At 70.3% G+C, this 57,671-nt stretch carries 45 protein-coding genes and 5 tRNA genes (2 of these 50 cut by a window edge); 16 read left to right on the forward strand and 34 right to left on the reverse strand.

All coding sequences use genetic code 11. The annotated features are described in order from the left end of the window. A protein-coding gene (rapZ, locus tag ACGLYG10_RS12140; protein ID WP_083565894.1) for an RNase adapter RapZ crosses the window boundary here: on the reverse strand, positions 1–803 show its 5' portion. 313 nt of this gene lie to the left of the window's left edge; the window shows 803 of its 1,116 coding nt (coding positions 1–803); the start codon lies at positions 801–803; the stop codon falls past the left edge of the window. A gap of 164 nt (positions 804–967) precedes the next feature. Between rapZ and purT the strand changes: the two genes are divergently transcribed. After that, positions 968–2,182, forward strand: a complete 1,215-nt coding sequence (gene purT / locus ACGLYG10_RS12145; protein ID WP_083565910.1) for a formate-dependent phosphoribosylglycinamide formyltransferase — start codon at positions 968–970, stop codon at positions 2,180–2,182. Between the two features lie 12 nt (positions 2,183–2,194). On the opposite strand, the gene ACGLYG10_RS12150 is transcribed toward purT, so the two are convergent. The 6 genes from ACGLYG10_RS12150 to ACGLYG10_RS12175 form a co-directional block, all read right to left on the reverse strand. Then, positions 2,195–2,617 carry a DUF817 family protein gene (locus tag ACGLYG10_RS12150; protein ID WP_083565895.1) on the reverse strand — a complete coding sequence of 141 codons (423 nt, stop codon included), beginning with the start codon at positions 2,615–2,617 and terminating at the stop codon, positions 2,195–2,197. A 71-nt stretch (positions 2,618–2,688) separates the two neighbouring features. After that, the gene (locus ACGLYG10_RS12155) at positions 2,689–4,110 is read right to left on the reverse strand and encodes a glycoside hydrolase family 1 protein (protein WP_073332397.1); all 1,422 of its coding nucleotides are present in this window, start codon (positions 4,108–4,110) and stop codon (positions 2,689–2,691) included. Positions 4,111–4,229: 119 nt separating this feature from the next. Next, a complete protein-coding gene (locus ACGLYG10_RS12160) occupies positions 4,230–6,107 on the reverse strand; it encodes a beta-glucoside-specific PTS transporter subunit IIABC (RefSeq protein ID WP_073332399.1) in 1,878 nt (625 codons plus the stop codon). 204 nt (positions 6,108–6,311) lie between these two features. Further along, positions 6,312–7,169, reverse strand: coding sequence for a PRD domain-containing protein (locus ACGLYG10_RS12165; protein WP_073332402.1), 858 nt, complete (start codon positions 7,167–7,169; stop codon positions 6,312–6,314). Between the two features lie 13 nt (positions 7,170–7,182). Then, positions 7,183–9,483, reverse strand: a complete 2,301-nt coding sequence (gene uvrC / locus ACGLYG10_RS12170) for an excinuclease ABC subunit UvrC (RefSeq protein ID WP_073332405.1) — start codon at positions 9,481–9,483, stop codon at positions 7,183–7,185. A 9-nt stretch (positions 9,484–9,492) separates the two neighbouring features. Next, complete coding sequence (locus ACGLYG10_RS12175; protein ID WP_073332407.1) at positions 9,493–10,638, reverse strand: MFS transporter; 1,146 nt, start codon at positions 10,636–10,638, stop codon at positions 9,493–9,495. A 203-nt stretch (positions 10,639–10,841) separates the two neighbouring features. On the opposite strand from ACGLYG10_RS12175, the gene ACGLYG10_RS12180 reads away from it, so the two are divergent. Further along, positions 10,842–11,681: an HAD hydrolase family protein gene (locus tag ACGLYG10_RS12180; RefSeq protein ID WP_170866513.1), complete on the forward strand. Its 840-nt coding sequence runs from the start codon at positions 10,842–10,844 to the stop codon at positions 11,679–11,681. 21 nt (positions 11,682–11,702) lie between these two features. On the opposite strand, the gene ACGLYG10_RS12185 is transcribed toward ACGLYG10_RS12180, so the two are convergent. From ACGLYG10_RS12185 to ACGLYG10_RS12195, 3 genes are all read right to left on the reverse strand, one after another. Next, positions 11,703–11,777 (reverse strand) — tRNA-Val (locus ACGLYG10_RS12185). Between the two features lies 1 nt (position 11,778). Continuing rightward, a tRNA-Cys gene (locus ACGLYG10_RS12190) sits at positions 11,779–11,849 on the reverse strand. A 32-nt stretch (positions 11,850–11,881) separates the two neighbouring features. Beyond that, a tRNA-Gly gene (locus ACGLYG10_RS12195) sits at positions 11,882–11,954 on the reverse strand. Between the two features lie 154 nt (positions 11,955–12,108). Between ACGLYG10_RS12195 and ACGLYG10_RS12200 the strand changes: the two genes are divergently transcribed. Then, positions 12,109–12,181 (forward strand) — tRNA-Val (locus tag ACGLYG10_RS12200). Between the two features lie 530 nt (positions 12,182–12,711). On the opposite strand, the gene ACGLYG10_RS12205 is transcribed toward ACGLYG10_RS12200, so the two are convergent. Continuing rightward, complete coding sequence (locus ACGLYG10_RS12205; protein ID WP_073332413.1) at positions 12,712–14,091, reverse strand: UTP--glucose-1-phosphate uridylyltransferase; 1,380 nt, start codon at positions 14,089–14,091, stop codon at positions 12,712–12,714. A 421-nt stretch (positions 14,092–14,512) separates the two neighbouring features. On the opposite strand from ACGLYG10_RS12205, the gene ACGLYG10_RS12210 reads away from it, so the two are divergent. After that, entirely contained in the window at positions 14,513–16,813 is a 2,301-nt protein-coding gene (locus ACGLYG10_RS12210) for a DUF2339 domain-containing protein (RefSeq protein ID WP_139240977.1), read from the forward strand. A gap of 125 nt (positions 16,814–16,938) precedes the next feature. After that, positions 16,939–19,371, forward strand: coding sequence for a DUF2339 domain-containing protein (locus ACGLYG10_RS12215; RefSeq protein WP_073332418.1), 2,433 nt, complete (start codon positions 16,939–16,941; stop codon positions 19,369–19,371). On the opposite strand, the gene pdxT is transcribed toward ACGLYG10_RS12215, so the two are convergent. Beyond that, positions 19,331–19,894, reverse strand: a complete 564-nt coding sequence (gene pdxT, locus ACGLYG10_RS12220; protein ID WP_073332420.1) for a pyridoxal 5'-phosphate synthase glutaminase subunit PdxT — start codon at positions 19,892–19,894, stop codon at positions 19,331–19,333. The two genes, ACGLYG10_RS12215 and pdxT, sit on opposite strands and share 41 nt — an antisense overlap. Continuing rightward, positions 19,891–20,820, reverse strand: coding sequence for a pyridoxal 5'-phosphate synthase lyase subunit PdxS (gene pdxS, locus ACGLYG10_RS12225; RefSeq protein ID WP_073332423.1), 930 nt, complete (start codon positions 20,818–20,820; stop codon positions 19,891–19,893). The genes pdxT and pdxS overlap by 4 nt, the downstream gene beginning before the upstream one ends. An 85-nt stretch (positions 20,821–20,905) precedes the next feature. Between pdxS and ACGLYG10_RS12230 the strand changes: the two genes are divergently transcribed. Then, the gene (locus tag ACGLYG10_RS12230; RefSeq protein WP_244542676.1) at positions 20,906–22,330 is read left to right on the forward strand and encodes a MocR-like pyridoxine biosynthesis transcription factor PdxR; all 1,425 of its coding nucleotides are present in this window, start codon (positions 20,906–20,908) and stop codon (positions 22,328–22,330) included. Between the two features lie 35 nt (positions 22,331–22,365). Here the strand turns inward: ACGLYG10_RS12230 and uvrA are convergent, their stop codons facing one another. Beyond that, positions 22,366–25,218: an excinuclease ABC subunit UvrA gene (gene uvrA, locus ACGLYG10_RS12235; protein ID WP_073332736.1), complete on the reverse strand. Its 2,853-nt coding sequence runs from the start codon at positions 25,216–25,218 to the stop codon at positions 22,366–22,368. A 221-nt stretch (positions 25,219–25,439) separates the two neighbouring features. Between uvrA and ACGLYG10_RS12240 the strand changes: the two genes are divergently transcribed. Further along, entirely contained in the window at positions 25,440–26,168 is a 729-nt protein-coding gene (locus ACGLYG10_RS12240) for an ABC transporter ATP-binding protein (protein WP_073332434.1), read from the forward strand. Beyond that, positions 26,165–28,381 carry a hypothetical protein gene (locus ACGLYG10_RS12245; RefSeq protein WP_073332437.1) on the forward strand — a complete coding sequence of 739 codons (2,217 nt, stop codon included), beginning with the start codon at positions 26,165–26,167 and terminating at the stop codon, positions 28,379–28,381. The genes ACGLYG10_RS12240 and ACGLYG10_RS12245 overlap by 4 nt, the downstream gene beginning before the upstream one ends. A gap of 52 nt (positions 28,382–28,433) precedes the next feature. On the opposite strand, the gene ACGLYG10_RS12250 is transcribed toward ACGLYG10_RS12245, so the two are convergent. Beyond that, positions 28,434–29,231, reverse strand: coding sequence for a hypothetical protein (locus tag ACGLYG10_RS12250; protein WP_139240978.1), 798 nt, complete (start codon positions 29,229–29,231; stop codon positions 28,434–28,436). 75 nt (positions 29,232–29,306) lie between these two features. Between ACGLYG10_RS12250 and ACGLYG10_RS12255 the strand changes: the two genes are divergently transcribed. After that, entirely contained in the window at positions 29,307–29,591 is a 285-nt protein-coding gene (locus ACGLYG10_RS12255) for a YciI family protein (RefSeq protein WP_073332442.1), read from the forward strand. A gap of 62 nt (positions 29,592–29,653) precedes the next feature. Here the strand turns inward: ACGLYG10_RS12255 and ACGLYG10_RS12260 are convergent, their stop codons facing one another. From ACGLYG10_RS12260 to polA, 8 genes are all read right to left on the reverse strand, one after another. Beyond that, complete coding sequence (locus ACGLYG10_RS12260; protein WP_073332445.1) at positions 29,654–32,182, reverse strand: HAD-IC family P-type ATPase; 2,529 nt, start codon at positions 32,180–32,182, stop codon at positions 29,654–29,656. 60 nt (positions 32,183–32,242) lie between these two features. Next, a complete protein-coding gene (locus ACGLYG10_RS12265) occupies positions 32,243–33,310 on the reverse strand; it encodes a TerC family protein (RefSeq protein WP_073332447.1) in 1,068 nt (355 codons plus the stop codon). A gap of 313 nt (positions 33,311–33,623) precedes the next feature. Then, the gene (uvrB, locus tag ACGLYG10_RS12270; protein WP_073332449.1) at positions 33,624–35,720 is read right to left on the reverse strand and encodes an excinuclease ABC subunit UvrB; all 2,097 of its coding nucleotides are present in this window, start codon (positions 35,718–35,720) and stop codon (positions 33,624–33,626) included. Positions 35,721–35,762: 42 nt separating this feature from the next. Further along, positions 35,763–36,494, reverse strand: a complete 732-nt coding sequence (locus ACGLYG10_RS12275) for a hypothetical protein (RefSeq protein WP_073332452.1) — start codon at positions 36,492–36,494, stop codon at positions 35,763–35,765. Between the two features lie 102 nt (positions 36,495–36,596). Then, complete coding sequence (gene coaE / locus ACGLYG10_RS12280) at positions 36,597–37,190, reverse strand: dephospho-CoA kinase (protein ID WP_073332739.1); 594 nt, start codon at positions 37,188–37,190, stop codon at positions 36,597–36,599. 92 nt (positions 37,191–37,282) lie between these two features. Beyond that, the gene (locus ACGLYG10_RS12285; RefSeq protein WP_073332455.1) at positions 37,283–37,600 is read right to left on the reverse strand and encodes a DMT family transporter; all 318 of its coding nucleotides are present in this window, start codon (positions 37,598–37,600) and stop codon (positions 37,283–37,285) included. A gap of 247 nt (positions 37,601–37,847) precedes the next feature. Then, positions 37,848–39,299, reverse strand: coding sequence for a 30S ribosomal protein S1 (gene rpsA / locus ACGLYG10_RS12290; RefSeq protein WP_073332457.1), 1,452 nt, complete (start codon positions 39,297–39,299; stop codon positions 37,848–37,850). Positions 39,300–39,544: 245 nt separating this feature from the next. Then, a complete protein-coding gene (gene polA, locus ACGLYG10_RS12295) occupies positions 39,545–42,247 on the reverse strand; it encodes a DNA polymerase I (RefSeq protein ID WP_139240989.1) in 2,703 nt (900 codons plus the stop codon). Positions 42,248–42,333: 86 nt separating this feature from the next. Here polA and ACGLYG10_RS12300 point away from each other — a divergent pair, with 86 nt between their 5' ends. Further along, positions 42,334–42,858, forward strand: coding sequence for a PaaI family thioesterase (locus ACGLYG10_RS12300; protein WP_073332462.1), 525 nt, complete (start codon positions 42,334–42,336; stop codon positions 42,856–42,858). Between the two features lie 52 nt (positions 42,859–42,910). On the opposite strand, the gene ACGLYG10_RS12305 is transcribed toward ACGLYG10_RS12300, so the two are convergent. Then, entirely contained in the window at positions 42,911–43,531 is a 621-nt protein-coding gene (locus tag ACGLYG10_RS12305) for an ANTAR domain-containing response regulator (protein WP_073332465.1), read from the reverse strand. Between the two features lie 66 nt (positions 43,532–43,597). On the opposite strand from ACGLYG10_RS12305, the gene ACGLYG10_RS12310 reads away from it, so the two are divergent. From ACGLYG10_RS12310 to ACGLYG10_RS12335, 6 genes are all read left to right on the forward strand, one after another. Continuing rightward, positions 43,598–43,671 (forward strand) — tRNA-Leu (locus ACGLYG10_RS12310). 179 nt (positions 43,672–43,850) lie between these two features. Continuing rightward, positions 43,851–45,008, forward strand: coding sequence for an ABC transporter substrate-binding protein (locus ACGLYG10_RS12315; RefSeq protein ID WP_073332467.1), 1,158 nt, complete (start codon positions 43,851–43,853; stop codon positions 45,006–45,008). Further along, positions 44,989–46,050 (forward strand): FecCD family ABC transporter permease, encoded by a 1,062-nt coding sequence (locus tag ACGLYG10_RS12320; protein WP_073332470.1) that lies wholly within the window; start codon positions 44,989–44,991, stop codon positions 46,048–46,050. Before ACGLYG10_RS12315 ends, ACGLYG10_RS12320 begins: the two co-directional genes overlap by 20 nt. Continuing rightward, positions 46,043–46,864 (forward strand): ABC transporter ATP-binding protein, encoded by an 822-nt coding sequence (locus tag ACGLYG10_RS12325; protein WP_211483023.1) that lies wholly within the window; start codon positions 46,043–46,045, stop codon positions 46,862–46,864. Before ACGLYG10_RS12320 ends, ACGLYG10_RS12325 begins: the two co-directional genes overlap by 8 nt. A 54-nt stretch (positions 46,865–46,918) precedes the next feature. Beyond that, positions 46,919–47,572 (forward strand): hypothetical protein, encoded by a 654-nt coding sequence (locus tag ACGLYG10_RS12330; RefSeq protein WP_073332473.1) that lies wholly within the window; start codon positions 46,919–46,921, stop codon positions 47,570–47,572. Beyond that, complete coding sequence (locus ACGLYG10_RS12335) at positions 47,569–48,204, forward strand: hypothetical protein (protein ID WP_073332475.1); 636 nt, start codon at positions 47,569–47,571, stop codon at positions 48,202–48,204. Before ACGLYG10_RS12330 ends, ACGLYG10_RS12335 begins: the two co-directional genes overlap by 4 nt. Before the next feature lie 18 nt (positions 48,205–48,222). Here ACGLYG10_RS12335 and pyk read toward each other — a convergent pair whose 3' ends face one another. The 10 genes in view from pyk to arc are tightly spaced (at most 44 nt apart) and all read right to left on the reverse strand, a layout consistent with a single transcriptional unit that may run on beyond the window. Continuing rightward, positions 48,223–49,653 carry a pyruvate kinase gene (gene pyk / locus ACGLYG10_RS12340; RefSeq protein ID WP_073332478.1) on the reverse strand — a complete coding sequence of 477 codons (1,431 nt, stop codon included), beginning with the start codon at positions 49,651–49,653 and terminating at the stop codon, positions 48,223–48,225. Between the two features lie 26 nt (positions 49,654–49,679). Then, positions 49,680–50,522, reverse strand: a complete 843-nt coding sequence (gene lgt / locus ACGLYG10_RS12345) for a prolipoprotein diacylglyceryl transferase (protein ID WP_073332745.1) — start codon at positions 50,520–50,522, stop codon at positions 49,680–49,682. Between the two features lie 30 nt (positions 50,523–50,552). Next, positions 50,553–51,377 (reverse strand): indole-3-glycerol phosphate synthase TrpC, encoded by an 825-nt coding sequence (locus ACGLYG10_RS12350; protein ID WP_073332480.1) that lies wholly within the window; start codon positions 51,375–51,377, stop codon positions 50,553–50,555. Between the two features lie 23 nt (positions 51,378–51,400). Further along, on the reverse strand, positions 51,401–51,844 hold the full coding sequence (gene hisI / locus ACGLYG10_RS12355) for a phosphoribosyl-AMP cyclohydrolase (RefSeq protein ID WP_234416164.1): 444 nt from the start codon (positions 51,842–51,844) through the stop codon (positions 51,401–51,403). A 44-nt stretch (positions 51,845–51,888) separates the two neighbouring features. Next, the gene (gene hisF / locus ACGLYG10_RS12360) at positions 51,889–52,659 is read right to left on the reverse strand and encodes an imidazole glycerol phosphate synthase subunit HisF (RefSeq protein ID WP_073332486.1); all 771 of its coding nucleotides are present in this window, start codon (positions 52,657–52,659) and stop codon (positions 51,889–51,891) included. A 2-nt stretch (positions 52,660–52,661) separates the two neighbouring features. Continuing rightward, complete coding sequence (locus ACGLYG10_RS12365) at positions 52,662–53,966, reverse strand: FKBP-type peptidyl-prolyl cis-trans isomerase (protein ID WP_073332489.1); 1,305 nt, start codon at positions 53,964–53,966, stop codon at positions 52,662–52,664. Beyond that, on the reverse strand, positions 53,963–55,429 hold the full coding sequence (gene pafA, locus ACGLYG10_RS12370) for a Pup--protein ligase (RefSeq protein ID WP_244542677.1): 1,467 nt from the start codon (positions 55,427–55,429) through the stop codon (positions 53,963–53,965). Before pafA ends, ACGLYG10_RS12365 begins: the two co-directional genes overlap by 4 nt. Then, a complete protein-coding gene (locus ACGLYG10_RS12375) occupies positions 55,426–55,608 on the reverse strand; it encodes a ubiquitin-like protein Pup (protein WP_073332495.1) in 183 nt (60 codons plus the stop codon). The genes pafA and ACGLYG10_RS12375 overlap by 4 nt, the downstream gene beginning before the upstream one ends. Then, entirely contained in the window at positions 55,605–57,341 is a 1,737-nt protein-coding gene (dop, locus tag ACGLYG10_RS12380; RefSeq protein WP_073332498.1) for a depupylase/deamidase Dop, read from the reverse strand. The genes ACGLYG10_RS12375 and dop overlap by 4 nt, the downstream gene beginning before the upstream one ends. Next, positions 57,338–57,671, reverse strand: partial view of a proteasome ATPase gene (gene arc, locus ACGLYG10_RS12385; RefSeq protein ID WP_073332501.1) — the final stretch only. It continues 1,328 nt past the right edge of the window; 334 of the gene's 1,662 nt are visible here — the last part of the coding sequence; its start codon lies beyond the right edge, outside the window — the gene reads right to left on this strand; it ends in the stop codon at positions 57,338–57,340. The genes dop and arc overlap by 4 nt, the downstream gene beginning before the upstream one ends.

Consider the following 57,671-nt stretch of genomic DNA (forward strand, 5'->3'; position numbering starts at 1 on the left):
TGGTCGGCGTCCATCGGCAGCCCGTACTTGAAGCCGAAGGACATGACCGTCACCCGCAGGCCCAGGTCGGACTCGTGGGCGACCAGTTCCCGGATCCGGCGGGCCAGGTCGTGCACCGAGTAGTCGGAGGTGTTGATGACCTCGTCGGCGGTGCCCTTCAGGCCGGCCAGCAGGGTGCGCTCATGCTCGATGCCGTCCAGGATGGAGCCGGTGCCCTGCAAGGGGTGGGGGCGGCGGGAGGACTCGAAGCGGCGGATGAGCGCGGCATCGGAGGCATCCAGGAAGATCAGGCGTACGTCCACGCCGGCGTCGCGCAACTGCCCCAGGTACTTCATGAAGGAGGCGAAGAACTCGCGGCTGCGCACATCGACGACCGCGGCCAGCCGGTGCACGCCCGCCCCGACCGTTGTCATCATGCCCGCGAGCGCCGGCAGCAGCTGTGGCGGCAGGTTGTCCACCACGTACCAGTCGAGGTCCTCCAGGGCGTTGGCGGCCCGGGAGCGGCCCGCACCGGACATGCCGGTGACGATGATCATCTCCGGCCGTTTGGCCGGCGGCACCGGCGGGGCCGCCTCATCGATGGCTGGGATGCCGCGCGGGACCGTGTCCTTGGCCGGATCGCGGGGGGCGGGTGCGTCCGCCGCTGGGGTGGCGAGGTGGCGCACCGGCTTGCGCGGGGGGAGGCCCGGCGGCGGCGGGGCGGCGGGGGCGGGTCCGGCGACGGGTACTGACGGGGGGATCCGGTCGGGGCCGGCATCCGGCGCCGGCGGGCGGCCGGGGTCGGTTCGGTCCTGTGCGTCCATGCCCCCAGCATGGCACAACCGGCTGTGCCGGGCTCGCGTAGTTTCGGTAGCGTGGCCGTAGCAGTCGGCACGCGGCTGCCGTGCCGCCCGGGCGCGAAGGCGCACCGCGCACAATCGACTTGGAGGCGACCGTGACCGCATCCCCATCCCCCTCCCCCGCCGCCATGGGCATCGGCACCCCGGGAACGCCCTCGGCCACGAAGGTGGCGCTGCTCGGCTCTGGAGAACTCGGCAAGGAGGTGGCGATCGCGCTGATGCGCCTGGGCGTGGAGGTCACCGCGATCGACCGCTACGCGGGCGCCCCCGCCCAGCAGGTCGCCCAGCACGCCCTGACCGTGGACATGTCCGACCCGGGGGCGCTGACCGCGGCGATCGCGGCGTCCGGGGCACGGATCGTGGTGCCGGAGATCGAGGCGCTGGCCACCGACGCCCTGGTGGCGTTGGAGGAGGCCGGCGCGGTGCGGGTGGTGCCGACCGCGCGTGCCGCGCGCCTGACCATGGACCGGGAGGGGATCCGCCGCCTGGCCGCGGAGACGCTCGGCCTGCCCACCAGCCCCTATGCCTTCGCCTCCTCTTCGGCCGAGCTGGCCATCGCCGCCGAGCGCATCGGCTACCCGTGCATCGTCAAGCCGGTCATGTCCTCCTCCGGGCATGGCCAGTCCGTGCTGCGCGGACCCGACGACGTGGCGGCCGCCTGGCGGCTCGCGGCCGCGGAGGGCCGGGTGGACCGGGGCCGGGTGATCGTGGAGGGCTTTGTGAACTTCGATGCGGAGATCACGCTGCTGACGGTCCGCTCCCGCGACCCGCGCACCGGCCAGACCGTCACCTCGTTCTGCGACCCGGTCGGGCACCGACAGGTCGAGGGCGACTACGTGGAGTCCTGGCAGCCGCACCCGCTTCCAGAGGCGGCGCTGCGCCGCGCGCAGGAGGTGGCCGCGGCGGTGACCGGCGCGCTGGGCGGCTGGGGCCTGTTCGGGGTGGAGCTGTTCGTCTGCGGCCAGGAGGTGCTCTTCTCGGAGGTCTCCCCCCGCCCACACGACACCGGCATGGTGACCCTGGCGAGCCAGCGCCTGAGCGAGTTCGAGCTGCACGCCCGCGCCCTGCTGGGTCTGCCGGTGGACACCGCCCTGCGCTCGCCCGGCGCCTCCGCCGTGGTTAAGTCGCCCGTCGAGTCCGGGACCGGCGCCGGGGTCACCTACCGGGGCGTCGCCGAGGCGCTGGCGGTGCCGGGCAGCGACGTGCGCCTGTTCGGCAAGCCCGACGCGCACCCGGGACGCCGCATGGGCGTGGCCGTGGCGGCGGCCGACGACGTCGACTCGGCCCGCCGCCGGGCGCGGGAGGCGGCCGGAGCCATCACCGTGACGCGCCCCGAGGGCTAGTCATCGAGGCGGTCAGCGAGCTCGGCGCCGGCGCCTGGGCGGGGTGACCCGCGCCTCGCCGCCGCCGTAGCGCACGCCCTCCTCCGCCTTGACGGCGGCCACCAGCACGAAGCTGAGGGTGACCAGCAGTGCCCAGCTGCCGAGCTTGCCCACGTGCACCAGGTGCCACCCGGCCTGCTGATCGGGGTAGCGCCAGGCGTTGAGGAACGTGCCGATGTTCTCCGCCAGCCACAGGAAGACCCCGATGAGCACGAACGACACCGCGGTCGGCATGCGGTAGCGGTCGCCGCCCACGGTGAAGTGCGCCGCGGAGCCCCACAGGGCCAGGATGAAGGCGATCGGGAAGGCGCAGCAGGCCAGTTGGATGGCGGTGAACTGGACCAGGCGCAGCGGCAGCAGCCGCAGCCGGCTCAGCGGGGCGCGTTCTTCGGGCATCGGCACAGACTACCCAGTGCCCGGTGCGCCCGCCGCGAGCCGGCTGCGGCCGCCGGTTACCGCGTAGCCGGTCAGGCCTTCAGGCTGGCGCCATTCGAGGCGATCACGTCCCGGTACCAGCCGAAGGACTGCTTGCGATAGCGCTCCAGGGTGCCGGTGCCGTCGTCGTTGCGGTCCACGTAGATGAAGCCGTAGCGCTTGGACATCTGGGCGGTGGAGGCGGAGACGCAGTCGATGCAGCCCCAGGAGGTGTAGCCGATGACCTGCACGCCGTCGGCGATGGCCTCACGCACCTGCACCAGGTGGTCGTTCATGTAGTCGATGCGGTAGTCGTCCGCGACGGTCGGGGTCCCGTCGGGGCCGGTTACCAGCTCGTCGCGGGCACCCAGGCCGTTCTCCACGATGAACAGTGGCTTGCCCCAGCGGTCCCAGTAGTCGTTCAGGATGGTGCGCAGGCCACGCGGGTCGATGGCCCAGCCCCACTGGGAGACCTCCAGGGTGGGGTTGACGACGCCGCCCATGAGGTTGCCGCCGCTGGCCTCACGCTCCTGGGTGGCGGTCTCGCAGGAGGACATGTAGTAGGAGAAGGAGACGAAGTCGACCGTGTGCTCCGCCAGGGTGCGGCGGTCGGCCTCGGTGATGTCCAGTTCAATGCCCTTGTCCCGCAGCTTGCGCAGGAAGTAGCCGGGGTAGGTGCCGCGCACGTGCACGTCGCCGAAGGTGTAGTTGTCGCGTTCGGCCTGCTTGGCGGCCCACACGTCCCGCGGGTCCGGGGTGAGCGGGTAGAAGGGGATCGCCAGGATCATGCAGCCGACCTTCAAGTCGGGGTTGACCTCGTGGGCGATGCGGGTGGCGGAGGCGGAGGCGACCAGCTCGTGGTGGATCGCCTGGTAGAGGTCCCGCTCGCTCAGCTCCTCCTTGGGCGTGTTGATGCCACCGGACATGAAGGGCTCGTGGAGCACGGAGTTGATCTCGTTGAAGGTCAGCCAGTACTTGACCCGCTTGCCGTAGCGTTCGAACAGGGTGCGGGCGTAGCGCTCGAAGAAGCCGATCATGCGCCGGTCGGCCCAGCCGTTGTAGGTCTTGGTCAGGTGCAGCGGGGTCTCGTAGTGGCTGATGGTCACCAGCGGCTCGATGCCGTACTTCTCCAGCTCGTCCAGGACCCGGTCGTAGAAGGCCAGGCCGGCCTCGTTGGGTTCGGTCTCATCGCCCTTGGGGAAGATGCGGGACCAGGCGATGGAGAAGCGGAAGACCTTGAAGCCCATCTCGGCCAGGAGGGCGATGTCCTCCTTGTAGCGGTGGTAGAAGTCGATGCCCACCAGCTTGAGGTTGTCCGGCGTGGGCGCCTCGGTGCGGGGGCCGACGATGCCCTGGGGCATGACGTCCTGGACGCTCAGGCCCTTGCCGTCGGCGTCGTAGGCGCCCTCGTACTGGTTGGCGGCCAGCGCGCCGCCCCACAGGAAGTCGTCGGGGAAGGTGGTTGGTGTCGGCATGGCTGGGTTCTCCTTCATGGGTGCGTTAACGGGTCGGTCTGCTGGTATTCAGGTTCGGAATCGATTCTGCCCGTCCCGCGCCGGCACCGGATGCGCCGGCGCGGGACGGGGGATGGGGATCAGTGGTCGATCTCGACGACGACGTCGTCGGCCTCCACGTCGGCGTCGGCCACCGGGACCACGCCCGCCAGGCTAGCCGTGTTGGTGACCACCAGGATGGTGGTGGGGTCGTATCCGCCCTCGCGCACGACCTCCAGGTCGACCTCGGCCAGTTCCTGGCCGCGGGCCACCCGCTGCCCCACGGTGACCTTCGGCGAGAAGCCCCTGCCTTCGAGCTGGACCGTGTCCAGGCCGACGTGTACCAGCAGCTCCACGCCGTCGTCGGTCTTGATGCCGTAGGCGTGTCCGGAGTCCATGACGGTCACCAGGGTCCCGGCAGCGGGTGCCGTGACCACGATCCGCCCGGAGCCGTTGGGGCGCACGGCGACACCGCCGCCCAGCGCGCCGGAGGAGAAGACCGGGTCGGAGACCTTCTCCAGTGGCATGGCCCGGCCCGCCACCGGGGCGCCCAGGGTGGTGGTGGGCTCAGCGGAGGCCTCCACGTCCTCTGTGGTGTCCTCGTCGGAGTCGGAGTCGGCGGCCGCGTCGGCCTCATTGAATCCGAGCACGAGCGTGAGCACGAAGCCGATGACCACGGCCACGGCAATGCCGATGAAGGTGACCACCACGTTGCCGTACTGAAGTAGGGCGGGCATGGCGATCAGGGAGGGGAAGACGAAGGCGGAGGAGGCTCCGCCGCCGATGGCGATGATGGCGCCGCCCACGGCGCCACCGATGCAGCCGGCGATGAAGGGACGCTTCAGCGGCAGGTTCACGCCGTAGATGCCGGGCTCGGTGATGCCGGCGAGGAAGGCCGACAGCGCGGCCGGCCCGGCCACCTGGCGCATCTGCGCCGAGCGGGTGCGGATCATGACGGCGAGCACGGCGGCGGCCTGCGCCAGGACGGCGGCGAACAGCGGGGCGGTCATAACCGAGTAGCCGGGGTTGTCGTAGTCGGCCAGCATGATGGGCACGAAGCCCCAGTGGATGCCGAACATGACGAACACCTGCCAGAAGGCGCCCATAATCGCCCCCGCGGCCCAGGGCGCAATCCGGAACAGGGACTGGATGCCGCCGGAGATGCCGTTGGACAGCGCGGTCGTGACCGGGCCGATCGTCATGAGCACCAGCGGCACCATGATGGCGAGCACCAGCAGCGGCACCATGAAGTTGCGGATGGTGCTGGGCAGCACGCGCTTGAGCCAGCGTTCGAGGTAGCCCTGAATCCAGGTGGAGAAGATGATCGGCAGCAGGGACGAGCTGTAGGAGGCCATCACCACAGGGATGCCGATGAAGGTCACCGAGTCCGCATCTGCCAGGGCGACGATGTCGGGGTAGACGAGGGCACCGGCGATGGCGACCGCCGTGATCTCGTTGGCCTTAAAGCGGCGTGCCGCAGAGATCGCCAGCACGACCGGCAGGAAGTAGAAGACTGAGTCGCCGGCCGCGTTCAGGATCGTGTAGGTGGTGCCTTCTTCTGACATCCAGCCCAGGGTGGTCAGCAGCGCCAGCAACGCCTTGATCAGGCCGGCACCCGCCAGGGTCCACAGCACCGGGTGGATCAGCGCGGAGATGAGCTTGATGAACCGGTCGAAGAGGTTTCCCTCCTCGGCGGGCTGCTCGGTGCCCGAGTCGGCCGCCCCCAGCGAGGTGATGCGCCCCAGCTCCTCATACAGCATCGGCACGTCGTTGCCGATGACCACCTGGTACTGGCCGCCGGCCTGCACGACGGTGACGACGCCGGGCAGCTGCTTGATCTGTGCCGTCGCCGCCTTGGACTCGTCGGCCAGGACCAGGCGCAGGCGTGTGGCGCAGTGGGTTATGGAGCGGACGTTGCCCTCACCTCCGACCTTCTCCAGCAGTTGCGGCGCCAGCGCCGCGTAGTCGACCTTGGCCATGCTGATCCTCCTCGATCCTGGTGCCCGCAAGCGGCAGGAAAACAAAAAAGACCCGAGGCGACCGCGCAGTACTCTGCGAGTCGTCTCAGGTCTTGCCCCTTGCGGGTAACAATCCTGGGCCCCTTCTGGGGGGCTCAGGGAACAGCTTAGAAGGTACCGGGGGTGCAGCGGCATAGCCTCCGAGGGTGCCCTTAGTCACACCACCTATTCGGGTTGTAGGGGTGCCCGGTCGATGCCGGCCTCCAGCCGGGCCACGTGCATGGTCAGATAGGCGGTCTCATCGTCCTGCACCGTGATTCCCAGACGCATCTCCAACAGTTCCTTCACCCGCACCGCCACCCGGTAGGCCCGCGGATAGCGCAGCCGCAGGGACTCGGCGATCGCAGTTCCCGTACCGTCTGCCACCTGCTCGTCGGTGCGGGCACGCACCAGGAAGTAGCGCAAGTGCACCGCGAAGCGGGCGGCGTCGATGGAGTCGGCGCGGAAGTCGCGGCCGTAGGCGGCCTTGAGCACATCCATGACCTGGCCGATCAGCTTCGACTGGCGCGTCGCCTCCTGGGTTGAGGGGGCGCCCACGGCGGCGGCGAACAAGTGCAGGGCCAGGGCGACGGCCTCCCCATCGGGCAGTTGCACCTCCTGGGCGCGGTTGAGCTCGGCGACCATGCGCTCCGCCAGCCGCAGCTCCTCCGGGTGCAGGTGGGCGGCCTCGGCGCGCAGCGGATAGTCCATGACGATGCCCGCGGCCGCCCGCTCCATGGCCTGATTGACGTGATCGACGACCGCCACGACCGTGGAGGAGGGCACGGTGGTGCCCAGCTCCCGGGCGGCCGCACGGAAGGTGCGCTCGATCAGGGCGATGCGCTCCAGCGGGATCGCGGCCATCACCTCGCCGACGCTCTCGGCGTTCTGCGCCAGCACGTAGCGGCGCGCCACCCGGGAGGCGTCGACCTCCTGGCCCGGTTTGTGCTGGAAGCCGAGGCCGCGGCCGGTCAGGATCGTCTCGCGTCCCAGCTCGTCACGCGCCAGGATCACGTTGTTGTTGAACACCCGCAGGATCTCCACCCGTGGGATTGTGTCACCGATCCGATGACGCCGCAGCGGGGTCCGTCTCCGCCTCCGTCCCGGTAGCCGCCCCGGCCTGTGCCCCGGCGAGGTGTTGCTGAATGGTGGCGGCCAGGGTCGGGCCAATGCCCTTGATGGCGGCGATCTGTTCGGCGGATGCCGCCCGGATGCGCTTGACGGAGCCGAATTCCTTCAGCAGTGCCGCCTGCCGGGCGGGGCCGAGGCCGGGGACGGTGTCGAGCACGGAGCGGGTCATGCCCGCCGAACGCTTCTTACGGTGGTGGGTGATCGCGAAGCGGTGGGACTCGTCGCGCAGGTACTGCAGCAGGTACAGGGCCGGCGAGGTGCGCGGCAGCACGATCGGGAACTCCTCCCCCGGCACCCACACCTCCTCCAGGCGCTTGGCCAGGCCCACCAGCGGCACGTCCACACCGAGTTCGTCGAGGACCGCCCGGGCGGCATTGACCTGCGGCAGGCCGCCGTCGACGACGACGAGCCCGGGCGTGTAGGAGAAGCGGCGGGGACGGCCGGTGTCGGGGTCGACGGGACCGGAAACGGGCACTGCGGTGTCGCCGGCCCCGGCAGCCGCCGCGCCGCCGGCGGCGCCCGCGGGCTTGCCACCGGGGGCGTCCGCCACGACGTCGTCGGCCGTCTCCTCCACGTACTCCCCGCCGACGTCGGCGGGGACGGAGCCGGATACCGGGCCGGGGCTGTTCTGCTCGGCCAGCAGCCGCTTGAAGCGACGGGTGAGTACCTCGTGCATGGCGGCGGTGTCGTCGGCGGTGCCGGTGCCGTCCTCGCCGCGGATGATGAAGCGCCGGTAATCGGATTTCTTGGGGGCGCCGTCCTCGAAGACCACCATGGAGCCGACCTGGTAGGTGCCCTGCGTGTGGGAGATGTCGTAGCACTCCACCCGCAGCGGTGCCTCGGGCAGGTCCAGGGCCTCGGCCAGCTCCTCCAGCGCCTGGGAGCGCTGGGTGAGGTCGCCGGCGCGGCGGGTCTTGTGCTGGCGCAGCGCCTCCTCGGCGTTCTTGCGCACGTTGTCCATGAGGGCGGCCTTGTCGCCGCGCAGGGGCACGCGCAGTTCCACCCGGGCGCCGCGCAGACCGGTCAGCCACTCGCGCACGGCCTCGGCGTCGGACGGCAGGGCGGGCACCAGGATCTCCCGCGGGACGGCGGTGGTGGCGGTGTGGGTGACGTCGTCGACGCTGGTGGCGCCGCGCTCGCGGCGTCCGGTGCGATTGCCGTTCTCGGGGGCGGTGCGCTCCAGCGGGGCGGCGGGGGCACGACCGCCGACACCGAGGGAGGTGGTCGGCCCGGAGCGGGCGGGCGCGCCGACGGCGGTGCCCGCGGGGGCCGCGGCGTCGGCCGGGTCGAGCAGATCGGAGTAGACCTGCTGGAGGAGCCGCTCGATGAGTTCGGCGTCGGTGGCGTCCTCGACCAGGTCGATCACCCAGCCGCGCTGGCCGCGCACCCGCCCGCCGCGCACGTGGAAGACCTGGACGGCGGCGGTGAGCTCGTCCCGGGCCAGCGCGAAAACGTCCACGTCGGTGGCCTCCGGCAGCACCACCGCGTTCTGCTCGATGACCTTGCGCAGAGCCTCGGCGTCGTCACGCAGGCGGGCCGCCTTCTCGAAGTCGAGCGCCTGGGCGGCGGCCCGCATCTGTGCCTCGACCTCGCGCAGGTAGGGGCCGGTGCGCCCGGCCATGAAGGCGCAGAAGTCCTCGGCCAGGGCCCGGTGGTCGGCGGGGCCGATGCGGCCCACGCAGGGGGCGGAGCACTTGTCGATGTAGCCCAGCAGGCAGGGGCGCCCGGAGGCGTGCGCGCGCTTGAACACGCCGGCCGAGCAGGAGCGGATGGGAAACACGCGCAGCAGTTGATCGAGGGTCTCGCGGATGGACCACACCTGCACGAAGGGCCCGAAGTAGCGCACACCTGGACGCCGGGCGCCGCGGACGATCTGCGCGCGGGGGAAGGTCTCCTGCATGGTGACCGCCAGGTACGGGTAGGACTTGTCATCCTTGTACTTGACGTTGAAACGCGGGTTGAACTCCTTGATCCAGGAGTACTCCAGGGCGAGGGACTCGACCTCGGTGGAAACCACCGTCCACTCCACCGCGCAGGCGGTGGTGACCATCTTCTGGGTGCGCGGGTGCAGTGCACTCAGATCCTGGAAGTAGTTGCTCAACCGCTGGCGCAGGTTCTTGGCCTTGCCGACGTAGATGACGCGTCCCTCGGCGTCCAGGAACCGATACACGCCCGGCGAGGTCGGGATATCGCCGGGGGCAGGACGGTATGTCGACGGGTCGGCCATGGCAGGAGATTATGCGCCCGCGTCGCCACCCGCCATCGCGGCCAGGACACCGCCGCAGGCGGCCGTCCCGATTCCCGCCGCAAGCACGCCCCACCCCGGGCCGAGCGAGCCCAGCAGGGCGCCGAGGCCGCTCCCCAGGGGCGCGCCCGCAAACACGATGGAGCGGTACAGGGTGGTGATGCCGTGCAGTCCCGGGCCGCGCGCGGAGCGAAGCAGCGCGCTGGAGGTGCCCGAGTTCCAGCCTCCCAGCCCGATTCCATACAGCCCGGTACAGACGAGCAGCAGCGGAACGAGACGCGTCGTGGACATCGCGATCATCGCCATGCCGCTGAGCGCGCCGGCGAAGGCGGCGATCCGCCAACTGGGTACACGTGCGACGATCGCCAGGTACGCGGCATTGGCCAGCACCACGCCGACCGAGACGATGGAGGAATTCGCGCCGTAAACCTGCGGCGGCATCTGCACAATCTTCAACAGGTACAGCGGAATCACCGCGGAGTAGCAGCCGGCGAACACGTTCGAGAGAAAACCACTGATACTGAGCGCCAACGCCAGGCGATTAGCACGCAACAGCCTCCAGGAGGACTCCACTTCCCGCACGTCGGTCCGTTCCGGGCGCCTCACGCCCGCGATACGCAATGCACATGCGAGCGCGACGACCGCGAAGACGATCGCGGCGAACAGTGGCGATACCCGGGACCAGGCGAACAGCGTGCCGGCCAGCGCCGGCCCCGCGATCCCGCCGAGGCTTTGGCCGGTGGACAGTACGCCGTTGGTCCGCTCAATCGCGGCGGCTCTGGAGCTTTCAACAATCAGGATATTTACCGCGTTGTCGACGAACGGACGGGCGATTCCAAAGCCCGTTGAGAATGCCCAGTACACCCAGGTGGCCCGCGCTCCCACCGCCACCGGGATGAGCGCCGCGTACAGGCCGATGTTCGTGAAGATGCCGCACAGTGCAGCGCCTCTAGCACCGTAGCGGTCCGCGACCCGGGCAACCGCGGGCCCCATCAGCACCGTGGGGAGTACCGCCCCGGCTCCGATCAGCGCCGTCGTGATCGCGTTTCCTCCCGCGGATACCGCCAGCAGCATCAACGCTGTTGCACGCAGGCTGAACTCCAGGCGCGAGATGGTGCCCAGCGCGACGACCGGCACGGCCTGTCTGCTTATGGCGGGGGCAGATGCTTGAGATTCGGGCGGCACGGCGGGAACCCTATCGCCGTATCAACCGACCTCGGCGGTTATTTCGACCGGTCTCGGTGAGTCCTGGCCGGCGGCAGGGACGTCACCTATGCTGTGAGCGCCGCCTCAACCGCGGCAGGCCTCCACCCACGCGTCAAGGCAGCCCAGGAGTTTTCGTGTCTGTTCCGCCACCCCCGGCCCGGCCTCCGGATCTGCGCCTGGTGGCGGTGGATATGGACGGCACCTTCCTGCGCACCGGCTCCACTTACGACCGGGGCCGCTTCGCACCGCTGCGCCGCCGGATGCGCGAGGCCGGCGTGCGCTTCGTGGTCGCCTCCGGCAATCAGGAGGCGCAGCTGCTCGGCTTCTTCCCGGCCGCGGAGGGCCCGGCTCCCGACGGCGTGGTCTCCGACAACGGGGCGATCGTCCTGGCCGACGGCGTCCGGCTGTTGGAGACGCACGTGCCCATGGACGCGCTGGCGCGGGTGCTGGCGGTGCTCGACGGTGACGCCGGGCTGACCTTCATCGCCTCCGGCCCGGACGGCGCCTACCTGCGCGAGTCGGAGACGCCCGAGATGCGGGAGCTGCTGACCTTCTACCACCCCCGGTACCAGTACGTCGCCCGCACCGCCGACATTAACGGTCACCGCGTATCCAAGATCGCGCTGGTGGACGAGCACGGCTTCACGCAGGCGTTCCTGGACCGGTTGTCCGAGGCGCTGGACGGCGCGATGGTGCCGGTGGTCTCGGGACACGACAGCGTGGACCTGATCGTGCCCGGGCAGCACAAGGCCTCGGGGCTGGGCGTGCTGCTGGACCACTGGGGCCTGGTGCCGGGGCAGGTGGCGGCCTTCGGAGACTCCGGGAACGATGCGGAGATGCTGGCTCGCGCGGGCTACGGGATTGCGATGGCCAACGCCTCCGCCGCCGCCCGCGACGCCGCCGACTTCATGGCGCCCGCCAATGATGACGACGGCGTGCTGCAAGTACTGGAGGGCTGGTTCCCGGCGGACTGAACACGGGAAGAGCGAAGGCGATGGTGGGCGATACTGGGATCGAACCAGTGACCTCTTCCGTGTCAGGGAAGCGCGCTCCCGCTGCGCCAATCGCCCGAGGTGGGTACCGGATTCGAACCGGTGTAAACGGCTTTGCAGGCCGGTGCCTAACCTCTCGGCCAACCCACCAATGAGAGGCTGGGAGGACCCCCGCTCCTCGGAGCGGATGACGGGACTCGAACCCGCGACCCTCACCTTGGCAAGGTGATGCTCTACCAACTGAGCCACATCCGCATGTTCAACGCCTTGGGGCCCATGCGTTCCCCTGAGCGCTGCTGAACCATACCATCCAGCCGGGGCCGGGTGGCAAATGCACGGGCGGTGATCCACCTCACCGGTCCTCCGTTTGCCGCGGGGGCCTCGGTCCCGCTAGTGTCTGCACCGCACCGGGCGATTGGCTCAGGGGTTAGAGCGCCTCGTTCACACCGAGGAGGTCACTGGTTCGATTCCAGTATCGCCCACCGGAAGCATGCATGTGAGGCCCCGGACCAAGCGGTCCGGGGCCTCACTCGTGTGCAGGCTCAGGAGCTGCGGGTTATCGGCTCGAGCGCGTGCGGTTCGGGGGCGTAGTGAGTTCGTCGGCGCGAATGTGTTGCTCGAGACCGGTGTTGTGGCCTCTGCCGGCTGGTTCGTTCGGCCTGGCCTTTGTGCGGGTGGCAGTGTCCGGCGCCGGGGCCGGGACGGCTTTGCACGACCCGGGCGACACTGCACGACCCTGGTGCACATTCCACGACCCCGGGGTGGTCGTGCAACACACACCAAGGTCGTGGAACGCGGCCCGAGGTCGTGCAAAACGCAGGACCATTCAGGCAGTCCAAGTAGACGCAGGCAGTCCACACGAGTTTGCGTCATAGTCACGAGTCTTGGAGCTTTACAGGTGCAGGGCGCATGCGAAGCTCCAAGACTCGTGTATTTGCGATGGAAACGTGTGTGAAGCACGTACCGGGCCCACGTGTGCCCGGGGGGCGCCCCTAAGCCGCCGTCGGGCAGCTCAGCCCAGCCGGGCGCCGTCGGCGATCACCCCGGGTGCCCCCGTCTCGGTCACGGTCGCGTCCCCGGTGGCGACGACGTCGGCCCCGAAGGTCCAGTCGCCCCGCACCGTCAGGCTGCGTGCGTCGCGGATGGAGGGGACCCCGTGCGGGAAGCGCGCCTCGAAGTCGGCGATCCGCTTGTAGTAGCGCGGATCCAGGTCGACCACGCAGGCCTGCTCGGGCACCTGCTGCAGCAGCCCGTCGGCATCCACCGCATACACGTCCGAACGGACCAGCAGCAGGTCATTGGTGGTCTTGACCGGCAGGAAGCGGCTGCGCGGCACCTCCACGGCGGTGGCGCCGTCGAAGGCCTCCACGGCGGCGCCCATGGCGGTTTCCAGCTGGATGACCGGCGTCGACTCGGGGTCGGCGGGGTCGACCGTCTTGGCGTTGCGGATCAGCGGCAGCCCCAGAATGCCGTTTCGCTCGGTCAGCGTGTCCCGCAGCACCTCCAGGTCGAACCAGAGGTTATTGGTGTGGAAGAAGGGGTGGCGGAACTGGTCGGTGAAGTAGTGCATCTCCTCGGGCGGGGTCTGCGCGGTGTCGCGCAGGATGATGCGGCCGTCCGCCTTGCGCACCGCCAGGTGGCCGCCCTTGACGTCGGCGGGGGTGCGCCTGCACAGCTCGGGGGCGTAGGGGGCGCCGGAGGCGGCGAACCAGCCGGCGATGCGGGCGCTCGGGGCCGCGCCCAGGTTGTCCGAGTTGGAGGTCATCGCGTACTTGTAGCCGCGTTCCAGCAGTGCGTCCAGCACGCCGGAGGCCACCAGGGCGGTGTAGATGTCGCCGTGGCCGGGCGGGCACCACTCCAGGCTCGGGTCCGCCTCCCACTGCACCGGGGTGAGGTCGTCGGCGCGCAACTTGGGCTCCCGGTTCTGCAGGAAGTCCAGCGGGATCCCCTCCACCTCGATGCCCGGGTGGGCGGCGAGGGCCGCCAGCGTGTCCTCGCGGGTGCGGAAGGAGTCCATGAAGATCAGTGGCAGGGTGACGTCATAGCGGGCACGGGCGGTCATCACCTGATCCACCAGCAGGTCCAGGAAGCTCTTGCCGTCGCGCACCGGCAGCAGCGACTTGGCCCGGTCCATGCCCATGGAGGTGCCGAGCCCCCCGTTGAGCTTGATCAGGACGGTCTTGCTCAGTGCCTCGCGGGCCGCGGCGTCGTCGACCTCGACGTCGTCGATCGAGTCGATCTGCGTAAGCGGCTCGATGGTGTCCTCGGGGACGAGCCCGGTGGCTCCCTCCTCAAGGGCGCGGTAGTAGTGGCTGAAAACGTCGATGGCCTGCTCGGCGACGCCGGCGTCGCGCATCTTTGCCTGGGCAGCGGCCAATCCGGTGGTGCTCATGGGAAAAGGCTATCCCACCGCGCCCAAGTCTCCGTATCAAAGTGGCCGCTCGCGCTTGTAGGGGTGGTCGGCCGCCAGGCGAAGGCTGTACGTGGGGAAGGAGAGGCAACGGGACGTTCTCACCGGACAAAGGACCTCCTCGGGCCAATGAGGACGTTGCCGGAACTGCGTCGGGGGTGGACGGTTCGTGTGTTCCAGTGACGGTTCGTCAGGTAGCAGCAACGATTCGGCATGAACCGCGACGGTTCGTACCCCTACCCCACGAACCGTCGCAAGAAGTGCCGAATCGTCGACCGCAACGTACGAACCGTCAGGCCAACACACAAACCGTCGCGCCTGATCCACCGCCCATCAGCCCACCGCGTCCAAGTCTCCGTATCAAAGTCGTGACAACGCCGCGACCTTGCCGGATCCTTGAATCATGGATTCCCAAGAGCGCGCACGATTCCATGAGGTGATCGCGCGTCTGGACGCCCTGGAGCGTGAGGTCGGACGGTTGGAGGGACAAGTCGCCCGGCTGTCCTCCGGGCCCGCCACCACGCTGCCCTCCGGACCCGCCACCCGGCAGCCCGCCCGGGACATGCCCACTACCGCCTACGCTCCCGATCCGTATGCACCCCCACAGCAGCAGCCACCGCAGCCGTTGTGGGCGCCGCAGCCGACGCCGCCGCGCTCCCCCGACGCCGGAGCCCCGCCCGCCACCCAATTGCCTCCGGCGCGGGAGGGTAACTTGGGCGCCTATCTGCTGTCCGGCGCGGCGGCGCTGCTGGTGCTGCTGGCCGCGGTGAGCCTCATTGCGCTGGTTTGGGAGCAGATTCCCGACGGCTGGAAGGTCGGCGGGCTCGGACTGTTGTCCCTCGCCATGGTCTCCGCGGGCACCACGCTGGCGGAGAATCGGCCCCGCCTGCGGGTGGCGGCGGCCACCGTAACCGGTACGGGTGGGGCGTTGGGCTTCGTAACCATCATTGGCGCGGTCCTGCTCGTGCACCTACAAACCCCCGTGGCCATGGCGCTGATGGCCGCCTGGGGGTTCGTGCTCCTACTGGTGTCCTGGACCGCCGGGCAATTCTTCACCGCCGTGATTTCCGCCCTTGGCGCCCTGGTCGCGGTTGATTTCGCGTGGGTGCAGGCCAATGCGCATCCGGGCCGGGCGGCGTTGGTGTGGATGCTCGTGAACGGCTACTTGATCGCCCTCGCGGCGGTGTCCGCGCTGCTGGCGCACTTTGCGCGGCGGATGCGCCATGCCGTCTGGCTGCCCACCACCTCCATGGTGGTCACGGCGACGGCGCTGGTGATCGGGCCGACCGTTCTTCTGCGCGGTGGGTCCCCGACCGGGGTCGCCCTGCTGTGTCTACCGGCCGTCGTGCTGCTGGTTCAGGCGCATCACTCCGGGCGGCTGCTGTCACGCACGGTCGGGCGCGCCGCGGCCGCTTGGGAATGGGGCGCCGTGGGTGTCGCAATGGTGCTGGCCGTGCTGCACCTGGGACTGGATCCGGCGGCCCCGCCGGCGGCCCGTGCCCTGACCGGCGTGGTGCTCCTGGTGGCTGCGGTCGCCTCCACCGCGGCGCTGCTTCCCGACGGCGGTACGGCTGCCTGGCCGCGGAACGTGGCCGGGGTGAACCTTGGGGTGATGGTGGGCATCGGTGCCGCCGTCTTCGCCGTGGAGCCCCGCCTGCTCCTGCCTGCGGTGCTGGCGGTGGGGCTGGCCGGCGCCCCGGTGGTCCGCGTCGGGCAAGCCGCGCCGATCCCGATACTGCCACTGGCGGGTCTGCCGGCGTTCGCGCTCGCCACCCGAGCACATTCAGACAGGGACGCCGTCGGACTCGCACTCGTCGCGGTGGCCACCGCCGCCGGCCTGAGCCTGCTGCTGGAGAGCCGACTAACCCCGGCCCGGAGCCCCGGGCGCGCGCAACAGGCACGCGTCGACCTGCTGACCGCGGCCGTCTGGCTGATCGGCGCGGACCTGGTGGTGGTGCTGCCCGCGCTGGTCGCGCGGCTGGTCCCGGGCGGCTCCGCAGCCCCGCTGGTGGGTGGTGTGTGCGCCCTGGCGCTGACGGGCCTGGGGCTGTTCACCCGTGGATGCACTCCACTCGCGCTCGCCTCGGGGACCCACGCCGGCGCCATCGAGGGCGCAAATGGGCCGCGCACGCCGCGAATTCCCGCGACTCCGGTCATCGGCTGGGTGGGGTTCGCGCTGCTGTGCCTGCAGGCGCTCGTCATCCTGGCGCGCGCGGATTCCGCGGGCGACCGGCTGGTGGCGGCACCGCTGGTGGTGCTGGGCCTGGTGCTCGCGGTGGCGGCGGCCCGCCTGTTGCTGCCCTGGCTGCGGCGCGCGGGCGCCGGCACGGCCACCGCCATCTCGCTCAGCGTGGCGCTGTGGTGGTCGGTAATGGTCCTCACCGGTGCGTCGGCGACCTCGTTGCTGGTCACCGGTGTGGTGCTGGCGACCGGCGCAGTGGGCATTGTGCTCGGCTTCCGGGCGCGGGCGGTCGCACTGCGCCACTACGGGCTGACACTGGTGATGCTGGTGGTGGTCAAGCTCGCGGTGCTGGACCTGGCGGACGGGAACTCGCTCACCCAGATCCTGGCACTGCTGGTGGCCGGGCTGGCGTGTTTCTGCCTGTCTTTGGCATACAACCGCTTCGCGCGCGAGCAGGCCCGATATGCTGCCGGGACGGGCCCGGCGCCGGCCGACGATCATCGGGTGCCGCCCTACGCCTGATGGACCTGCGTGACCGACGTACCCGACGAGCCGGACATGTCCGGCTCGATCACAATCCGGGCCGAGGGAAGTACTCCCCGTCGCGACGGCGTGACTTTGGCCCGCCAGGACCGGATCCTTGAGACATGGATACGGTCAGCAGTGAGCAGCTCGAAGAGATCATCGGGCGCCTGACAACCCTCGAACGCAAACTCGACTGGGTGGCCAAACGGATCTCCCGTGACGGGTACCCCCTCGATTCTGCGGCGCGTCCGCAGCCGCGCCCCGCGCCGGTCGCCTCCCCACCCGCCCGGCCGATAACTACGCGGACGTCGTCCTCCTCACCGGCCGCGGCTCCCGCGGTGCAACAGCCCCGGACCCCGGCCCTGGCCACATACCCGCCGTCCAAGCCCGTTCTGAAGGCGCCCTCCACCCCATCGCAGAAGGCCCCGACGGCAGTGGCCCCCAGCGGCGCCACGAGCGCCGCCGACAGCGACCCGTTCGCCATGCGGCCCATGCGGGAGAAGCGCAACGAGGGCAATATCGGCAGATACGTCCTGTCCGGGGCGGCCGCGTTCCTGATCGTGTCCGCCGCCGTGAGCCTCATAGCCCTGGTCTGGGACCAGATTCCCGACGTCGTGAAGGTAACGGCGCTGGGCGTCGTCGCCGTCTCCCTGGTCGCCGCGGGCACGGTCGTCAACCAGAAGCGGGAGCGGCTGCAGGTGGCGGCCGCCACCCTCACGGGCACGGGCGGTGCGCTCGGCTTCGTCGCCGTCATCGGTGCCGCCCTGATCGCCGGACTAAGCCCGGTCGCCGCCCTGGGACTGATGGTGGCCTGGGCCTTCGTGCTGCTGCTGGTGTCCTGCGTCACCGCGCAGTTCTTCACCGCCGTCATCTCCATGCTGGGGGCGCTGGTGACCGTCGGCTTCACCACCTGGCAGGTGGCAACGCACCCGGAACAGGCGGTCCTGGCCTGGACCCTGATCGATATCTACACCGTCACCCTGGCCGTGGTGGCGGCGATACTGCCGCGCTTCACGCCGCGCATGCGCCTGGCGCCCTGGCTGCCGACCACCTCCATGGTGGTCACCGGCACCGTGCTGCTGGCCGGCCCCTCCCGGCTGCTGGTGGCTCAGCCGCTCACCGGCATCGTGCTGCTCGCAGCGCCCTGCGCGGTGCTCCTGGCGCAAGCGCATCACTCCACGCGTCTGCTGGCCGGAGCCGGAGCAAGGGAGGCCGCCGGATACGAGTGGGCGGTCACCGGCATCATCCAGGCGCTGGCGTTGCTAATCCTCGCGTCCGCTAACGACGTGACGTCGTCCACGCGCAATGGCATGGCCATGTCCTTCCTGGTCCTGGTCTGCCTGGCCACCGCCGCCCTGCTCCCGCAGCGAGCCACCTCCCCGTGGCTGCGCGTCGTCGCGGCCGTGAACCTGGGTACGGTGGTCTGCGTCGCGGCGGCCGTCTTCGCTTTGAATATCGCGCTGCTACCGCCTGCGGTGGCAGCGGTGGCACTGGCCGCCGTTCCCGTGGTACGTGTCGGTTACAGCGCCCCCGTGCTGGTGCTCCCGCTGTTCAGCACAGCCGCGCTGCTGGCAGTGTTCTCCCCCGATCGCAGCACCGTGATGCTGGCCATTCTGGCCGTACTCATCGGCGTGCTTCCGACCGCTCCTCTGGAGGCGCTGCTGGCTCCGCCCCCGCATTCCGAGGAGCACGCGAACCGGCCCTCGTGGCTGTCCGCGGGGATGTGGGTCGCGGCCGGTCAGTTGGTGCTGATCATCCCCCGGCTGCTGGACCGGCTGGTTCCCGCCGGCGGTCTCGGCGGGGCCGGCCGGATCGCGGCGCCGCTACTGGCGGGTGCCCTGGCGCTGGCGTTGGCCGGCATGGGCGCGTTCACGCCCCAATGCAGCCCGCGCATGCTCGTCTCGGGTCGGCGCGCAGGACAGCTGGCGGGCGCAACCGACCTGCGCAGCCCGCTCGTGCCCACACCACCGGCTCTGGCGTGGCTGGGCGAGGCACTGTTGACGGCGCTGGCCGTCGCGGTGCTGGTACGCGCCGACTCCCTGGGCTCTCCGCTGCTGGCGGCGCCGTTGGTTGCCCTGGCGCTGGCCCTCGTGGTGGTCGGCGGGCGAATGCTGCTGCCCTGGCTGCGGCACTCCGCAATGTCACTCACCGTGACACTGACCATTGCGCTCTCGCAGAGCCTCGCCCTGTGGTGGTCGGTGATGATCCTCACCGGCGCATCCGCAGCTTCTCTGCTGATCACCGGTGTGGTGCTGGCGACCGGTGCCGCCTGCATCGTCATCGGATTCCGGCTGCGCGCCACCACACTGCGCCACTACGGGCTCACCCTGGTACTGCTGGTGGTGTTCAAGCTGGCCGTGGTGGATCTGGCCGGACAAAACTCGCTGTCGCGGATCCTGGCGCTCATGGTCGCCGGCGTCGTGTGCTTCGGGCTGTCGCTCGCATACAACCATTTCGCGCAGGAGCAGGAGCAGGCGGAGCACGGCGCGATCGGAGCCGACTCCGCCGGCGGCATCAGTCCAGCAGGTCGCGGTGGATCGTCGTATCCCCGGTGAGCTCGGGGTGGAAGGAGACGCCGATGATCCGCTGCTCCCCCTCCCCCTGCTCGACGCCGACGATCGCCGGCTCGGCCCCATAGCGGCCGCCGCCCTGCCAGGTTGAGCAGACGCGCACGCCGCCGCCCACCCGGGTCACGCGCGGTGCACGGATGAAGGCGGCCACGACGCTCCCGTGCTTCCAGGGCAGGCGGGCGGTGGCGGAGTCCGCCTGAGGGCCGAAGGCGTTGCGCTCGACGTCGACGTCCAGCACCCCCAGCGTCGCCAGGAGGATCAGGCCCGCACAGGTGCCGAGCGTCGGCACCCTGCGGGCGGCATCCCTGATGCCCTTGGTCAGGTCGAAGGCGGTCAGCAGCCGGTGCAGCGTCGTCGACTCCCCGCCTGGCAGCACGAGCGCCTCAATGCCCTCCAGGTCGCCGAGCCGGCGTACCGGCCGGGGACGGTGGCCGAGCGCCTCGATCATGCGGGCGTGCTCGGCCACCCCTCCCTGAAGCGCCAGGACGCCGACGACGCGCCCGCTCACCAGCCGCGCTCCGCCAGCCGGTGCGGCGCGGGCAGGTCGGCCACGTTGATGCCCACCATCGCCTCGCCCAGCCCCCGGGACACCTCCGCGATCACGGCCGGGTCGTCGTAGGCGGCGGTGGCCCGGACGATCGCGGCCGCGCGGGCGGCGGGGTCGCCGGACTTGAATATGCCGGATCCGACGAAGACGCCGTCGGCACCCAACTGCATCATCATGGCGGCGTCAGCGGGGGTGGCGATCCCGCCGGCGGTGAACAGCACCACCGGCAGGTCCCCGCTGCGGGCTACCTCGGCCACCAGGTCGTAGGGAGCAGCCAGCTCCTTGGCGGCAACGTAGAGCTCGTCCTCACGCAGGCCGCGCAGGCGGGCGATCTCCTCCTTGATGGTGCGGATGTGACGGGTCGCCTCGGACACGTCCCCGGTGCCGGCTTCACCCTTGGAGCGGATCATGGCGGCGCCCTCGGCGATGCGCCGCAGGGCCTCGCCCAGGTTCGTGGCGCCGCAGACGAAGGGCACGGTGAAGCGCTGCTTGTCGATGTGGTGGGCGTAGTCCGCCGGCGACAGGACCTCGGACTCGTCGATGTAGTCCACGCCCAGGTGCTGTAGGACCTGTGCCTCGACGAAGTGGCCGATGCGGGCCTTGGCCATCACGGGGATGGAGACGGCGTCGATGATGGCGGCGATCAGGTCGGGGTCGGACATGCGGGCCACGCCGCCCTGGGCGCGGATATCGGCGGGGACGCGCTCAAGTGCCATGACGGCGACGGCGCCGGCGTCCTCGGCGATGCGCGCCTGCTCCGGGGTAACCACATCCATGATCACGCCGCCCTTGAGCATGTCGGCCAGGCCCCGTTTGACCAGGGGCGAGCCGGTGCCCGCGGGAATGGCAGCGGAATCGGGGACGGCGGGAGTTTCGCGTGTGCTCATGGCGCCATGCTCGCGACACCGGTGGGCCATTGTCCGGTCCACAACGGGGACAATTCTTTGGACCACCGGCTAGTCTGTGTCGGAGATGGCAGCGGTTTGCGCAGCCGACGTGCTCGGTTCAACAGGTATGGGAGGCGGTCGGGTGATCATCGACCACGGGCGGCCACTCCCCCAGCAGGTCGTGGTGGACATCCGCGGCCGCGTGGCGCGCGGCGAGCTCGCACCCGGGGACCCGCTCCCCGCCACCCGACTGCTCGCACGGGAGCTCGGCATATCGCGTGGGAGCGTAGTGACCGCCTACGAGCAGCTCGTGGCCGAGGGCTTTCTCACCGCCACGCACGGCGGCACCCGCGTCAACCCGGAGCTGCCCCGGCCGTTGCCGCAACGGCGTGCACGCCCCGCCGGCGCGCCGGCGGACTTTCAACCCACCGAGCTGAGGCCGGGCGCACCGGTCACCGGGGTCCTCACCACCGGCCTGTGGCGCTCCGCCTGGCGGGCCGCCGCCGCGGATCCGCGACCGCACCCCGCCTCCGGCTCCGCCGAGCTGCGCGAGCTCCTGGCCACCCATATTCGGCGCGCCCGCCAGGTCGACGTCGATCCGGAACGCATTCTGGTGACGGCGGGGGCGCGCGATGGCCTGCGGCTGGCCCTGGGCGCGCTGGGCGGCCGCGGGGGCGTCTCAGGCACGGGGACGCTGGCGGTCGAGGAGCCCGGCTACCCCTCACTCACCGGCATTCCCCGGGCGCTGGGCTGGCGCACGGTCCCGGTCGACACCGCCGCCTTCCGGGAGGCTCCCACATCGCCGGCACTTCCCGCCGGGGCGCAGGCGGTGCTGGTCACGCCGAATCACCAGTTCCCGTGGGGCGAGCGCATGCCCGCCGGGCAGCGCCTGTCCCTGTTGGGGGCGGCGCGCCGGGCGGAGGCGATGATCATTGAGGATGACTACGACGCCGAGCTGCGCAGCGCGCCCACGCCCCTGCTGTCCCTGGACCCCGGCGAGCGGGTCATCATGCTCGGCTCCTTTGCGAAGACCCTGAGTCCCGCCGTCGGCCTGGGCTACCTGGTGGCGCCCGCGCCGCTGCTGGAGCGGATGCGCCCGCTGTGCGTGCCCGTGTCCGGGATCGTGCAGGACGCGATGACCCGCTTCCTGGCCCAGGACGGCCTGCGCCGGCACGTGGCCCGGGCGCGTCGGATCGAGCGGCAGCGGCGGGCGCTGTTCACGGAGGTGTTCCCGGAGGGCGTGCCCATGGAGGGTGGGCTCCACGCCGTCGTCCTGCTGGCGCCGCAGGCGGATGAGGCGGGCGCCGTGGCCGCGTGTCACCGCGCGGGTTTGGGAGTCGCCGGAATGTCCGCGTACTGGGCCTCCCCGGGAGCGGCGGCCGGCCCGGGCGTGGTGCTCGGCCTGGGCGCGCGCACGCCCGAGCGCCTGCGGGAACTGCTGGTGCGCCTGCGGGAGGCGCTCACCCCCTACGGCCCTAGGCCCCGGCCGGAGCGCGCCGCCCGGGACTAGCGGAGCCGGTCCGCAGCCCCGGGCGGCGGAGCCGGTCAGCTCGCCGCCCGTCGCTGCTCGAGCAGCTCCTTGAGGTAGTGGCCGGTCCAGGAGCCCTCGACCTCGGCGACCTGCTCGGGGGTGCCGGTGGCAACCACGGTGCCGCCGTTCTTGCCTCCCTCGGGGCCCATGTCGATGATCCAGTCGGCGTTGGCGATGACATCCAGGTTGTGCTCGATCACCACCACGGAGTTGCCCTTGTCAACCAGTCCCTGCAGTACCGCCAGGAGCTTGCGGATGTCCTCGAAGTGCAGGCCGGTGGTGGGCTCGTCCAGCACGTAGATGGTGCGTCCGGTGGAGCGGCGCTGCAGCTCGGTGGCGAGCTTGACGCGCTGGGCCTCACCGCCGGACAGGGTGGTGGCGGCCTGCCCCAGGCGCACGTAGCCGAGTCCCACCTCCACCAGCGTGTTCAGGTGGCGGGCGATGATGGGGGTGGCGGCGAAGAAGTCGGCGGCCTGGCTGATGGTCATGTCCAGGACGTCGGCGACCGTGGCGTCCTTGTAGCGGATCTCCAGCGTCTCCCGGTTGTAGCGGGCGCCGCCGCACACCTCGCAGGGCACGTACACGTCCGGCAGGAAGTTCATCTCGATCTTGAGGGTGCCGTCGCCCTTACAGGCATCGCAGCGGCCGCCCTTGACGTTGAAGGAGAAGCGACCGGGGCCGTAGCCGCGCACCTTCGACTCCGGCACCTGCGCGAAGATCTTGCGGATGTGGTCCCACACGCCCGTGTAGGTGGCCGGGTTGGAGCGCGGCGTGCGGCCGATGGGCGACTGGTCCACGTGCACGACCTTGTCCAGGTTGTCCAGGCCGCGCACGGTCTTGTGCCGCCCGGGCACGCCCCGGGCGTGGTTGAGCCGGTTGGCCAGTACCTGGTAGAGGATCGAGTTGACCAGGGAGGACTTCCCGGAGCCGGACACGCCGGTGACGGCCGTGAACACACCCAGCGGGAAGGTGACGGTGACGTCCTTGAGGTTGTTCTCCCGGGCGCCGACGACGGTGACCGCCTTCCCCTTGACGGGCTTGCGGCGGCTGGCGGGCACCTCGATGGCGCGGCGGCCCGCCAGGTAGTCGCCGGTGACGGAGCCGCGGGCCTGAAGCAGGCCGGCGACCTCGCCGGCGTAGACGACCTGGCCGCCCTTCTCCCCCGCCCCGGGACCGATGTCCACCACGTAGTCGGCCGAGCGGATGGTCTCCTCGTCGTGCTCCACGACGATCAGGGTGTTGCCCAGGTCCCGCAGGCGCTCCAGGGTGTCGATGAGGCGGGCGTTGTCCCGCTGGTGCAGGCCGATGCTGGGCTCGTCCAGCACGTACAGGACGCCGACCAGCCCGGAGCCGATCTGGGTGGCCAGGCGGATGCGCTGTGCCTCGCCCCCGGACAGGGTGGCGGCGCCGCGGGACAGGCTCAGGTAGTCCAGGCCGACGTCGACGAGGAAGCCCAGGCGGGCGGCGATCTCACTGAGGACGCTGCCGGCGATCTGCGCGGCCTGGCCGGTCAGCTCCAGCCCGGCCAGGAAGTCACGGCACTCGCTGATGGACAGGTCGCACAGCTGGGCGATGGACTTATCGCCCACGCGTACGGCCAGTACTTCCGGCTTGAGCCGGGTGCCGTTGCAGACGGGACAGGGGACCTCCCGCATGTACCCCTCGTAGCGCTCCTTGGACCATTCGGACTCGGTCTCGTCGTGCTTGCGCATGACGTAGTTGAGGGCGCCCTCGAAGCCGGTGGAGTAGATGCGCTCCCGGCCCCAGCGGTTGCGGTAGCGGACCTTGATCTCGAAGTCCTTGCCGCGCAGGATCGCGTCCTTGGCGCGCTCGGGCAGCGCGCGCCAGGGGGTGTCGACGTCGAAGGACAGTTCCTCGCCCAGCGCCTTGAGCTGGCGGGTGAAGTACTTCTGGTGGCTGGCCCAGGGGGCGACTGCGCCCTCGGCCAGGGTGAGTTCCTCATCGGGGACGACGAGCTCGGGGTCGACCTCCAGTCGGCTGCCGATGCCGGTGCAGGCGGGGCAGGCGCCGTAGGGGGCGTTGAAGGAGAAGGTGCGCGGCTCCATCTCGTCCAGTTGGAGCGGGTGCTCGTTGGGGCAGGCACGTTTCTCGGAGTAGCGGCGGGTGCGGCCGGGGTCGTCCTCGGGCAGATCCACCAGGTCGATGATGACCAGGCCGTCGGCGAGCTCCAGGGCGGTCTCCACCGAGTCGGTCAGCCGCTGGCGGATGCCCTCACGCACCACCAGCCGGTCGACGACCACCTCGATGTTGTGCTTGAGCTTCTTGTTCAGGGCGGGCACCTCCCCCAGGCGGTGGGTGGCGCCGTCGACGCGGACGCGGGAGAAGCCGCGGCCCTGCAGCTCGGTGAACAGCTCGGTGTACTCGCCCTTGCGGCCGCGGATGACGGGGGCGAGCACCTGGAAGCGGGTGCCGTCCTCCATCTCGCGGATGTGGTCGACGATCTGCTGAGGGGTCTGGGAGGAGATGACGGCGTCGCAGACGGGGCAGTGCTGGATGCCGGCGCGCGCGTACAGCAGGCGCAGGTAGTCGTAGACCTCGGTGACGGTGCCGACCGTGGAGCGGGGGTTGCGGGACGTGGACTTCTGGTCGATGGAAACCGCCGGTGACAGCCCCTCGATGAAGTCGACGTCGGGCTTGTCCATCTGGCCGAGGAACTGGCGGGCGTAGGAGGACAGCGACTCCACGTAGCGGCGCTGCCCCTCGGCGAAGATCGTGTCGAAGGCGAGGGAGGACTTGCCCGAGCCGGACAGGCCGGTGAAGACGATCATCTTGTCCCGCGGGAGGTCGATGCCGATGCCCTGCAGGTTGTGCTCGCGGGCGCCACGGATGATGAGGGAGTCGTTCACGGGGTCAGAGTGTAGGGCCAAGGCCCCGCTTTCGTACACCCGTTCGACTGTGTGAGGCGGGGTGCCGCCGATGCCTTGGACACGAGTAGGACCCGACGCGGCGCAGGCCTTCAACGTGGCGCGAGTCTTTGCGTGTGTTGCGGCGGCTAGGAGCGGACTCACAACTATGTTTGTTCAGACACATAGGCGTTGCCGTTCTCCAACCACCGAAACGGATCCCCATGGACGCAAACCCGTCAGCAACGGCTTCACGGCCCGCGAATGAAGTACTGGTCGTCCAGGGCCTCACCGTCTCCTTCGGGGAGCGCACCGTCCTGGACGCCCTGGACCTGACTCTGCAGGCGGGCAGTACCACCGCACTGATCGGCCCCTCAGGCGCCGGCAAGAGCACCCTGCTGTCCGCCATCCTCGGGCTGCTGCGCGCCGACGCCGGCTCCATCACCATCTGCGGCGAGGCCATGCAGGCCGGCAACAGCGCAGCCACCGCCCGCATCCGCCGCGAGCACATCGGCATGGTCTTCCAGGACGGCTACCTCATCGATGAGCTGACCCCTGTGAAGAACATCATCGTGCCGGCGCTCGTGGCGGGCGTGCCCGCCGCCGACGCCGAGGAGCGCGCCCGCGCGATCCTGGCCGAACTGGGACTGACCGTGCAGGAGCGGGCCACGTCCTCCTTCTCCGGTGGTGAGCGCCAGCGCATCGCCATCGCCCGCGCACTCATCAACTCCCCACAACTGCTCATCGCCGACGAGCCCACCGGTTCGCTGGACCCCGCCAACCGCGACCGCGTCATGGACACGTTGGTGGCCCTACCGCAGCAGCTGGGCTGCGCCATCCTGCTGGTCACCCACGACCCCATGGTTGCACAGCGCGCGGGCCGCATCATGGCGCTGACCGACGGGAAACTGGCCGCGACGGTTCACCAGTCCGGGCAGGCGGCGGGCCGATGAACCGCCGCCTGTTTTCCGGCCTGCTGCGCATCGGCACCAGCCTGCGGCACTCGGAGTCCCGGCTGCTCGCACGCACCCAGACCGTGGCCTTGTTCCTGGGGACCTGTCTGCTGTGCCTGAGCCTGGTCGGCCTCGCGCTGACCTGGTTCGGGGATGCCCTGCATCGGGAACGCGCAGAGTCCATCGCCCCACAGCTGTGCGACGCGCAGGAGGCGACCGTCCTATACCGCTTCGGCGGGTTCACCCAGGTGAACAACCGCCCGGTCACCGTCATCGTCCTCTCCCCGCTGAGCGACGACGCCCCGCTGCCCCCGGGCGTGGACCAGTGGCCCGAACCCGGCGGGGCCGTGGTCTCCCCCGCCCTCGCCCGGGACCTGACCGGGGAGTTGGAGGGGCTGTTCGGCCCCATCTCCGCCGAGATCGGCCTGGACGGCCTGGAGGTGCCACAAGAGCGGCGCATGTACCTGCGCCCAACCGAACAGGCACTCAACGCGGATGGGATGGAGCCGATCTGCGGCTTCGGCGCAGTGGTTGAGGGCGGCGCCTACGCCGGCTCCGGCTCGCTGAACGCCTCGCCCGTGGCTGAGGTACTGCTGCTGGTGGCCGGGGTGCTGCTGCTCCCCGCCATCGGGGCCACCGCCTCCGCCTCCTCGCTGCGTGGGGAGGAGAACCGGCGGCGTATCACCGCCCTGGTGACCTCCGGCCTGCGCCGCCGCGACCTGGCGGTCATCGACCTGGCGGAAACCTGGCCGGGAGTCCTCGGCGGCTTTGTGCTCGCGGGGGCGCTCACCGGCGTTGCCATGTACGTGGATGTGCGCGTGCCGTGGGTGGACGCCTGGTTCCCGGCCGCGGATACGCGCCGGTTGGCCGGCCCCATTGTTGCCGCCCTGCTGATCGGCGCGGTGCTTACCGTCACCATTGTGCTGCTCGGCCGCGGGCGCGGCCGCCACGTCGCCGCTCCCCGGCGGCATCACCGCCGCTGGAAGAAAGCCAGCCCGACGCTGCTGCTCATCTGCGGTTTGCTTCTGGCGATTTGGTTCCCGCTGTGGAATCCCTCCTCCGTGTTCAAGCAGTTCGCCTATGCAATAGGCGTGGTGCTCACGGTGCTGGGGCTGCCCGGCGTGGTGACGGCGCTGTCCGCCTGGTGCGGGCGGATGCTGGCCCGCTGGGGCTACCGTCGCGGTCACGCCGGGCGCCTGATTGCAGGCCGTCAGTTGGTGTCCTTGTCCGAGGCGAGTAGCCATCTGGCACTGGCGATGACGCTGGCGCTGCTGGCCGGAGGCCAGATCCAGCTGTGGGCGGGATCCATGTCCCCGCAGTACTTCGAGTCAGTAGAAACCCTGAACAGGTGGGGTGAGAAGGTCGCCGTCCTTGACCATCTGGACGCGGCCGCTGCTTCCGAGGATCTGGTTGTGCTCTTGCCCAATGGGGTTGAGGCATTCTCGGCCGGATTCGACTTCGACGAGTCGGATGCGGCCGACGCCGAACCGGTGCCCCATATCGAAGTCGGCTGCGAGCTGCTGTCCTCCTGGGGTCTGGACTGCACCCAGCACCAGGTCTCGGCCACCGAACTGTTGACGGATGTTCCCGTCCTCGGGCAGGTGTACGAACTCGCCGGTGCAACCGACATTGAGATCACTCCAACGGCCGACCCCGCCCAGATCATGCGCGGTTACGAGACCGGCAGTACCGTTTATCTCATGTCCGTGAACGGCGCGGACCTCGATATGCGCGGGATCGAGCGGATGCTGCATGCCAATGCCCCTGGTGTGCAGATCATCACCCAGCCTCAGGACTGGATCACCGCCGGTCAGGTGCAGTACATCCGCGCCCGCTGGACCGTGACCTTGGGCGCGGTGGGCCTGTCGGTGCTGGCGATCGTGCTCGGGCTGGCGCTGGCACACGACTCCGCGCGGGCCGCTAGCAATCTGGCACCCGTTGGGGCCCTGTCCGGCTCGGTGTCCTGCGCGGCCGCGACGGCCCGGTGGCGCACCGGCGTGATCGTGCTCGTGTCCGGCCTGACCGCAACGGTCCTCTACCGCGTTTTGCCGATTGGCATGGCTCGAATCTCCACGGACAACGACATCGCCACCTGGCAGCCCAGCACCGCCTATATCGCCGTCTGTTTGGCGATTACGGTATTGGTGGCAGCCGTTGCCAGCATCAGTGCGGGACGCGCCACCGGCCGGGCTACCCGCCGCTGGCGCCCCTGACCGCCCGTACACGTCTCACCAGTCCCTCACCCGGCTCCATAAGCCAGCCCCGTCAGCGGTTGATCAGGAACACCGGCTCCGGAGATTGCGCTGAGCCGTCGACGAGCACATAGCCGATCCCGTCCAGGCAGAAGTTCGCGATCTCAACGCTTCCGTCCTCCGGATAGACCTCAGCGGCGCCCTCGCGCGCAGGACCCACGGGGTGCGAGTCTGCGTAGGCCTGCACTGCGCCGATGGGATCGACCACCTTCAGCGCGGTGTCGAGCTGGAGTACCAAGTGCCAGTCCCCTCCTTCGGTGAGAACCGTGCCGCCGGAGTACCGGAAGGCCACGGTCCCGTTCGCCGTCCAGTAGGGAAGGCCGCCGACCTTGGTCTGGAGCGCGAAGTCGAAGTCGTGCGGGTACGCGATACCCTCGGGCATCGCGTCATGCCGGGCATCGAAGAACGCGGGCTCCAGGGACGCATCCACGCCGTCGTCATGCTCGCGCCACCGCCGTGCCCACAGCTCGAGCAGCACCGGCGTACCCTCGGGGGCGGTAGCCGCTGCATCACTCAGATCTTCGAAGTCGAGCAGCGCAACACAGTTGCGGCCCGTGCCCGGCTCCCAGAAGGCACAGACACTGCCGCGCTCGCACTTGAACACGAACATGACCTGACCCGCAGGCGTGTGAGGCAGCTGCGCCGACTCGCCGGCCTGGAGGAGGAAGGACATCGGCAGGCCGCACTCGGCGCACAACGGCCAATCCCTGCCGACAGGCCAGCCGAGCGGCAGACCACCCACCTTCACGACCTCGCGGGGAACCGGCGACTGCGGCGCCTCGATAGTCCACTCCGGAATAAGGCTCAGCATGGCGCGAGCGTAGCCGATCGAGGACGCGAATCCCGGAGGCCGACGTCCTGGCCGGAGGATGGCTAGGCTGACGGCATGAGCAAGATCTTCGCCGTCGAGTACCACTACGTCACCGACCAGGACGAGGCCATGGCCGACCTCCGCCCCACCCACCGCGCCTTCAACGCCGCGCTGGCCGAGCAGGACCGGCTGCTCGCCGCCGGCCCCTACGTGGGCACGCACGACGCGCTCATCGTGGTGCGCGCAGACGACGCCGCCGGCGCCCTGGCCCTGCTGGAGGAGGACCCCTTCAACCAGGCGGGCTTCATCGCCGAGCGCATTCCCCACGAGTGGAACCCGGTGATCGGCGTCCTGGCCTGACGGTCCTCCGGCCTCCCTGTCTCACGGCCAGGCTCCCCCGCGCCCGCCGCGGTTAAGCAGGTTCAGTTCACCAGGCCGCGGCCATGCAGGTACGCGACCAGGCGCGGGCGCGCCAGGTACACCGCCTCAATGCCGGCCACGGCGGCGGCGGACACGATCAGCACGACCCACCAGGTGCCCGCCGCGGGCCAGGCCAGCAGGAAGAAGTCGCGCACCGCGGGCACGAACACGCCCAGCACCGCGATCCCGGCCATCGCCGCCACCAGGCCGAGCCGCCAGCCCAGCAGCGGCCGGGCCGTCAAGGTGAGCAGCCACAGTCCGGAGCACACCAGCACCAGGGTGGCGCCGGTGGTCACCTGCGCCTGCTCCGCCCCGGAGGCCACCAGCCAGGTGCGGGCCGCCAGCGTGGCGCAGCCGGCCACCAGCCAGGTGCGGGCCGCCAGCGTGGCGCAGCCGGCCACCAGCCCGGCCGGCACCGCCAGGGTCAGCACCCGCCCCAGGAAGCCCGCCCGGTAGCGGCGGGAGTTGGGCGCCAGCGCGAGGATGAAGGCGGGGATGCCGATGGTCAGGGACGACACGATGGTGAGCTGCCGCGGCAGGAACGGGTAGGCGATGGCGGTCAGGGACACCACCACGGCGATCAGCGAGGCGTAGACCGTCTTGGCCAGGAACAGGGAGGCGATGCGCTCGGTGTTGGCCATGACCCGCCGCCCCTGCGCCACCACGCCCGGCAGGGCGGAGAACTCCCCCTTCAGCAGCACCAGGCGGGCGACCGCCTTGGTGGCGGGCGCCCCGTTGCCCATGGCGATGCCCAGGTCGGCGTCTTTCAGAGCCAGGGCGTCGTTGACGCCGTCGCCGGTCATGGCCACCACCCGGCCCCGCGACTTGAGCGCCCGCACGAAGGCGCGCTTCTGCTCGGGAGTCACCCGCCCCAGCACGCTCGCACCCTCCAGGGCGTCGGCCAGGCGCTCGGCCTCCGGGCCGTCCGGGTCCGGCTCCTGCGACAGGGTGCGGGCGTCGACGGCGACCGGCGCCCCGCCGTCCGGGCCGGTTACGCCCGCCCGACGGGCGACGGCGGCCACGGTGTCCGGGTTGTCCCCGGAGATCACCTTCACCTCCACGCCCTGCTGCCGGAAGTAGTCGAGGGTCCGGGCGGCGTCGGGGCGGATCTCCTCGGCCAGCACCGCCAGCGCCGCCGGCTCCAGTCCGCCGGGCAGCAGGTGGTCCTCGGCGTCCTCGCCGCAGGGTTCGCTCGAGCAGGCCAACGCCACCACCCGGGCGCCGTCGGCGGCGCGCTCACGCGCCCGCGCCAGCACGACGTCCGCCCCCGGGGCGGTAGCCAGGATGATCTCGGGGGCGCCGAGCACCCAGGTGACGCCGTCGTAGCGGACCGCCGACCACTTGCGCCGTGAGGAGAAGGGCACGGCCGCCTCCACCGTGCGAGCTCGGGCCGCGGCGGCCCGCTCCCCCAGGTACCGCTCCTCGGTCAGGCCACGGGCAATGGCGACGGCGGTGGCGTTGGGATCCTCGCCGTCGCTGAGGGCGGCCAGGGCCTCCAGGACCCCCCGGCCCGGGGCGCCACCGTCGGGGCCGGTGACCTCCTCCAGGCGGATGGATCCGGTGGTGACGGTGCCGGTCTTGTCCAGGCACAGGGTGTCCACGCGGGCCAGCACCTCGACCGCGGGCAGCTCCTGCACCAGCACGTTGCGGCGGGCCAGAGCCAGGGAGGCCGTGGCGAAGTTGACGGAGGTGAGCAGCACCAGCCCCTGCGGCACCATGCCGACCACGCCCGCGATGCCCGCCACCAGTGCCGCCTGCCACTGCCCGGAGGTGAGCGCCTGCGCCACGCCGCCGTTCTGCCGCAACTGCGACCAGAACAGCAGCAGGGCGACGGGCACGATCACCCAGGAGATCCAGCGCAGCACCCGGTTGGTGCCCTCCTGCAGTTCGGAGGTGACCACCGAGTAGCGGCGCGCCTCCCGGGCCAGCCGGTGGGCGTAGGCGTCGGCGCCGACCGCCGTCGTCCGCACCAGAGCCGTGCCGGCGGTGACGGTGGTACCGGACATGACCCGGTCCCCCGGACCGGGACGGACGGAGGCGGACTCGCCGGTGAGAATGGACTCATCCAGCTCCAGGTTGTCACTGGCCAGAACGACGGCGTCCGCGGGCACCTGCTCGCCGCTGCGCAGCCGCAGCACGTCGTCGAGCACCACCTCCGCCACCTCCACGTCCTGCTCGACGCCGTCACGCAGGACATGCGCGCGGGGGGCATCCAGCACCGACAGGCGGTCGAGGGCCCGCTTGGCGCGCACCTCCGCGATGGTGCCGGTGGCCGTGTTCAGCAGCAGCACGAAGCCGAACAGGGCGTCCTTCCAGGAGCCGAACAGGAGGATCAGCACCAGGGCCGTGCCCAGGATCGCGTTGAACACCGTGAAGACATTGGCGCGCAGGATCGCGACCGCCGAACGCGAGGTCGTGTCCCGGAAGGCGTTGGTCTGCCCCGCCGCTACGCGCTGAGCGACCTCCCGGCTCGTCAGCCCGGTCGTATCCGCGGCCTCTGCGGGCACGGTAGCGGTGGATGTCGGGTTCACGGGTTCAGCATGTACTTTCCAGCCCGGAAATTCCTGAGAAGCTCTCAGCGTGTCCGCGGCTCAGGCGCCGGACTGTGCCGTGACGGCGCCCTCGGATTCGCCGATGGCGTTGCTGCTGCCCGCGGCCTCCCGTGCGGCCCGGCGGGCCCGGTGCCGGGAGACGAGCACGGAGGCGGCCACAGTGATCAGGATGACCACCACGATGAAGCCGAGCGAGGCGCCGATGTCCGGCTCGGGGACGATCTCCCAGGGCTCGCCACCGTTGATGAAGGGCACCTCGTTGGTGTGCAGGGCGTGGTTGACCAGCTTGAATCCGATGAAGGCCAGGATGGCGGCCAGTCCGTAGTGCAGGAAGATCAGCCGGTCCAGCAGCCCGTCGATCAGGAAGTACAGCTGCCGCAGGCCCAGCAGGGAGAAGGCGTTCGCGGCGAAGACCAGGTAGGGCTCACTGGTCAGGGAGTAGATCGCCGGGATGGAGTCGACGGCGAACATGACGTCGGCGGTGCCGATGGCGATCACGCACAGCAGCATGGGGGTGATCATGGTGCGTCCGGCGTGGCGGTGAATGAGCTTGCCGCCGACGAATCCGTCGGTCATGGGCACGACCTTGGCCACCATGCGCACAAAGCCGGTGGGGTGGTACTCCTCATCCTGGTGCGCGTCGGGCTCCTCCAGGCCCTCACGGGCCTGGGAGAAGGCGGTCCACAGCAGCCAGGCGCCGAACAGGTAGAAGATCCAGGAGAAGTTCTCAATCAGCGCGGCACCGGCGAGGATGAATGCCAGGCGCAGCACCAGGGAGATGATGATGCCGGCCAGCAGCACCTCCTGCTGGTACTTCCGGGGCACCCGGAAGGCGGAGATCATGATGACGAACACGAAGAGGTTGTCGATGCTCAGCGCCTTCTCGGTGAGGTACCCGGCGAAGTACTCCTGGCCGTAAGTGCCGCCCCAAATCGCCCAGACGATCCCGCCGAAGGCGACGGCCATGGCGATATAGCCGATCGACCACTGGGCCGCCTCTTTGAGAGTGGGCTCGTGCGGGGTGCGGACGTGACCGACGATGTCGATCGTGATCATCGTGATGATGATGGCGGCCAGGGCGAGCCAGCCGAGGGCGTGGACATCCACTGCATGTACCTCCGGTACGGTGCTGGTACCGGAGGTCTCCCCCCGCCAGGGGCGCGACTGCGTGCCGCGCCTGCTGGCCTGCGACGCCGGGGGCCGGGGCTGCCGCGGTGCGGTTGCCGTCCGGTCCGCCGTGATGACGACGTCGCCGTTGCTGGGAGTACTCCCCTCCGTATGGGCTTATGGGCCGAGTCTATCGCCGCGGGGTGCCGGACCCGCCACCCCCGCGCGGCCGGAAACGGTGTGTGTTTGCCGACGTCGACGACGCCGCGGCCCGCTGCGCAGCACGCCCGGGCGCGGCGGACGCACCGCCGCATCAGGCGGTGGCCCGCATGTCCCGCAGCTCCTTCTTCAGATCCTGGATCTCGTCACGCAGGCGGGCGGCCAACTCGAAGTGCAGATCCTCCGCGGCGGCGTGCATCTGGTCGGTCAGCTCCTGGATCAGCCCCGCCAGGTCGGACTGGGCCGTCCCGGCGAGCTTCTCGCGCACGGTCGCCTCGGCCGCCTGCTTGCGGCGGGAGACCACCTGCTTCTCCTCGTGTCCGCGGTAGCCGCCGGCCAGCAACTCGGCGGTGTCCACGTCCTCCCGGGCGAGCATGTCGGTGACGTCAGCGATCTTCTTGCGCAGCGGCTGCGGGTCGATGCCGTGCTCGGCGTTGTAGGCCAGCTGCTTGGTGCGGCGCCGCTCGGTCTCCTCAATGGCCTCCGTCATGGCGGGGGTGACCTGGTCGGCGTACATGTGCACCTCACCGGAGACGTTGCGGGCGGCCCGCCCGATCGTCTGAATCAGGGAGGTGGAGGAGCGCAGGAAGCCCTCCTTGTCGGCGTCGAGGATCGCCACCAAGGAGACCTCCGGCAGGTCCAAGCCCTCGCGCAGCAGGTTGATGCCGACCAGCACGTCGAACTCCCCCAGCCGCAGCGAGCGGAGGATCTCCACGCGGCGCAGCGTGTCGACGTCGGAGTGCAGGTACTCCACGCGCACGCCCCGGTCGGCGAGGTATGTGGTCAGGTCCTCCGCCATGCGCTTGGTCAGGGTGGTGACCAGGACGCGCTCGTGCTTCTCGACGCGACGGCGCACCTCCTCGAGCAGGTCGTCGATCTGCCCCTCGGTGGGCTTGACCACGATCTTGGGGTCCACCAGCCCGGTGGGGCGGATGATCTGCTCCACCACGCCGTCGGCGCGCTGGAGCTCATACGGGCCGGGGGTGGCGGACAGGTAGACGGTCTGCCCGACCCGGTCCTCGAACTCGGCGAAGGTCAGGGGCCGGTTGTCCAGGGCGGAGGGCAGCCGGAAGCCGTGCTCCACCAGGGTGCGCTTACGCGAGGCGTCGCCCTCGTGCATGGCGCCGATCTGGGGGACGGTCACGTGGGACTCGTCGATCACCAGCAGGAAGTCCTCGGGGAAGTAGTCCAGCAGCGTGTTGGGGGGCGTGCCCGGGGAGCGACCGTCGATGTGCATCGAGTAGTTCTCCACGCCGGAGCAGGTGCCGATCTGGCGGAGCATCTCCAGGTCATAGGTGGTGCGCATGCGCAGGCGCTGCGCCTCCAGCAGCTTGCCGTCGCGCTCCAGCACCGCCAGGCGGTCGGCCAGTTCCTCCTCGATGCCAGCGATGGCCCGCTCCATGCGTTCGGGCCCGGCCACGTAGTGGGAGGCGGGGAACACGTAGACCTCGTCCACCCGGTCAATGACCTCGCCGGTGACCGGGTGCAGGGTGGCCAGGGCGTCGATCTCGTCGCCGAAGAACTCGACTCTGATGGCCAGCTCCTCATACATGGGGATGATCTCCACCGTGTCCCCGCGCACGCGGAAGGTACCGCGGGTGAAGTCGATGTCGTTGCGCGTGTACTGCATGGTGACGAAGCGACGCAGCAACTCGTCGCGGTCGATCTGCTCCCCCACACGCAGGGGCGTCATGCGGTCGACGTACTCCTGGGGGGTGCCCAGGCCGTAGATGCAGGACACGGAGGAGACCACCACCACGTCCCGGCGGGTGAGCAGGGAGTTGGTGGCGGAGTGCCGCAGCCGCTCAACCTCGTCGTTGATGGAGGAGTCCTTCTCGATGAAGGTGTCCGTCTGGGGGACGTAGGCCTCCGGCTGGTAGTAGTCGTAGTAGGAGACGAAGTACTCCACCGCGTTGTTCGGCAGCAGTTCGCGGAACTCGGCGGCCATCTGGGCGGCCAGGGTCTTGTTGGGCTCCAGGATGAGGGTGGGGCGCTGCACCTGCTCCACCAGCCACGCCGTGGTGGCCGACTTGCCGGTGCCGGTGGCACCCAGCAGCACGATGTCCTTCTCCCCCGCGTTCAGCCGCTCGGTGAGCTCGGCGATGGCGGTGGGCTGGTCGCCCGACGGGGTGTATGGGCTGATGACCTCGAAGCGCTTCTGGGCGCGCTGCAGGTCGGTGACAGGACGCATGGCCCAAGGCTACGTCGCAGCCCTCCACGCGTTCCACGTGCCTCAGGACGTCGTTGTGCGCTGGTCGCAGCCGCCCCACTCCACGGCGGTGAACCCCTCACGTGAGGGGCCGGGGATCAGTTCCTGCTCGGGAACCGGATCGGCGGGGACGTCGCCGATCACCAGGTAGAGGCGGATGAAGACCTCGGGGGTTAGGGGCTCTCCATCCGTGGTGAAGCTGTAGCTGGCGATCGCCGCGTGCTGCTCGGCGGCAAAGGTGATGAGCACCTGTTCGGTGGCCTGAATCCGCGGAGCCCAGAAGGTGATGAACTCGGCGGCCTCGCGCTCCGTCAGCCCCAACACGGCTAGCTTGTCCTCCAGGAATGCGGTGACCTCGTGCGTCTGGACCACGAATCCCTCGGTCTGTGTCATGAGCGCGGGGTTGATGCCCTCCCAGAACAGGTAGGGGTAGCTGCGCGAGCCGGCGTCGGTGAGGGTCCCGTCGGGACTGGCGGTGACCTGCCAGCTCACGCCCGTGGATGTGGCTGCCGGCTCGGGGTAGGTGAAGGTGAGTTCGCCGGCGTAGTCCAGTGCCACCTCGATGTCGGTCTGCTCGGGCGGGTAGAGGTAGAGCACCGGCTTGTATGACACCGGCTCCTCCGTCTGCCGGTCACGGTGACCGTGATCATCTTCACGATCGTCCTGGTCGGCGGTGGCGCAGGCCGCCAGACCGGCGATGAGGGCCGCGGAGGTCAGTGTGAGGGCGGCTCGTCGGGTCAGAAGCGGGGCGCGCATGGTGGAGGTCCTTCCTTGGTCCATTACCGGCCGGCCCGGTCGGGGCCTGGCAATGAGGCTATTGCGCCCGCGCTGGTATTCCTATGGGGAGCACTTCCCGGCCTACCTGCATCCCGCCCGCATGGCGGAGAGCCGCTGCCAGAGCTCCCCCACGGCCAGTGCCAGCTGCCCCCGGGTGCCGGAGTTGGACAGTACGACGTCGGCGACGGCGCGGCGCTCGGCGTCGGAAGCCTGGGAGGAGATCCGCGCCAGGGCCTGCTCACGCTCCAGGCCGCGCTGCGTCAGACGCGTCAGCCGGGCCTCCAGCTCGGCCTCCACCACGACGACGACGTCGAACAGATCCTGCATCTGCTCCTCCACCAGGAGGGGCACGTCGTAGACGGCCACCTGCCCGGCAGGGACCGCTTCCAACCGAGCCCACGCCTGCTCGGCGATACGTGACAGCAGAATCTCCTCCAGCCGGGCGCGCCGCACCGGGTCTGCAAAGACGATCCGCCCCAGCGCGGCCCGGTCCAGGGCTCCGTCGGCATTGAGCAGCTGCTGCCCGAACTCGGCCACCACGGCGTTCAGGCCATCGGTGCCGGGTGCGACCACCTCTCGGGAGACGGCGTCGGCGTCCACGACCACCGCGCCGTGCTCGGCCAGCAGTCGGGCGACCTCCGACTTGCCCGCGCCGATACCGCCGGTCAGCCCCACGTACAGGGCGCGGCCTTCGGGGCTGTGCGCGGGCAGGCGGCGCGGGCGGTGGGCGGCGTGCGGGGCGTTAGTCATGGCACCATCATGCCCGCCTAGCCCTCGGCCAGTTTCAAGCCGGCCACACACGCTACCAGCCCCGTGAGCAGCAATATCCGTACCAGGGACACCGGTTCGGCGCCGGTGGCCATGGCCCACACCGCGGTCGTGGCGGCCCCCACCGCGGTCCACACCGCGTAGCCGGTACCGACGGGGATCTCACGCAGCGCGTATGCGAGCCCACCCATGGAGGTAAAGCACGCGGCGAAGAAGACGAGCGTCGGCACCAGGCGTGTGAGCCCCTCTGAACGGCTCAGCGCGGTTGCCCAGACGGCCTCGAACAGGCCGGAACCGATCAAAATCAGCCAGGACATGTATGCCCCTTCCATGGGGCCGTCCCCGAGTGTTACCCATGGGCTCCGGGTCGTCCCGGGCAGCGCCAGGTTATCAGCGGTCCAAACAGAGGGAAGTAATCCATACAGAGAAAAGCGGTCCAGACGCGCCACACACCGAACCGGCCCACACGCGATTGGGGCCCGCCCACCGGGTGGTGGACGGGCCCCAATCGTGGTTGCTCATCGGCCGCGAGGGCCGAGGCGAGTGCCGCCTGTGCGGCCGAGGTCAGTTACCGGTCAGCTTCTCACGCAGCGCGGCGAGCGCCTCGTCGGAGGCCAGCGTGCCGGTGGCCTCGGGCTGAGCCGAGGAGAAGGAGGTGGCGTCCGCGGGGGCGGCGCTGCCGTCCTCCTGGTCCTCCTCCAGAGCGCGCGCGACCTGGGCCTTGTGGGCCTCCCACCGGGCCTGCGCGGCCGCGTACTCGGCCTCCCAGGCCTCGCGCTGCGCCTCGTAGCCCTCGAGCCACTCGTTGGTCTCCGGGTCGAAGCCCTCGGGGTACTTGTAGTTGCCGTTCTCGTCGTACTCGGCGGCCATACCGTACAGCGACGGGTCGAAGTCGTCGGAGTTCGGGTCGACGCCGTCGTTGGCCTGCTTGAGCGACAGAGAGATGCGGCGGCGGTCCAGGTCGATGTCGATGACCTTGACGAAGACCTCGTCACCGACCTTGACGACCTGCTCGGGCACCTCCACGTGGCGCTGAGCCAGCTCGGAGATGTGCACCAGGCCCTCGATGCCGTCCTCGACGCGCACGAACGCGCCGAAGGGGACGAGCTTGGTGACCTTGCCGGGCACGACCTGGCCGATGGCGTGCGTGCGGGCGAAGGCCTGCCACGGGTCCTCCTGGGTCGCCTTCAGCGACAGGGAGACGCGCTCGCGGTCGAAGTCGACGTCGAGCACCTCGACGGTGACCTCCTGGCCCACCTCGACGACCTCGGACGGGTGGTCGATGTGCTTCCAGGACAGCTCGGAGACGTGGACGAGGCCGTCCACGCCGCCCAGGTCCACGAAAGCGCCGAAGTTGACGATGGAGGAGACCACGCCGGTGCGCACCTGGCCCTTCTGCAGGGTCTGCAGGAAGTTGGTGCGAACCTCGGACTGGGTCTGCTCCAGCCAGGCGCGGCGGGACAGGACCACGTTGTTGCGGTTCTTGTCCAGCTCGATGATCTTGGCCTCGAGCTCGCGGCCAACGTAGGGCTGCAGATCGCGCACGCGACGCATCTCCACCAGGGAGGCGGGCAGGAAGCCGCGCAGGCCGACGTCGAGGATGAGGCCGCCCTTGACGACCTCGATGACGGTGCCGGACACGACGCCGTCCTCCTCCTTGATGCGTTCGATGGTGCCCCAGGCGCGCTCGTACTGGGCGCGCTTCTTGCTCAGCAGTAGGCGGCCCTCCTTGTCCTCCTTCTGGAGAACCAGGGCCTCGATCTCGTCGCCGACGGAGACAATCTCCTCGGGGTCGACATCGTGCTTGATCGACAGTTCGCGAGCGAGGATGACGCCCTCGGTCTTGTAGCCGATGTCAAGCAGGACCTCATCGCGGTCCACCTTGACAACGGTGCCCTCGACGATGTCGCCGTCATCGAAGTACTTGATGGTCTCGTCGACGGCGGCGAGGATCTCCTCGGTCGAGCCGATGTCGTTGACGGCGACCGGGGCGGGGCTGGGCGTGGTTGTGGTCATTGAGTGGTTGCTCCGAATATGGACAGAAGGGTCGGGTCAGTAGATTCCACACGTCCCCCGCCGCACGGGCCGGCCCGGACCGGCACCGCACCACGGTTGGGTGCCGCGAACGGCGCCCAGGGGCGTGCGCGTCAGACCATACCAGCACGTTCCCAATCCGTGACTTGTAGGCGGGTCACAAACCGTGCCCGCATTTGCGTGGAATACCTCACGCCGTACTCCTGAAACACGCCCACGGCGAAGGATCAGTGGGCAGCGTCACGCCAGGTGGCGCCGCGTCCCACGGACACGTCCAGGGGCACGGACAGTTCGGCCGCCCCGCTCATGCGCGTGCGCACCAGCTCCTCGACGGCGTCGGCCTCCCCGGGAGCGACCTCCAGCAGCAGCTCGTCATGGATCTGCAGCAGAATGCGCGAGCGCAGGCCGGCGGCGACCAGGCTCTCGGCGACGTCAACCATGGCCTGCTTAACGATGTCGGCGGCGCTGCCCTGGATGGGGGCGTTCAGGGCGGCGCGCTCGGCCATCTCCCGGCGCTGCCGATTGTCGCTGTTCAGGTCCGGCAGGTAGCGGCGGCGACCGAACATGGTTTCGGTCCATCCATCGCGGCGCGCCTGCTCGACCACGTGCTCCAGGTAGTCGCGCACGCGGCCGAAGCGGGCGAAGTACGCCTCCCGCAACGCGGCCGCCTCGGCGGTGTCCACACCCAGCTGCCGGGCCAGCCCGAAGGTGGACAGCCCATAGGCCAGCCCGTAGCTCATGGCCTTGACGTGGCTGCGCTGCTGGGGGGTGACCTCGTCGACGCCGATGCCGTGCACCATGGCTGCGACGTAGCGGTGCAGGTCCTCCCCGGAGCGGAATGCCTCGATCAGGGCGGCGTCGCCGGACAGGTGCGCCATGATGCGCATTTCGATCTGGGAGTAGTCGGCCGTCAGCAGGCACTCGTAGCCGGCCCCGACGGTGAAGGCCTCGCGGATGCGCATGCCCTCCTCGGTACGGGCGGGAATGTTCTGCAGGTTCGGGTCGGTGGAGGACAGCCGGCCGGTGGCGGCGATGGTCTGCTGGAAGGTGGTGTGGATGCGACCGTCGGGGAGGATGGCCTTGCGCAGCCCCTCCACGGTCTGGCGCAGCTTGATGGCGTCGCGGTGCTCGAGCAGGTGCTCCAGGAACGGGTGACTGGTCTTGGCGTACAGGGAGGCCAGCGCGTCGGCGTCGGTGGTGTAGCCGGTCTTGGTACGGCGGGTCTTGGGCATCTTCAGTTCGTCGAAGAGCACCGTCTGCAGCTGTTTGGGGCTGGAGAGGTTGAGTTCGTGCCCGGCGGCGGCGAAGGCACCCTCGGCGGCGTGGGTGACGCGGGCGTCCAGTTCGGTCTCGCGCGCGGCCAGGACGTCGTCGTCGACGGCGATGCCGGCGTCCTCCATTTGCGTCAGGGTGGCGGCCACCGGCATCTCCAGGTCGGTGAACAGTTCCAGCACGCCCCGCCGGCGCATCTGCTCCTCCAGAGCCCGCTGCAGGGGCAGCAGCACGGCGGCGCGGCGCGCGGCGGCCAGCGCCGCGGCCGCCGGGGCGTCGCCGGCCAGGGAGTCCAGGTCGAAGGCGGTCTGCGGCTGGTCGTCGGGCGCGGCGGCCAGCGCCTCCAGGTCGATGCCGAGCCACCGTTGCGCCAGCGAGCCGACGTCGTAGGAGCGCTGTTCGGGGCGGCACAGGTAGCCGGCGAGCGACGGGTCGGCCACCACCCCGTCCAGGTCGATGCCGCGTGCGTGCAGGGCGTGCCAGGACCCCTTGGCGTCGGCCACAACCTTGGGGCGGTCGGCGTCGGTGAGCAGGGAGAAGAGGGCCCGTTCATCGGTGGGGTCGAGCAGGGACAGGTCCGCGACCAGGGCGACGACGCCGTCGGAGACGGCGACCATGGTCGCGTCCCCCCGGCCGGGGTGCAGGGTGCCGACCACGTCCAGCCCGAGCGAGCCGCCCTCGCCCGAGGGCAGGTTCGTCTCCAGCCAAGCGGCAACGTCGCCCGGGTCGACGTCATGCCCGACGGCGGCGATGCGCAGATCCTCCAGGCGGGCGGCGGGCGAGTCGGGGTCACCGGGCCGATCGGCGGCGTCGGCGAAGGGCAGGACTCGCTCGGAGCGCTGCTGGAGGTTGCGGAACTCCAAAGCGTCCATGATGCGGGCGAGTTCCTCCCGGTTGGCTCCGGTGAGCTTGAGGTCGACGGCGGGGTCGAGTCCCAGGTCCAGGTCGGTGAGCAGATGGTTCAGGCGGCGGTTGCGCACCACGTCGTCGAGGTGGTCGCGCAGGGACTGGCCGGCCTTGCCCTTGATCTGGTCGGCGTTGGCGATGACCCCCTCGAGTCCGTCATACAGGCGGATCCACTTGGCGGCGGTCTTGGGGCCAACCCCGGGGACGCCCGGCAGGTTGTCGGAGGTCTCGCCTACCAGCGCGGCCAGGTGCGGGTAGCGCTCGGGGGTGACGCCGTAGCGTTCCTCCACCTCGGCGGGGGTCATGCGCCGCAGCGTGGACACGCCCTTGATCGGGTACAGCACGGTGCAGTGCTCGGTGACCGTCTGGAAGGAGTCGCGGTCCCCGGAGCACACCAGCACCTCCATGCCCTCGTGCTGCCCCTGAGCGGCCAGGGTGGCCAGGATGTCGTCCGCCTCGTATCCGGGGGAGGTCACGGTGGGGACGCCCATGGCGTTCAGCACGTCCTGCAGTAGTTCCACCTGTCCGGCGAAGGCGGGCGGGGTCTCATCGCGGGTGCTCTTGTACTCGGCGTACTCGCGGGTGCGGAAGGTGCCACCGGGCAGGTCGAAGGCAACCGCGACGTGAGTGGGCTGCTCCTGCTCCAGCAGGGACAGGAACATGGACACGAAGCCGTACACCGCGTTGGTGGACTGGCCGGTGGTGGTGGTGAAGTTCTCGACCGGCAGGGCGTAGAAGGCGCGGAAGGCCATGGAGTGCCCGTCGATCAGGAGGAGCGTTCCGGCGTCCGGGGCGGCGGGGCTGGTCTCAATGGTGCTCACCGTGACAGCCTAAGGGCATGTGCGAAAAGGAACCCGCATCCGGCGGCCCCGACGTGCCCGTGGCCTTCCCCGCCGCTTCCGTCCGCCCGTTCCCGGTGCCCAGGCCGGCCGGCTCCGCGGTTTCGGCCACCAGTGCGCTGGGAACTTCTGGACTGGCGGACGCGCAGGCCGGCACACTCATGTCGACCCTGCACATGGAGCTTCAGGAGCGTTCGGCCGAGCACACCGTGGCGCGCATGCCGGTGGACGGCGCCCGGCAGGTCACCGGGGTACTGCACGGCGGAGCCAGCGCCGCGCTGATAGAGACGGCCGCCTCCGTGGCGGCGCGGGAGAGCGCGCCCACCGGCACGGCCCCGGTGGGCACCGACCTGCAGGTCAGCCACCTGCGGCCGGCGCGACGCGGCTGGGTGACGGCGGTGGCCACCCCCCTGCACCGCGGTCGGCGCACCGCCGTTTACCGGGTGGAGGTCAGCGACGAGAGCGGACGCATCGTTGCGCACGGCACTCTGCGCTGCCTGTATGTGGAGGTCGACGGCGCCTGAACCGTCCGGGCCGTATCCCCGTCCGGACGCCGGCGGCCGTCCGTGACCGCGTTCAGGACTCCTTCTTGGCGCCCTTGGCGCCGCCGATCTGCTCGATCACGGCGTCGGCGACCTCACGCATGGTCAGGCGCCGGTTCATGGAGGTCTTCTGCAGCCAGCGGAAGGCCTCCGGTTCGCTCAGCCCCATCTGCTCCATGAGCAGGCCCTTGGCGCGATCCACGCGCTTGCGGGTCTCGAAGCGCTCCTGCAGATCGGAGATCTCCGCCTCCAGGGAGCGGATCTCGTCGTGGCGGGACATGGCGATCTCAATGGCGGGGATCAGTTCGGCCGGGGTGAAGGGCTTGACCACGTAGGCCATGGCACCGGCCGCACCGGCCCGCTCGACCAGCTCGGTCTGTGAGAAGGCCGTCAGCATCACGACGGCGCAGCCGTGCGCGTCGATGATGCGCTCGGCAGCCGTGATGCCGTCCAGCACGGGCATCTTCACGTCCATGACGCACAGGTCGGGCTCGTACTCGTCGGCGAGGCGAATCGCCTCCTCCCCGTTCGCGGCCTCGGCGACGACCTCGTAGCCGGCATCGGTCAGGGTCTCGACGATGTCCAGGCGGATGAGGGTCTCGTCCTCGGCGACAAGGACTCTGCGGGTTCGGGAAGTAGCGGACTCGTTGCTCACGGCTAAATCCTAGTATGCTCGGCGACGTTGCGAGGCCCGCGCGCCGCCCCGCGTGCGAGCGAGCACGCCTCCGTAGCCCAATTGGCAGAGGCATCCGACTCAAAATCGGAGTGTTGTGGGTTCGAGTCCCACCGGAGGTACCGACGCGCCCACTGGCGCTACTGGCCCCACCGCGCCGCCACGCCCGGGCCCCCTCATTTAACTGACAGGTCGTCAATCGTTCACAAATCGATCACGACAATTTAGGGTAGGCAGCACTAACTAAACCGTCCCGGGGTATTACCTAGGGACGGGTCTCCCTCAGCCCTGAAGGAGCCTCATGCACGTGCATTCCTACCCACGGCGCACCGTGATGCGAGCGGCCGCCGGAATCACCGCGGCCCTGCCCGTCATCCTGGCCGTCGGCGCCTGTTCCTCCCGCTCCGGCCAGGACGTGGCCGCCGAGGACGGCGCCACCCTGGCCGAGCCGATCGTCATCACCGACCAGCGCGACAAGACCCACACCTTCACCCGGCCGATCACCAGTATCGTCACCACGGTCATCCCCTCGCCTTCGATCCTCACCGCGATCGACCAGAGCTACGACCGCATCGACGGGGTCAACGAGTCCACTGTCAAACGCGACCGGGGCTCGGTGTTCGAGACGATGTTCCCTGCGGCGGTCTCGAACAACACTGTCGCCAACTCGGACTTCATCCCGAATGTGGAGGAGATCACCCGCATCAACCCCGACGTGGTCATCCAGTGGGCCGATCAGGGAGACTCCTCCACCTACATCGATCCCATTGAGGCCGCCGGGTACCCAGTGATCGGCCTGCGTTACGGCACGCAGGAGTACCTGGAGCAGTGGATCCAAATGTTCGCGGCCCTGCTGCAACGCCGGGACCGCGGCCAGCAGATCCTCCAGCGCATGCATGACACCATCGCCTCATTGGAGGCCTTCGCCGCCAAGCAGGACGCCTCGCCCACGGTTCTGTTCCTGCGCTCGGCCGGTGACTCCGGCTACAACGCCGGCATGAGCTCCACCCGCGGTTATATGAACACCTGGATGACGCTGTGCGGGGCCACGAACGTCGGCGCCGACATCGACTACTCGACCTCCAATGCCACCAGCGTGGAGCAATTACTCACCTGGGATCCGGAGATCATCTTCGTCTCCTCCATGACGGCCCTGACACCGGCGGACTTGTACGCCGACTCCGCCCTGTCCGAGCTGCAGGCCGTCAAGAATCACAGGGTGTACGCGGTCCCCTCCGGAGGCTTCTGGTGGGATCCGCCCAGCGCCGAATCGCATCTGACGATGATGTGGGCGGCCCAGGTCGCCTACCCGGACACCGCCACCTACGACCTGCGCGAGCAGATACGGGAGAACTACGAATTCCTCTACGGCTACTCCCTTTCGGAGGACGAGATCGACCAGATCCTGCGATTCGATGACAACGCCGAGGCACAGGGCTATGACCAGTTCTCCCGCTGAAGCCCCCTCCTCCGGGCGACACCGCTCGGGCATGCCCTGGCTGACCGTGGCCGTGATCGGGATGATCACGCTGACTGTGTGCCTGCTGGCGCTGGCTGCGGGCCGCTTCAGCATCCCGGTGGTGGAGGTGGCACGCATGCTGCTCGGCCGCGTGTTCCCGTTGGAGCGCACCTGGTACGCCCAGGAGGCGAGCATCGTGTTCGAGGTGCGACTGCCGCGGGTAGTCCTGTCCTTCCTGGTCGGTGCGGCCCTGGCGACGGCGGGAGCCGTGCTGCAATCGGTGTTCCGCAACCCGCTGGTGAGCCCGCAGGTGCTCGGCGTTTCCGCCGGCGCCTCCTTTGGCGGTGTGCTGACCATGGTGCTCGGGCTCGGTTCCGCCTGGTTGGTGGGTGGGGCCTTCCTGTTCGGGCTCGGGGCACTCGGGTGTGTGATGGCCTTCAGCCGCATCGTCTCCAGCGCGCCGCTGCTGATGATCGTGCTCGGCGGCGTGGTCATCAGCGCTCTGTTCAGCGCATTGACCTCGCTACTCACCTATGTCGCCGACCCGTACCGGGACCTGCCCGCCATCACGTTCTGGTTGCTCGGCTCCCTGGCAACAGCCGGCTGGGGCAGCGTACTCACGGCCCTACCACCGATCCTGCTGGGCGCACTCGCCGTCTTCCTGCTGCGCTGGCGGCTCAACATTCTGTCCCTCGGCGACGACGACGCCCGCGCCCTGGGTGTGCCTCCCGCTCCCTACCGCAATGCGGCACTGCTGGCGGTGGCCCTGCTGACGGCCGCAGCCATCTCCGTCTCCGGCGTGATCGGCTGGGTCGGGCTGCTCGTACCGCATCTGGCGCGCCTGCTCGTGGGCAGCGACAACCGCGTACTGCTGCCCGCCTCCTTCCTGCTGGGCGGCGGCTATCTGACCGCGGTGGACACGCTGGCCCGCTCGATCGCCTCGGTCGAGGTGCCGCTGGGCATCCTCACCGCGATCATCGGCGCCCCATTCTTCGTGGTCCTGCTGGTGCGATTCAGAAGGCGGGTGTGGCTCAGTGACTAGCACAACCGGCACAACAACAATCGAACCGGACTGCGCGAGCCACTCCACGACGGTGCTCGACGCCACCGGCCTCGGCTTCCGCTACGGACGCGGCGAGTGGATCTTCCGCGACGTCGACCTGCAGGTGGAGGCCGGGGAGGTACTGGCCGTACTGGGGCCGAATGCCCGTGGAAAGACCACACTGGTCACCTGCCTGGCCGGGTTGCGCAAGCCCACCAAGGGTGAGGTGATCCGGCGTGAGGTAGTCGGCTATGTCCCGCAGTCGCACGGCGCGGCGGCCGCCTTCTCCGTGCTCAACATGGTGTTGATGGGCCGGGCCCGATTCATACGCGCCTACGCCAGTCCGGGCCCCGCCGACCACGAGGCCGCCGCAGCGGCATTGGATCGCGTCGGCATCAGCCACCTGCGCGACCGCGACTACCAGGCCCTATCCGGCGGTGAACGGCAGCTGGTGCTCATCGCCCGCGCCCTGGCCACCGGCTGCCGGGCACTCGTCCTGGACGAGCCCGCCTCCGCCCTCGACCTGCGCAACCAGGCCCGCGTACTGGGCGTCCTGCACGCCCTGGCCGAGGACGGCATGGCCGTGGTGATGACCAGTCATCACCCGGAGCACGCCTTGCGGATCGCCGACCAGACCCTACTGATCGTGGACGCCGCTGACATTCGCGTCGGCGCCACCACCGAGCTGCTGACCGGCGCCACCCTCTCCTCCCTTTACGGCCTGCCGGTCGCCACCCCCGAAGTGAGCATCGGTGGTCTGTCGCAACGCGTCGTCGTCCCGGACTACGGCATACGTCGCCGTGATGCCGACTAGGCCGCCGACCGCCTACACACCATTGGAAGCAGACAAGCAGAACGGAGCTCACTCATGGCACATGACGAACCGCTTTGGCTCGTGCCCGCGCCCGAAGGACACTCCCCCACCATGGGGGCCGCCGCCGTGCCGGACGGATTTCGCCCCCTCGATCCCTACGACCTGGATGCCGCAGCACTGGCGCATACGCCCGGCATTCTCGTCTCCGGCATGTGCGACCAGCGTCACCTCGCCCGCTGGCGCGAACAGTTCGATGCGTTCCTGCACGCCGGCGGCCGCATGCTGGTCAACGGCCACGTCGTCGACCCGTGGGTGACCGGCCTGCCCAGATGGCGGCTGTTGGAATATCACGGCCCACGCGACCTGGGTATCACCCGCCTGGCCTCGCATCCGGTGTGGGACGGCATCGACGTCGATGAGCTGCTGTACCGCTCCGGGCCGTATATTCCCCGCACCCGTGATTCCCTGGAACAGTTCGGCGTGGCCGGCTTCTACGGTCGGGGATACCTGCTGGACCTGCCTGAGGATGTGACGATCATTAACGGTCTGGGGCCGCTGCGCGCGCCGATCGACGTGGAGATGCCGGTCGGCGAAGGTCGCGTAGTCGTGCACGCCGGCCTGGACCTGGCCATCTTCGCCCGTACCCCGGGAACCACGCTGACTCGATTCACCGACAACATCCGCAACTGGCTCGGAGGTGCAGTATGAACCCCACACCCACCATCGGTTTCGCCCACACCGGAACCGGATCACAGCTCAAGACCCTTGCCGACCCGGCGCTGCGCCCCTACCGGCCGGCGGACCTGTACCTGCCCGACGCGTCGGCCGCCGACTTCGCCGATCTCGACGTCCTGCTCGTCGCGGACCGCTCCCACCCCCGGATGCTTATGCGGCACGCCGCCGCCATGCGGGACGTCGCTGAACGCGGCGGTACGCTGATCGTCTTCGGGGAGAATTCCGTTCACGAATGGCTGCCGGACCTGCGATGGCAACCCCGAGCCACCAACTTCTGGTGGTGGCGCACCGGGGAGGACTCCGGCATGCGGCGTCGCAGCTTGGAACACCCCATCTGGGAGTACCTGTCCAAGCGCGCCGTGATCTGGCACCACCACGGCATCTTCCGATTGCCCGACGGCGCGGTGCCGCTGGTGGCACTGGAGGAGGACGGCCTTGAGGCGGGCGTGACCACCTTCTTGGACGAGTCCAGTACACCGGGCGCGATCCTGATTACAACCATGGACCCCTGCTATCACCACGGGGCGGGCTTCATGCCCGGCGCCACGCAACTGCTCTACTGCGTGCTGCGGTGGGCCGATGCCCGGTCCATCCGCGCAGCGTAACCGCACCGGGTCCGGCGTTCACACCCGGTAGTCGCTGCGCTCGCCCACCGTGTGGACGCGGATGGAGTTGGTGGAGCCGGGCGTGCCCGGCGGCATGCCGGCGACGATGATCACCTCGTCGCCCGGCTTGGCCAGGTGCTTGGCCTGCAGCACCTCATCCACCTGATCGACCATGTCGTCGGTGTGCTTGACCTCGGGCACCTCGTAGGTCTGCACGCCCCAGGAGACCGACAGCTGGTTGCGGGTGGAGCGCAGTGGCGTGAAGGCCAGCAGCGGGATGGTTGAACGCAGGCGGGACAGGCGGCGGGCGGTGTCACCGGACTGGGTGAAGGTCACCAGGTAGGTGGCGTCCAACTGCTCGCCCATCTCGGCGGCCGCCCGGGTGATGGCGCCGCCGCGGGTCTGCGGGTAGGAGCCCAGCGGGGCGATGCGCTCGCCGCCGTTCTCCTCCACGTTCTCGATGATGTTGGCCATGGTGCGCACGGCCTCGATCGGGTAGGCGCCCACGGAGGTCTCCCCGGAGAGCATGACGGCGTCGGCGCCGTCGAGAATCGCGTTGGCGCAGTCGGAGGCCTCGGCGCGGGTGGGGCGCGGGTTCTGGATCATCGACTCCAGCACCTGGGTGGCCACGATCACCGGCTTCGCGGCGCGCCGGGCCAGCTCGATGGCGCGCTTCTGTACCAGCGGCACAGCCTCCAGGGGCATCTCCACACCGAGGTCACCACGGGCCACCATGATGCCGTCGAAGGCGGAGACAATGTCCATCAGGTTCTCCACCGCCTGCGGCTTCTCGATCTTGGCGATCACCGGTATGCGCACGCCGACCTCGTCCATGATCTCGTGGACGTCCTTGATGTCCTCGGCGTTGCGCACGAAGGACAGGGCGATCAGGTCGGCGCCGATCTTGAGCGCCCAGCGCAGGTCCTCGCGGTCCTTCTCACTCAGAGCGGGCACGGACACGGCCATACCCGGCAGGTTGATGCCCTTGTGGTTGGACACGTACCCGGGCACCTCCACGCGGGTGACGACGTCGGTGTCGGTGACGGCGGTGACGCGGACGGCCACGTTGCCGTCGTCGATCAGCAGCCGGTCGCCGGGGCGGCAGTCACCGGGCAGGCCCTTGAAGGTGGTGGAGACGCGCTTGACGGTGCCCAGGACGTCGTCGGTGGTGATGGTGAACTCGTCGCCCTTGTTGAGCATGACCTTCTGGTCGTCCACGAAGTTGCCCAGGCGGATCTTCGGGCCCTGCAGGTCCACCAGGATCGCGACGGCGCGTCCCGAGGCCTCGGCGGCCGCGCGCACGCGGGCGATGACCTCCTCCTGGTCCTCGGCACGGCCGTGGGAACGGTTGATGCGGCATACGTTCATGCCGGCGTCGACGAGCGCCTGCACCTGCTCGGGTGAGTCGGTGGCGGGCCCCAGGGTGCATACGATCTTCGCTCTGCGCATGGGGCAAGCCTAAATGACTCTCCCTCCTACGACGAACCTCCCACGCGAGACACTTCGTCGCTGAGCGGTCGACGCGAAGTCACGATGAAGCAGACCAGTCCCACCAGGAAGATCAGGATGGAGGTCCACACGTTCAACCGCAGGCCGGCGATCAGCTGCGCCTCGTCGATGCGCAGGCACTCGATCCACACGCGGCCGGCCGTGTACACCATCACGTAGGCCCACAGCAGCCGCCCGCCCACGGCGCCGTCACGCTGCCGCAGCCTCCGCTCCAACCAAACCAGGAAGACGGCGCCGGCCAGGTTCCACAGCGCCTCGTACAGGAAGGTGGGGTGGAACAGGGTGTCGGAGGCATAGCCCGCCGGCAGATGCGCGTCGTCGATGCGCAGCCCCCACGGCAGGGTGGTCGGGGAGCCGAACAGCTCCTGGTTGAACCAGTTGCCCAGCCGGCCGATGGCCTGGGCCACCAGCAGTGTGGGGGCGACGGCGTCGGCGAACGGCGCCCACCGCAGCCCCCGGCGGTGCACCATCCAGGCGGCGGCCAGCGCGCCGAAGAAGATGCCGCCCCACACGCCCAGGCCGCCGCGCCAGATCTGCGGGATCAGCGCCGGGTTGCCGTACGCGCCGAAGTAGGCGTCCGGGGAGGTGACCACGTGGTACAGGCGGGCGCCGACGATGCCGGCCGGAACCGCCAGCAGGGCGACGTCCAGCACCTGGTCGGCTGCCCCGCCGACGGCGCGGTAGCGGCGGTCGCCCCACCACACGGAAACGAACACGCCGGCGAGGATGCACAGGGCGTAGGCGCGCAGGGGGAACGGTCCGAGATACCACACCCCGCAGGCGGGGCTGGGGATGGCGGCCGCGAGCATGGCGGCGGGGCTGAGCAGGGCTACGGGCACTTACGGCGCCTCTCGGTGGGTGGCGGGAAACAATGCCGGGTGGCTGCCGGCGGCAACCAGCTCGGCCACGAACTGTTGGGGGTCGGCGGAGCGGATGACGGCCTCGCCGACCAGTACGACGTCGGCGCCGGCGCGCGCATAGCTCATGACGTCGTGGGGGCCGCGCACGCCGCCGGTGGCGATCCGAGTAATGCCCGCGGGCAGCACCTCGGCGACCCGCTCGAAGCGGGAGCGGTCCACCTTGCGGGTCTCCGGGTCGCGGGCGTCGACGGCGATGAGGCGGGCACCGGACTGTGCGGCGGTGATGGCCTCGGCCCGCGAGTGAGCCTCGACAACGGCCACCATGCCCAGGGAGTGGGTGCGCTCGATCAGGGACTCAAGGATCAGGGGCTGCAGGCGGGCGTCGAGCATGAGCAGGTCGGCGCCGTGGGCGCGGGCCTCATGCACCTGGTAGGGGGTGACCACGACGTCGTTGACCAGCACGGGCACGTCCACGGCGGCGCGCACGGCATCCAGGTCGGCCAGCCGACCGTGGGAGCGGGCGGGCTCGGTGACCACGGAAACGCAGGCGGCCCCGCCGGCGGCGTAGAAGCCGGCCAGAATGGCCACATCCCCGACGCCGGACAGGTCCGCGAAGGTGGCAGTGGCGCGCTTGACCTCCGCTATCACCGAGACGGCCCGGCCCTCACCGTGCAGGGCGGCGACGGCGTCGCGGCAGGCGGGGGCGGCGCGCACGGCCTCCTTGAGCTGCGCCAGCGGGACGCGTCGTTCGCGCTGCGCCACGCAGGCGCGGGCCGTGGCGGCGAGCTCCTCGAAGGTGTTCACCGTCGGTCACCCCCTTACGTTTCTCAACCCTCATGGTTACCGGACGGGGCCGTACAGGCAAATCCGTCCCGGCTGGAGGGACGCTCCCCCACCACCGCGCCCAGGTCCCCGCCGGCCTGGAAGCAGGTGCGCGTGCCGGTGTGGCAGGCGGCCCCCACCTGGTCGACTTCAACCAGCAGGGCGTCGCCGTCGCAGTCCAGGGAGACGGCCTTGACGTACTGGTAATGGCCGGAGGTATCGCCCTTACGCCAGTACTCCTGGCGGGAGCGCGACCAGTAGGTCACGCGCCCCTCACTCAGGGTGCGGCGCAGGGCCTCATCGTTCATCCAGCCCACCATGAGCACCTCGCGGGTGTCGTACTGCTGGACGACGGCGGCCACCAGGCCGTTCGCGTCTCGCTTCAGGCGTGCGGCCAGTTCGGACGGCAGCGGGGAGGGCTCATTGGCCACGGCGTGGGACTCGGTCACGGGTGCCATTGTGGCACCCCTCCGGCGGGCTCCGGTGCCGCCGCTCAACGCACGGGGTGGCCGGCGGCGCGCAGCGCCTCCTTGGCCTGTCCGATGGTCATGGTGCCGTAGTGGAAGACGCTGGCGGCCAGCACGGCGTCCGCACCGTGGTCCGCGGCTGCCGCGAAGTCCTCGGGCCGCCCGGCACCTCCGGAGGCGATCAGCGGAATCCGCACCGCCCGGCGCACGTCATCGAGCATCTCCAGGTCGAAGCCGCCGGTGACGCCGTCGGCATCCATGGAGTTCAGCAGGATCTCGCCGGCACCGAGCTCGGCCGCGCGGGCCGCCCACTGCACCGCGTCGATGCCGGTGGAGCGAGTGCCGCCGTGAGTGGTGACCTCGTAGCCGGAGGGGGTGCTCACGCCGGGCGGGCAACGGCGGGCGTCCACCGACAGGACCACCACCTGGTTGCCGAAGCGGGAGGCGACCTCCGTCAGCAGCTCGGGACGGGCGATGGCGGCGGTATTGATGCCGACCTTGTCGGCGCCGGCCCGCAGCAGCCGGTCGACGTCGTCCACGCTGCGCACGCCGCCGCCGACGGTCAGCGGCACGAACACCTGCTCGGCGGTGTCGGCCACGACCTGCAACATGGTGGCGCGCCCCTCGGCTGAGGCCGACACGTCCAGGAAGGTGATCTCGTCGGCGCCCTGGGCGTCGTAGCGGGCGGCAAGCTCCACCGGGTCGCCGGCGTCACGCAGGCCGGTGAAGTTCACGCCCTTGACCACGCGGCCGTCCTTGACGTCCAGGCACGGGATCACACGTACGGCAACACTCATGTCTACTGCTCCTCCTTGCCGGCGGGTGCGGCCGCGGCGGGCTGTGCCGCGCCGGGGCTCGGGGTTACGCGTACCACGCCGTCGGCGGTGGGCGTGGCCTGCGGGCTGGGGGCGGCGGTGGCGTCGGTGAGAGTGCCGTCGGCTACGACGGCGAGGATGTCGATGACCACGGCCAGGGCGTCGTCGCCGGCGGCCTGGTCCGCCGGCAGCACCAGCACGATGCGACTGCCAACGGTGGCATCCACCAGCTGTTGAGCAAGGCCGGACATGGTGTCGGACATGTCGATGATGCCGGGGACGGTGGTGGCGCCGTAGCTGGAGGTGCGCAGGCTGTTGTCGGACCAGTTGGCGAAGGCGTAGCGGGCGACGATGACGTCGCCGGAGTTGATCTGCTGCCCGGTGCCGGCCACCAGCACACTCGCGGCGGCCCGGGTGGGGGCGTCCAGATCCTGCACGGACAGGGAGACGGTGCCGTCGTCGGCGAAGGCGACGGTGGGCATGCCCGCGGCGGGGGCTCGCTCCTCGCCGGACGCGGTGGTGGGCAGCACGTCGACGACGGTGATCTCGGTGGCCACGGCGCCGTCGTCCGCGGAGACGGGGGCGCGCAGCACCAGGCGGGAGCCCTCGGTGGCGCCGGTGACCGTATCGGCCAGCACGTCGCCGAGAGAGGCGGCGTCGACGGTGCCGCGGTAGATGCGCGCACCGGTGGAGGTGCCGGTGGTGTTTTCACCGCTGGTCCCGGAGAAGGTGGAGACGGACAGCAGCACGGCGTCGCCGGTGGCGAGGGTGCGGCCGTCCCCGGTGACCAGCGTGTCGGTGGTGACGGCGGTGGCGGGGGCCAGGGGGGCGAGCAGGGAGACGACGGGGACGGCGCCGACCCGGCCGGCGACCTCGAGCACCGCCTCGATGGGTGCGTCGGCGGCGGTCGGCTGCCCGGTGGCGACGATTGTCGGGGTGTCGCCGTGGCCGAGGCGGGAGACGACGACGGGCACCAGCACGATGGCGGCCACGACGATGGCCGCCAGCACGACGGCGGCGTGTCCACGGGGACGGGGGCGGCCCAGGGCGGCACCGATGGCGCGCTGAGCACCGGTGATGGCCGGCGGCTCCTCGGGCTCCGGCTCGGGCTCCGGCGGCGGAGGTGGAGCGGGCACGGCGGGCGCATTGCCCTCACGCTCGCGGGCACGTTCCCTTTCCCGCTCGCGGGCACGCTCCCTTTCCCGCTCGCGCAGCTGGCGGCGGGTCAAGGGCTTGCCGTCCGGCCCGAGGGCCGGCAGCGGCGTGGTGTCGTCGGCGTGAGAAGTCATGGGCTGGTAACGAGTATGCCAGAGCGCGGCGGCTCGGGCTCGTCCATGGCGGCCAGCAGCGCATCCACCCGCGCGTCCACGGCGGCGAAGGGATCGCGCAGGGCGACGGGGCGGGTGTGTCCGTCGTCGAGCTTGAGGTTGACCCAGTCCACCGACAGGTCGCGGCGCAGCTCCTCGGCACGGGCCACGGCGGTGCCCCGCAGGTGCGCGCGGGTGGTGGCCGGCGGCGTGTCGACGGCGGCACGGCAGGCGGGCTCGTCCACGATGCGCTTGAGCAGTCCGGCGGTCTCCAGACGCAGGCGCAGTCCGTCGGTCGGGTCGACGTCGTGGTAGGCCAGGGCCAGGCGGGCCACCCGCGGATCGTCCAGACCGGTGCCGGCGCGCTGCGCGTAGCGGGTCAGCAGCTGCTGCTTGGCGGCCCAGTCCAGTTCGGTCGCCACCAGCGCCGGGTTGCCGGTGCGCACGGCCTCCAGGCCGCGCTCCCACAGCTCCAGCACGCACCGATGTGCGTCGGTCAGGTCCAGTTCGGCGTCGACGTGGGCGCGCACGCGCTCCAAGTGCTCGGACTGCAGCTCGACGGGGGTGATGGTGCGTCCGTCCGCCAGCTCGAGCAGCACGGTGCCGGTCAGGTCGTGGCAGGTGTCGCGGATGGCCCGCATGGGGTTGGCCAGGCGCAGGTCGGACAGGTCGCCGCCGCCCTCCAGGTAGTCCAGGAGCAGGTCCATGGCCCCGACCTTGAGCAGGGTGGAGCCCTGGGCGATGTTGGAGTCCCCCACGATCACGTGCATGCGCCGGTACTTCTCGGCGTCCGCATGCGGCTCGTCGCGGGTGTTGATGAGCGGACGGGAGCGGGTGGTGGCCGAGGAGACGGCATCCTCCATCTGGTCGGCGCGCTGGGAGAAGACGTAGCGGGCGGGGCGCTTCCCGGCCGGGTCGGTGAGGATGTGGCCGGCACCGACCAGGATCTGCCGGGTGACCAGGTGGGGTACCAGGGTGCGGGCGTCGTTCCAGTAATCGCCGCGGCGGCGCACCAGGTAGTTCTCGTGGCAGCCGAAGCCGGCGCCCTCGGCGTCGAGGTTGTTCTTGAGCAGGTGGATGCGGCCGGGCACGTCCTGGGCGGCCAGGCGCGCGTTCGCCTGCGCGGCCAGATCGGCCATGGTCAGCTCACCGGCCCGGTCCTGGGCGAGCAGGTCCGTGAGGCTGTCGCATTCGGCGGTGGCGAACTCGGGATGGGAGCCGACGTCCAGGTACAGGCGGGCGCCGCCGCGGGTGAACACGTTGGAGGAGCGGCCGCGGGCGATCAGGGGGGCGAACAGCTCCCGGGCGGCGTGGTCGGCGTCCAGCGGCGGCGGGCCGCCGGCCGTGGAGGCGCAGGTGATGCCGTACTCGGTTTCGACGCCGATGATCCGCCTGACGGGGGCGCGCCGGGCGGTGGGGGCGGCCGGGGAGGCCGTCACTCTCACTGCCCGCCCTTCTGTACGAAGCCCTGGACGAAGGCGGCGGCGTTGGTCTCCAGGACGGCGTCGATCTCGTCGAGGATGTCGTCAACACCGGCGGCCTGCGTCTGGCCGGAGCCGGCGGCCGGCGCCGGGTCGGGGGCGGCGGGCTCGGGAGTGGGTTGGATCTGCTCGTTGAGGCTCATGCGCGTGACTGACTTCCTGATTCTTCCGGTTCCGCGGGGGTGACGGCGTCTTGGACGGCGCCCAGGATACGTGCCGACTCGGCTTCCGATACCGCCACGGCGTCGGGCAATGGCAGGCGCAGCAGCTGCGCGCGCCCGGGCACGTCCAGCACCAGGCTGGTCCAGGAGGCGGCGACGACGGCGGCGTGGTTGGCCACCGCAGTGCCGCGGACGGCGGCGCGCGTGCCGGCGGGCGGCCGGTCGGCGGCGGCCTCCACCTCGGCGTCGGTGACCAGGCGGCGGGTGTGGCCGGCGGCAATGAGCTTCTCGGCCAGCCCGCGGCCGGCACGCAGGTCGGCCCACTGAATGTCGGCGGCGGCCAGACGCGGGTCGTCCCAGCCGGTGCCGGCTCGCTCGCGTAGGCGCTCGCACAGCTGCAGTTTGGCGACCCATTCGACCAGCTGTGCGGCCCGAGCGGTGGCCTGTGGCTGGGCGGGGGTGCCGTGAGCGGCGGCGTAGGCGTCCAGCGCCTCCAGGGTCTCGTCCCATAGGGCTAGCGCCTGGGCGGTTTCGGCGCCGACGTGTTCGGCGTCGATGCCGCCGTAGTCCTCCTCCAGGGCGGCGGTGATGGCCTGCAGGTGGGCGCGCTGGATCTCCAGTGCGGTCAGGCGGCCGCGGGCGGTGGCGAGCGCGTAGGTGAGCGTCGGGTCGTGGGACATGGCCCAGTGCTCCTCCACCGGGTCGGCGGTGATGCGCAGGTCGGCCAGCGCCCCCAGGCCCTGGCCGCGGTCGTGGGCGCGCTCCAGGTACCACAGCAGCAGGTCGGTGCTGGCGACCTTCAGATAGGTGGGCACGTCGAAGCGGTTGGCGTCCCCGTTGATCACGTGCAGGCGCCGGAAGCGGGCGGCGTCGGCGTGCGGCTCGTCGCGGGTGTTGACGATGGGACGATTGAAGGTGGTTTGCAGGGCGATGTCTGTGCCCACGTAGTCGGCGCGCTGGCTGATCTGGAAGCCGGGGCGTTCGCTGCGCTGCCCGATGCCCACCCGGCCGGCCCCGGCGAATACGGGTCGGGTCACCAGGAAGGGGATCAGGGCGGCGGCCAGCGTGTCGAAGGGCAGGTCCCGGCGCACCAGGTAGTTCTCGTGGGAGCCGTACGCGGCGCCCTTGCCGTCGACGTTGTTCTTGTACAGAACCACCTCGGCGGGGGTGTCCTGCGACAGTCCCGTGTCTCCTGCACCCCGGGCCAGCGCCGTCATGGCGCGGCGGGCGATCACCTCCCCGGCCCGGTCCCACACCAGGGCGTCGTGGGGAGTGAGTACCTCCGGGGAGGAGTACTCGGGGTGGGCGTGGTCCACGTATAGGCGGGCGCCGTTGGCGAGCACCGCGGTGGTGGCCTGAGGCAGGGCGGCCTCGGCGGCGCTGGGACGCGGGCGCGTGCCCCATGGGGCCGGCGGGACGTCGCCGGAGGGCGCAGGGCGGTCGGGGTCGTCGGTCAGTTGGCTGGGGTGGGCGGCGGCCCGCTCCAGGCGGCCGCCGCGCAGGTCGGCGAGCGGGTCCTCCCCCTCGTAGTCCCAGCGGACGGCCTGCCGCGTGCCGGCATCGGGGCGGGCGGCCGCCCCATAGGCGGACACGATGCGGCTGGCCATGACCACCGCGTTGGCGTAGGGGTTGCCCGGCTCAAGCACCCCGAATTCGGTCTCCAGGCCGACGGGGCGCCGTACCGGAGTGAACTGGCTGGGCTCGGGCACGCTCATGCGTTCTCCTGTCGGTTTGTGGCGGTCGTGTCAGTCAGGCGGCGCACCGCGCGCACCATCTCACCGCGGTGGCCGACGACGCGGGCCGCCGCCTCGGGGGCGGTGGCGGCGGTGATCTCCTCGTTCTGCTGGGCCTCGACGGCGACCGCCGCGCGCAGCCGCTCGGTGGACAAGCCGCCGTCCCCGCCGGCCAGCTCGTCCTTGATGGCGGCGGTCTTGGCGCGGGCGACGACGGCGGCGAGCATCGCGCCGGAGACGAAGTCGGCCAGGTACAGGGTCTCGCGCCGCCCGGAGACGTAGGTCAACTCCAGCACCGCCCGCTCGGGGATG

The sequence above is a fragment of the Actinomyces glycerinitolerans genome, assembly GCF_900098745.1.
Lineage (GTDB): Bacteria > Actinomycetota > Actinomycetes > Actinomycetales > Actinomycetaceae > Actinomyces > Actinomyces glycerinitolerans.

Bases quoted from the DNA above. Each gene is read 5' to 3' on its own strand.
- purT (WP_083565910.1), top strand. From the start codon at position 968: ATGGGCATCGGCACCCCGGGAACGCCCTCGGCCACGAAGGTGGCGCTG.
- ACGLYG10_RS12150 (WP_083565895.1), bottom strand. From the start codon at position 2,617: ATGCCCGAAGAACGCGCCCCGCTGAGCCGGCTGCGGCTGCTGCCGCTG.
- ACGLYG10_RS12155 (WP_073332397.1), bottom strand. From the start codon at position 4,110: ATGCCGACACCAACCACCTTCCCCGACGACTTCCTGTGGGGCGGCGCG.
- ACGLYG10_RS12160 (WP_073332399.1), bottom strand. From the start codon at position 6,107: ATGGCCAAGGTCGACTACGCGGCGCTGGCGCCGCAACTGCTGGAGAAG.
- uvrC (WP_073332405.1), bottom strand. From the start codon at position 9,483: ATGGCCGACCCGTCGACATACCGTCCTGCCCCCGGCGATATCCCGACC.
- ACGLYG10_RS12205 (WP_073332413.1), bottom strand. From the start codon at position 14,091: ATGAGCACCACCGGATTGGCCGCTGCCCAGGCAAAGATGCGCGACGCC.
- ACGLYG10_RS12210 (WP_139240977.1), top strand. From the start codon at position 14,513: ATGGATTCCCAAGAGCGCGCACGATTCCATGAGGTGATCGCGCGTCTG.
- ACGLYG10_RS12215 (WP_073332418.1), top strand. From the start codon at position 16,939: ATGGATACGGTCAGCAGTGAGCAGCTCGAAGAGATCATCGGGCGCCTG.
- pdxS (WP_073332423.1), bottom strand. From the start codon at position 20,820: ATGAGCACACGCGAAACTCCCGCCGTCCCCGATTCCGCTGCCATTCCC.
- ACGLYG10_RS12230 (WP_244542676.1), top strand. From the start codon at position 20,906: ATGGCAGCGGTTTGCGCAGCCGACGTGCTCGGTTCAACAGGTATGGGA.
- ACGLYG10_RS12240 (WP_073332434.1), top strand. From the start codon at position 25,440: ATGGACGCAAACCCGTCAGCAACGGCTTCACGGCCCGCGAATGAAGTA.
- ACGLYG10_RS12245 (WP_073332437.1), top strand. From the start codon at position 26,165: ATGAACCGCCGCCTGTTTTCCGGCCTGCTGCGCATCGGCACCAGCCTG.
- ACGLYG10_RS12250 (WP_139240978.1), bottom strand. From the start codon at position 29,231: ATGCTGAGCCTTATTCCGGAGTGGACTATCGAGGCGCCGCAGTCGCCG.
- ACGLYG10_RS12255 (WP_073332442.1), top strand. From the start codon at position 29,307: ATGAGCAAGATCTTCGCCGTCGAGTACCACTACGTCACCGACCAGGAC.
- uvrB (WP_073332449.1), bottom strand. From the start codon at position 35,720: ATGCGTCCTGTCACCGACCTGCAGCGCGCCCAGAAGCGCTTCGAGGTC.
- ACGLYG10_RS12275 (WP_073332452.1), bottom strand. From the start codon at position 36,494: ATGCGCGCCCCGCTTCTGACCCGACGAGCCGCCCTCACACTGACCTCC.
- ACGLYG10_RS12285 (WP_073332455.1), bottom strand. From the start codon at position 37,600: ATGTCCTGGCTGATTTTGATCGGTTCCGGCCTGTTCGAGGCCGTCTGG.
- rpsA (WP_073332457.1), bottom strand. From the start codon at position 39,299: ATGACCACAACCACGCCCAGCCCCGCCCCGGTCGCCGTCAACGACATC.
- polA (WP_139240989.1), bottom strand. From the start codon at position 42,247: ATGGCCTTCCGCGCCTTCTACGCCCTGCCGGTCGAGAACTTCACCACC.
- ACGLYG10_RS12300 (WP_073332462.1), top strand. From the start codon at position 42,334: ATGTGCGAAAAGGAACCCGCATCCGGCGGCCCCGACGTGCCCGTGGCC.
- ACGLYG10_RS12315 (WP_073332467.1), top strand. From the start codon at position 43,851: ATGCACGTGCATTCCTACCCACGGCGCACCGTGATGCGAGCGGCCGCC.
- ACGLYG10_RS12320 (WP_073332470.1), top strand. From the start codon at position 44,989: ATGACCAGTTCTCCCGCTGAAGCCCCCTCCTCCGGGCGACACCGCTCG.
- ACGLYG10_RS12330 (WP_073332473.1), top strand. From the start codon at position 46,919: ATGGCACATGACGAACCGCTTTGGCTCGTGCCCGCGCCCGAAGGACAC.
- ACGLYG10_RS12335 (WP_073332475.1), top strand. From the start codon at position 47,569: ATGAACCCCACACCCACCATCGGTTTCGCCCACACCGGAACCGGATCA.
- pyk (WP_073332478.1), bottom strand. From the start codon at position 49,653: ATGCGCAGAGCGAAGATCGTATGCACCCTGGGGCCCGCCACCGACTCA.
- lgt (WP_073332745.1), bottom strand. From the start codon at position 50,522: ATGCTCGCGGCCGCCATCCCCAGCCCCGCCTGCGGGGTGTGGTATCTC.
- hisF (WP_073332486.1), bottom strand. From the start codon at position 52,659: ATGAGTGTTGCCGTACGTGTGATCCCGTGCCTGGACGTCAAGGACGGC.
- ACGLYG10_RS12365 (WP_073332489.1), bottom strand. From the start codon at position 53,966: ATGACTTCTCACGCCGACGACACCACGCCGCTGCCGGCCCTCGGGCCG.
- ACGLYG10_RS12375 (WP_073332495.1), bottom strand. From the start codon at position 55,608: ATGAGCCTCAACGAGCAGATCCAACCCACTCCCGAGCCCGCCGCCCCC.
- dop (WP_073332498.1), bottom strand. From the start codon at position 57,341: ATGAGCGTGCCCGAGCCCAGCCAGTTCACTCCGGTACGGCGCCCCGTC.